The organism is Vibrio aestuarianus (assembly GCF_012395185.1).
In the GTDB taxonomy this organism is placed as follows: domain Bacteria; phylum Pseudomonadota; class Gammaproteobacteria; order Enterobacterales; family Vibrionaceae; genus Vibrio; species Vibrio aestuarianus.
This window is the reverse complement of sequence record NZ_JAAZTU010000021.1, coordinates 1-57,671: the sequence shown is the minus strand read 5'-3', so window position 1 is coordinate 57,671 and position 57,671 is coordinate 1. Positions and strand designations below refer to the sequence as shown.

Sequence of the window (57,671 nt, the reverse complement as noted above, 5' to 3'; positions counted from 1 at the left end):
CTATCATAATTTGACTTGTGCTGTTTTCTTGTCGAAAAGTCATATTTATGGCGTTGTTTATAGCGTAACACTATGAACTTAAGCCTGTTATTCAATAGACTATTTTGTGATCTTGATCTAGAATCGTCGCCTTGTTTTGATTGTTGGGATTGTTCCCAATGATATGGACGCGAATAATTTTTTATCGAGGTTCTAAAATGCACTTTTCACTGAAAAACTTGTCCATTCGTGTTCAAGTTTTGCTACCAGTTTTGCTTACAACGATAGCTCTTTTTATTGCTTTATGGATAACCAAAAGCAATCTTCAGAATGAACAACACCAAGTTTCAAACAATACTGATTTGCTCGTTGAATACAAAGATACTCTTGCCAGTATTGACGACACTATTTATCCGCTTCGTATTAGTGCTGTATATGCAATTTACGATTCGTCTCGTCGTGATAGTTTCTTATCAGAATTAAAAAGTGGCTTGAAAGAGGTCGAATATAGCCTTACCAAAATGCAGCAAAATGAAATGTATCGAAATGATGTTTCTTTTGTTCGTGATCGTATTGAGAATTATATAGAGATGTCTAATCGAGCGGTTGAGCTTTTCAATAACCGTGATAAGGGACAAGTTCAAGAAGGGCAGTATACATCGTTTATTACTCAATACCGTGAAAGCGGTAATCAGATGGTGAGTGCCGTCAATGCATTGTCTCAAAAGGTCAATCAGCTAGCCACTCAATCACTTGCACAAAGTGAGAAAGACAATATTCGCGTCATGAATACCGCAATGATCACCGTGTTATCGGTTTTGGCGATTTCTCTTATGATGGCGTGGATATTATCAAATATGATTGTGGCACCTATTCAAAAATTGCAAATGGTGATCCGAGAATTAGCACAAGGTAACTTAACTATTCGAGCTGATGTGGATGGTGAAAATGAAATATCGCGTCTTGGCAAAGATGTAAACACTACCGTTTCTCAATTACATATAACAGTTGATCAGCTTAACCGAATTAGTGAAGAAGTCGCATCGGCATCAACAGAGTTGGCGGCGGTGATGACTCAAGCGGAATCAAACGCTAACCAAGAATTGTGTGAAATTGAGCAAGTTGCTTCAGCGGTTAATGAGTTGGCTAGTACAGCTAACAACGTAAGTGATAATGCCACATCGGCTGATTCAACTGCACGTGAAGCGGATGAATTGGCAAAATCTGGTTTGGCTATATTCGTAGAAAGTGCTCAAGCGAGCACACAAATGTCTGATGCATTGAATCATGCGGCGAGTGTGGTACTTCGTTTGAAAGAGCAATCTGAGCAGATCAATGATGTTGTTGAAGTTATCCGTGGTGTCTCTGAGCAAACCAATTTGCTAGCACTTAACGCAGCGATTGAAGCGGCTCGCGCTGGCGAGACTGGCCGTGGTTTTGCTGTAGTGGCAGACGAAGTACGCATGCTTGCTGCACGGACGGAAAGTTCAACCAAAGAGATCAGGGTCATTATTGAAGATCTGCAAAGTCAGTCGATCCTAGCAAATGACAGCATGCAAACCAGCATAGATATGTTGGCACGTAATAGTGAATTAACGCAACGTGCTAATGATGCGCTTGTGGGGATTACTGAGTCGGTTTCTGATATCAATGATTCTAACGCGCAAGTTGCTACCGCTGCGGAAGAACAGTCTCAAGTAACGCAGGATATTAACCGCAGTGTGGTGAATATGTCTGAGCTTGTTAACCAAAATGTCACAGGTATTAGCCAAAGTGCCAGTGCTAGCTCAGAGCTATCACAATTAGCAGAGAAGCAAAAAGCTCAGTTGGCTTTCTTTAAGCTATAAATCTTCTGATAATTTAAGCTTTAAGCTGCATAACTTGCAAGGTTGTGCGGCTTTTTTTCTAATTTAAGCATAATTAACTATCAGAAATAATTGAATTTTTAAATATCATTACCTTCATGGCGATCTTCGTTGTGTTGCATAATAAATTGCTATCTTTTTTAACATTATCTCCATATATTGAAGCCATAAAAACAAAAATGTGATGATGATCGCGCCTGTAGTGCGTGAGTTGGCTTATGAGAAGGAGTAATTATGGGTAAAGAGGACAGCTTATTTCAGTGGGAAAGAGTACAGCGGTTTAATTTCTCGGTTTGGACGGTGCTAACGGGTACGTTGATTGCTCGCACCAGTTTTTTCATGGCATGGCCATTTTTGATAGTGTTTCTCTACCAAGACTATGGTGCTTCAGCGATTGAAGTGGGGGGAATGCTGGCCGCTTCAGCCGTTGTTGGGGCTGTGACTGGTTTATATTCTGGATACCTATCCGATAAATTCGGCCGCAAGTGGGTGATGGTTGCTGGTAGTTGGATTGCGGCATTGGCCTACAGCGGAATTGGTATCGCAGACCAAATCTGGCAATTTTATGTGCTTATTGTTATCACCGGGTTAATGCGCCCGATGATTGAGGCTCCAGCTAAAGCGGTTATTGGTGACAACTTATCGAATGTAAAAGATAGAGAATTGGCACTTAATATTCGCTATTTTTTATTAAATCTCGGTGGCGCTGTTGGGCCGTTATTAGGTATTACATTAGGTTTAACGCATCCTCAAAGTTTGTTCTTTTTTGCTGGTGGAACCTACCTCATTTATGGTTTTTGGCTGTTATTTGGCATTGAACGCAAAGGTCGATATATCCAACCGGATCGCACAGCACTCCCCAATTTTACTTCTACTTTACGTGTGATCAGTAAAGACAATATCTTTGTTAAATTGATGGTGGCGAACTTTATTATGATGTTTGTATACGGGCAGGTGGAATCGTCAATTCCGCAGGTTATCGTACGAACCAGCGTTTCGGACGCCGCGCAGATTGTCGCAGGGCTAGTATTAGTCAATACCATGACCATTATCGTCTTTCAATTTCCAATGCTTAAGTGGCTAGAAAGCATTCCTCTTTTCGTACGTACTCGGATTGGTATGGGGTTAATGGCGGTGGCGCAGATAGGTTTTCTTCTTACTCCCGCAGATTGGCCTATTGGCTGGGCGATTGCCTGTTTTATTTTAAGTATGGGAGAGGTTATCGCTTTTCCTACTCTAAATGTACAAATTGATCGTATGGCTCCAGCGCATCTCCGTGGGTCGTATTTCGGCGCGGCGGCATTGTATTCATTGGGCTTTGCGATTGCACCTTTGATTGGCGGTGTGGTGATTGAGTCACTCAGTTCCAACTGGCTATTCGGTGTTTGCTTTGTGCTATGTTTAGTGATGATTTGGTTGTATTGGGTGGCTGAGCATCAAGAAGATAATGTACAAAGAGAACCGATCGTTCAGGCTTAATGCTCAAAAGCCCTCATCGAGGGCTTTATGCTTTAATGTTACTTGGCTTGCGCTGTTAGTCCTGCGCTTGCTGGCTCCACTTTCAATGTTTGAGTTGGGAAGGCAACGTCGGCATCATTGTTGTGAATGATCGCCATTGCTTTTAACAGCACATCTTGTTTTACTTCTTGGTAGCGCATCCAATTAACGGTTTTGGTGAAGGTGTAGATAAAGAAATCTAACGATGAAGGACCAAAAGCGTTGAAATTGACCATCAGTGTTTGTTCACTATCAATGTCAGGGTGATTTTCCAACATTTCACGTATTTCTTTGACAATTTTTGCCATTTTTGCAGCATCATCGTAACGCAACCCAATGGTTTCATTGATGCGGCGATTAAGCATGCGCGAAGGGTTTTCGAGCACAATGTTGTTGAATACTGAATTGGGGACATAAAGTGGTCGTTTATCAAAAGTACGGATGATAGTCATACGCCATCCAATACGTTCGACGGTCCCCTCAATTTGACGATCTGGTGAACGAATCCAATCGCCGACCTTAAAAGGGCGGTCAAAGTAGATCATTAACCCACCAAAGAAGTTGGACAATAAATCTTTTGCTGCAAAACCGATAATTAGACCACCCACACCGCCAAAGGTTAAAAGCCCAGAAAGGCTCAGACCAAATGCCTGCATGATAGAAAGCATACCGATGAGAATGAAGAATAAACGTGCAACCTTTGCAATGGCTTGAATTGTAGTCTCATCATATTTTTTTTGTGATAACACGTAGTGCTCAACATTGTTGATGAGGCGCATGATGATCCAGATAAAAATAGCGATCAACATCAATAGCTTTACTGTTTGTAGCCAGTTGAGCTTATCTTTCATCGTATCTTCAAGCAGTAGCCCAAGTGATATTGTGCCAGGCCAACACCAAATTAAAGTGCTTACCGGAGTTTTTAATGCGTGTAACAGCAAATCATCCCAATGGAATTGAGTTTTTTCAGCGACAAACAGTAATCTGCTGTACACGACTCGCCAAATCCCCCATGCAACAAGGCTGGCAATAGAGATAAAAATAATGCTGGTATCCCAATGTTGGGCAAGGGAGGAAGATTCAATGCGAGTCAGTAATTCATTCATAATGTTTTAGTCTTAGTGTGAATGTTGACGCTCAAACTAACAGAAAACATCGGCTATCTCTATATCATGTAGGCGAAGAGATGCGGTGAGATATGAACAATATCAAATTTTACTAGACTCTGATCATCTTATAAAAGTATGGCGTCAGCTATTGCTGTGAAAAATGATCGGAGAGCGCAGAGCGGCGATTTTTACTGGGATCACCGCTTTCATCGATTTGAATAGTCTCTTCGTAGCCTTGTTTTATAAATCGTTGAGTGGGTGTGCTGGGTTCAATACGCTTTAATTGAGGTGAGTTGAGTGTTCCTGACTGCTGGTAAATAGTTATGCCATCACCAGTTCGAATTTCAATTTGCTTTCCATTGTAGTCAAAGTTTGTGCTTATCAACCGGTTGTTGCGAAATACTCCTTTTTCATTAAAAGTCAGAATCTCCGTGCTATAACTAGGTGCACCAATTTCAATCCATGAACCATAGACTTGTTTCGGATGAGTGTACTCTTGATAGCTGAAAAACAGCAGTGCCGCAAAGCCGACAGCCACTGTGACTAATACTATCCAAAAAACACTTTTGAAAAGCGATTCTCTCTTCATCGAGGGGCCTGAAAATGGTTTTTTTTCATTCGCTAAGTCCTTATTCTGTTTAGGTTATCTAGGGGGGGGCAGTTTGAACCAATAGCCTATTTATCCATCCCTTTTCTACCTTTAATCTGCAACTTCAAGTTGTTTGGGTATAGAACGAAATCAGAGACTGAAAGATGTCGTACAGTTTGGCAAATCTCGCGCCATTAAATGTGACTCTAATTCCAAATGAAGAGCTAATGGATGACAAGATAGATAGTGTGTTAATTGTTCTACTATTGATTATAGACTGAGTGCGATGGTTTGTTTTGGCCTAATTTGCTTCTTGTGTAATTTGAAATTATCAGATAAAACAAGCGAATGATTTATCACAGTAGGTCGATGATGGCCTTTACAAGGAAGAAAAATGATCAAAGAAAACTCGTATTTTGAAGGTAACGTAAAATCTTTGGGTTTCACGCAGCAAGATGGTGATAGCTCTGTTGGAGTTATGGCTCCTGGTGAGTACACTTTTGGTACAGCAGCCCCAGAACGAATGACCGTGGTTAAGGGTACATTAGTCATTAAGCGTATTGGTGATGAAGAGTGGTCGACGTTTAACAGTGGCGAGTCATTTGAGGTGGCCGGAAATTCATCGTTTGATTTACAGGTAGCGCAATCTACAGCCTATTTATGTGAATATCTGTAGTTATTGCTTTCAGTGTTATGTCCACTGATATAAAAAAGCCACACCCAATAGTGTGGCTAAAACAAAAAATGAATGGCAGTGGATATTCAGTTTTTGTGCTGTGGGATCTAAACCAGAACCCAATAATGTTTTACTGATACAGACTTATTACTAGGTCAATACGCCTTAATACGTGTCAAGTGAACGTTATACCGATGAGGATGATATTTAGATCATTAATAGGTTTCAAAAAGACCAGAGTTGTAGTCTTTGATGGCTTGTTCAATCTCTGCAAAAGAGTTCATAACAAAAGGGCCATAGTGAACAACCGGTTCATTGATTGGTTCGCCCATCAATAGCAATACACCACCGATTTCATTGGTTTCAAGCTCTAAGAACTCACCTTTTGACATCAATGCTATCTCACCCTCTCTTAATACTTTTGTACCCAAGGTTATGTGTCCTTGGTAGACATAAACCATCACATTATGGTTTTCTGGAGTGTTGATACGGATAGCGCTTTTTGGTATAGCTTGCCAGTCTGCTACACTCAATGTCGACCCTGTCTGAGTCAAAGGGCCAATCAATGTCTCGCCATTACAATCGATGTGACCAGCTAAAATTCGCAGTAAGCCAGTACTAGGTGTGCGATATTCAGTAATGCTCTCTGGTTGAAAGTCATGGTATTGAGCAGGAAGCATTTTATGGCTAGCGGGTTGATTTATCCAAATCTGAAAACCATGCAAGTGGCCGTCTTGCATAATTGGCATTTCACTGTGAATGACTCCACGTCCTGCTGCCATCCATTGGGCACCGCCAGAACGTAACTCGCCAATATTACCCATATGATCTTTGTGCTGAAAATGCCCATTTAACATATAGGTGAGCGTTTCTATACCGCGGTGAGGATGAGGCGGAAAGCCACCTATATAGTCAGATTTTTGGTCTGACTTTAATTCATCAACCATCAAAAATGGTGAAAAGTGGGTATTATTAAACCCTGCGACTCGGCGAATTTTAACTCCATCACCATCAGATGTTGGTTGCGCGCGAAGCATTTGTTGCACTGTACGTTGGTTTGGCATAACGGCTCTCCTCTACGGAATACGCAAAGTGTAAATCAACAATCTTGCAAAGATGAGCCCACGGATTTGAGTATCTTCTTCAATAATTTCGAACATCTCTATGCTCTCCCTACTTGATGCAGCTGTGGCGTTGGCTATGCTCGCCTAATCCGGCTCCGTCGTAAACGTGGATGAAAGCGTAGTAAAAGATGCAATGACCCTGCGAGTACATAGAATCGCTCAAAGTCATTGTTGTCTTCTATTTTTATATGCTCTTGCAGCCAATGAATAGAAATGCTGCCATTATTCACGCTTTAAAATCTAAACAAATAATTAGCCACAAGTGATTTTTTTCTTCTAGACTTGAGTTGGTATCTAACTCTTTAGGGGGAGCTTAAGAATGGCAGAGTTAGTAGGAAGGCATTTAGAAGAAATGGCCAATATGCAATTATCCCGCAAACGTAGAGTTGTGGGGTTGTGTTCTGTTGTGTCGGCTACTCTATTTTCCTACTACGGTTTCGTGCAGTTCATCGATCACAGCTACTATCTTAGCTTATTTAATTTTATCTGTTTGTTGGCGATCATTTTCAATGCTATCTATTTATATCAGCGTCCCGACATGCCCTACGCCGACTTAGTTCTTAGCGGAATTTTACTGACTAAAGGTATCATGCTGCTGCTTTACAGCGCGCAAGCCACAAGCGGTATTTTATGGCTCTATCCTATTCTAGCTGCGGTCATTTTCATTAATGACTTTAAAATTGGGATAGTATTTAGCTTTAGTTTTAGCATGTTGGTTGGCGTTTCATTATTGGTGACTAATACGCAATTATCATCAGACTACTTATCGGCGGATCGTTTCGTTATCAGCCTAACTATTTTAGGTGTCATCTGTCATATTTCAGCTTACTATTACAACAAAGCCATCAATTATATCCAATCCCTCTATCAAGAAGGGATTGAGGACCTTGCCTATACAGATCAGCTCACTGGTCTTGCTAACCGTTGGAGTTTTGAAAATTGGGCGAATGAAAAGCTTTCTCAGCAAATGAAAAGTAATTCCATCACTGCCTTAGTGTTTCTCGATATTGATAATTTTAAATCGATTAATGACAACTATGGCCACGATGTTGGCGATAAAGTGCTGCAATATTTTGCTAACAGATTAAAGAACAACGTTAGGAATAGAGACAGGAAGACAGCTAAACATGACTGTTCAATCGCAAGGTTTGCAGGAGATGAGTTCGTATTGTTGCTGTACGATGTAAGAACCAAAAAAGATCTTGATGCTATTCTTAACCGTATTTGTTACATGTTTGAGGATAAATATCAAAGTTCCGAGATGATTAACAACCTCACTGTCAGCGTTGGTGCTGCGCTATTTCCAAATGATGCTGATAACCTACCAGAACTCACCCGCTGTGCGGATAAAGCTATGTATTGGGCAAAACACAAAGGTAAAAATCAGTACCAGTATTATCAACATATATCTTCTGCTGAAATTCAAGAATCAAAATGCTCAGCAACCGTCACACCAATTAAAAAGGCTAGCGAGTCATATACATAAGCCATAGCCCTAATACACATAACAGTGACATCCATACGGCGTACCTTACTGTATTGGGTTTATCCTTTCTGGGTTTAACCACTGGCCTTAGTGCCACTCGCTTTGCTGCATCAATAATGGAAAGGTCTTTCTCATCACGATTTTCTAGTATTTCACGTTTTTTCTGCGCTTGGTTGGCAACTTTGGTAAAACGGTGCATCTGATCCTGAGTGAAATCTTCATTAGGATCATAGTGCGAATTTTTATCCGTATGTTTAGGCAATACAGACATCTCACTTCTCCCCCTCCTAATTTAAGCTAATCCAATTATAGCTTACCTCTTTGAGTTGTTTTGACCGCTAATTGTTACGAAGTTCTACAAGAGCGGGGGCAATATTGTATACCGTCAGTATTACATTACTAAAAACAGAGGGTCCATTCCATCTACTAACCCTCAAGGATCTCTGCGTTGGCTTTGTACCGTAATTTGAATTTATTGATAATTTTGCTCTTGGTGGATTTTGGTTGTTGGCCTTACTTAAGAGATGACATTTTTTCTAAACCATAAGGTAAGTTGGAAAAAACGCCCGGATTACGTTCGATAGTCGGTGCTTGGTTAACGCTTTGCCAATCAAGCAACATGATTGCTAACACATTACGGTGTTCGCCATAAGCGAGCTCGAAATCTCCTGTCGTCGATGGGATCATGCCTTGTTGTTTATCAATTGAGGCTTGAACTGCCAATCGAGTTTTCTCTACAACAGGGTCGGTTTCTAAACCTGCAAGCAGAAAAGAAATGCCTACTTCGGCGATGACATCTTCTTTTGCTCGCGCCAAAATGGTATCAATATTGTTGCGGAAATAATCGTAGATCCACTGATGTTGTTTTTCACTAACTGGATGTTGGTAATATTCAGAATCAGCGAAAATAATGTGTGTCATACCATACAGCTTATTGCCATATTGTTGACTAGATAGCTTTCTGTCGGCTGAATCTGGGTAGGTTTTTCTAAAGCTGTCAATAAACGGCTGCACTACATCTTGCTCACCTAGTTGGCGTAACCAATAGACTTGGTTAGCCAATTGTGCCGCCCACGCCTTGATCATTGCTTCATTGGTTGCGTATTTAGTGAAATCGTATCGACGAATCACTTGGTCATCTTTATGCTTAAGGCCATATTCATTAGCTCTAGCCATTGAACCAAGCAAATCAACACCTAGATAAAGGTACTCAGGTGTATTTTTAGTTGCCATATAGCGTAATTTGCTACGCTCATCGGTCTCATCAACATAGCCACTTAAACGCTTTTCTGAATAGAGAAAAATTTGTTCTGGAGTGTGAACCTCTTCTGCAAATCTGTTGAGTCGACTCGCTACGCGAGCAAGGTCACTCCACACTGCTGCAGAGTATTTGGCATCCAACGTCTGTCGGTACATTCTTAAGCCATAATGACCTTCCTTAAATGCAGGCAAAGTGTAAAGCTGGCTTTCATAGGTTTGGCGGATGCGCTCTGCTGATTGTTCAAAGCCTTCATGGGTCAGTGCCTGTTGTGCAAAGCTAAAGGTGGGTAAGCAAAGAGCAGTGACTAAACAATATAATGAAGTTAATTTCTTAAGTGACATAATCAAAACTTGGCAAATTATCAATTGAATATAGCTTACTATTATGGGTCACTATCATTGTGAGGAATGGGTCAGGTGAGGGTAAATTAACCGATTTTGACTGTTTTATTTCACTGATATCGGCGGTTTTGTTGCGTTAGCTTTCTGATTTTTGATGTGATTAATAAATTAAATTATTTAATTATCATTGTCTTATAAAGTTAGAATTGAAATTAGTCGATGTATTTACCATCCAAATACGTTATTCTTCATTAAAAGCACTATCCTAAAGAGACTAGTGAAATCATAAACAGATGTAGTCATTACTACAGACTATCAGGGGGAGTGCATGAGGTCTGTCTCAGGCAAGCAATGGTCTGTCAATTTGCTTCTTATCGCTTTCATCCTTTTTTGCGGTGGGTTGATTGAAGCTGTCAATTTTAATCAGCGCAATTATATTCGTGACAATTTGCAAGTCAGAGCGAAAGAAGAGTTATCGATTATTCGATCACAATTGGAAGCCTCGATTCTTTCTGATATTTATGTAGCCAGCGGTGTTTCCAGTTTGATAGCCGTAAATAGTCAATACCAATTCAATGACTGGGAAAAAATAGCCACTAGTATTCTTCATAGAGGTAAACATATTCGTATTGTTGGCTTGGCTCCCAATGACATCATTCAGTTTATCTATCCATTTAAAGGTAATCAAAAAGCGATAGGTTTGGATTATCGAACGATCCCAAGTCAGTGGTCTTCAATCGTTAAGGCTAAAGAAATAAAAGATATTTTTATTGCTGGCCCATTTGACCTTGTGCAGGGGGGAAGGGGCTTAATCGCTCGAATTCCAATTTTTACAGACCCTCCTCTTAATGAAAAGTATTGGGGGGTCTGTAGCCTAGTGATTAATTTAGATTCTTTATTAGTTTCATCGGGTGTAGAGAGTTTTACCCATCGATTCAATCTAGCGATACGCGGCGTCGACAGTAGTGGTGCACAAGGTCAGCTTTTTTTAGGTAAGCAAGAGGTTTTCGATAATGCCTTCGCAAAGCAAAATGTGCATTTCCCTTACGGTGGTTGGGAAATGGCCGTTTCAGAAAAAAGCGATATTTTGCATCAGGTTCCTTGGTACCAAGTCAACGTTGTGCGGTTAGTTGGCTATTCTATTCTCGTTGTGTTAGTTGCCGGATTTATTGCGATCTATCGTTTGTATACGATTGCGAATGAACGAGCATTTCATGATGAGTTAACCAAACTTCCAAACCGTCGCTATTTTATGTACACCTTAGAAAGCTATTTTGATCAGGCTGTGAAACTAGGGGCATCAGCGAATTTTGTGATACTCAACATTGATATCGATATGTTTAAGTCTATTAATGACACCTATGGACATGCTGCGGGAGATAAAGTGCTTGTAGCTTGTGCAGAGCGAACTAAAGGTGTATTACGTGCTTCTGACGTGGTTGCTCGCATCGGGGGAGATGAGTTTCTAGTTTTATTGCCTCGATTATCGAGTATCACTGATATAGAGGCGATCAACGCTAAAATTAAAAAAGCCTTGTGTAATATGCCAGTGATTTATGAGCAGCATCTAATTAATGTTCAGGTGAGCATCGGTTACTCTGCTTTTGATTCAAAATTTAAAGATATTGACGCTATGCTTAAAGTGGCCGATGACAAAATGTATGAAGAGAAGCGCCGCTAGTTAATTTAGTCATCAGATCGATGAGTGTGGTATTTGATAAATAGTCTGAAATTGTTTTTGCAAAATGGAATTGATTTGCAAAATGCGAATTAATTATGCGACGGGTTGTAATGAAACTGGCTGTAAAATGAGCAAATATAGGCGATTTAGGCTGTGAAAAAGTTGGCACGTATCCTGCTTTATTAGATATGACCCTTCTAAGCCGAGGGTCACCTAGCCAACTGACGTTGTTAGTGAACCTTATTTTGTTCACATTTATTAATAGCCAATCACGCTTATTGTGATTGGCTTTTTTTATGCCATTTGCTCAGCATTTTTATTCGCCACACTTATCGTAACAACTTGGCTTTCTTGGACAAACAGCGCCACGAGAGCAGATCAAACGCGCTTGATTTTCTATCCCACGTTCAATCCAATTAATGTTTAGGATTTTCGCGATGGTGGTGAGATCTTTTTTGATATGCCTTGGTATTGCGGTACTCCCTCCTCCACGTACACAAGATGCTTTAAGTTCTTCTGCAATGGAAAGTGCGTCTCCACCTTGCGCATTAATCGCAGGGTTTAAATCAATCCCTGCGCATAACACTCGATTATTTCCAGCAGGGTCAACCATATTGACCGACTCGCAGCAGTAGATTCTAGGCTCATCCCCCACATTTAAAATCGAGATTTGTGCTGAGCTACCCTTTTGAGGTTCTGAGAGGCGTCGAAATACTGCCCAGTGCTGACAAGGATCATTAACCTTTCGCATATTTCCCCATGGTAGTGGAATACCATTCCCACGGTATACCGCTTTTAGTTTTCCTTCTCCATAGGCATCAAAATAGTGCCAATGCGGGTAAGGGGATACAACGGTCATACGGCGCATGGCAACGGATGGAGATACTCCCGCCTTCAGGTGTACACCAATTTCATAGCCACAGCGGTCAAGCAATTGTCGATAAGGTACTTTAGGGCACAATAATGCCCCTGCGAAAAAGCTTGATTCGAAATCTCGCCATGCTTGAAGAATATCTTGTGAATTGAGCTCACAGGTTGCTTTAGCATCGGGAGCTTCTTCCCAGCTATTTGTGTGACCAACCGTTAAAACGCTTTTTAGCCCTTCTTTGCTGTGTAGAATATTGTGACCAATATAGACAGCTAAGTCGTATTTTAGGCGCGTAGGGTATTCTCTGAGTATCTCATTTAGGTAAATCGTACTTGGTGGTTCAAAAAAAGAGGTGATGAGTTGTTTAGCGCTCACGCCTAACTCATCGACCACATCTTGAGGTGTTCTGGTGACCCAACGGATCGATAAACCAAGGCTTTTAGCAATATCAATCAGGTCTTCAACCGCTAAATTTAATCGTTTCAGTCCTACCTCTTCAGCGGCTCGCTCTAGATCTGGAAAATGATTTTGAAGGCTTTCTTGGTGAGCACGGATCAGCAAGTGGGCAAACTGTCGTCCTGTAATCCCAGTTTGCGATAGCATCTCTGGAATAGCGATTTGCAAAATATCATTCGAAAATAAAAAACTAGGCTCAAGCGCCATACCGCTGATACCACCTCGGTTACCTTTGTCGGGGGTAATATCCGTTTGTTCTGGTTCATCATCGAGAAACCAAGCCGGATCTTTTTGGAAAACCTGAGCAATAACTTCCAGCATATCAATACTCGGAACACGTTTCCCCCGTTCAATCATAGATAGATAAGAAACCGACGGTGCATATTCAGGGTTGATACGAATACAGCGTGCAGAAAGGTCTTCCATTGTTAAGTGATTACGTTTTCTCAGGTTTCGTACTTTGGTACCTAAGAAGTGAGATTGACGAACTAAACTTTTTGACAAGGCCATTTTGTAAAATTCACACTGTAAAATTTTTGTTGTGAAATTGTAGTAAAAAATTGGTTAATCTACCAAGTAAGCAAGGTCACAAATTTGCCGTAAAGTTAAACGCAAGTTTGGAATAATTGCTCTAGGACACAAAATAATGAGTTATCCAAGAGGGAAAGACGATGAATATGCTGACATTCGATAAAACAGAAATCCAAAAACAAAACAAACCCTTTATCGCTGAAGCTGTCTTCGCCGTCGAGACGATCAGTGCTAATCAACAAAACGAAAAACAGATACAAGCAAAACAGCTACTGGATAGGCTTTTCCCGCTTGAAATGGGTTCTCATCAAGATGTGACTAGCTACGTGATAGACTACCGTCATGTACTGGCTTACTTCAAAGATGGGCGACATAGTGGATTAAAGCACCCCAAGCATTTCGTGGCATTCAACGGTGAAAAAGAGTCACCTTGCTCGATACTATTTCGTGATGGCAGCGGAAGTCATGTTGAGGTGATGTTTGGTTGCACTAAAGGTACGGGATGTGTCGAGTTGATCGTCATTGATGATATTCAGTTAGAAACATGCACAACATTCACTCAGTTTGCTGAGGATGTGCCAAGTGCAGCAATGCGTCATTGGATAAGTTTAGTGAAAGGTGATGAACAGGGTAAACCCAAAGCGTGCAGTGAGGATAAAGAGTACAGGGCTAAAAATGGCGAGGATTACTGCTTAAATTACAGTTTTAATATCGCCTAATGAGTTGAACCGTGAAATGAAATATGGGGCTAAAGGCCCCATGTCTTTTATAAGATGTAATATATTAAAGAGGCATCACACGATTACGCCCTAGTTGTTTGGCTTCATAAAGCAAGCTATCGGCTCTTTCTATTAAAGTCTCTGATGTGTCACCAAGTTGCCACTCTGCAACACCAAATGATGCGGTAATATTTCCGACCAGTTTTCCTGAACGTCGATCTTTGACACTCAATTTTTCGAGAGAGCGACGCAGTGACTCTGCAAATTGTCTTGCGATACGCAATGTTTTATTTGGCACAATCAATACAAATTCTTCACCACCAAAGCGGTAGGCTGTTATGCCATCTCGGCTGGTGGATTGTAGTCTTTTAGCAATCCCTTTAATGACAGTATCGCCAAATAAATGCCCGTAGTTGTCATTGAATGACTTAAAGTGGTCAATATCGAGTAAAATCAAACTGATCGGTTGCTGCGCGCTGATGAGAACATTTAGATCATCGTTGAATGAGCGGCGATTATATAAGCCAGACAACCCATCAAATAAAGCCCCTTTTTGTACTTCAGCTAGTTGTTCTTTCAGGCGTTGAATTTCCTGGCTAGCATTGTTTAATTGACCATTTAAAAATCGTGTTGAGTGACGGATATCACGAGATTCTGTCACCAACTGACGCACTAATGTCATCACTTCTTCTATCGATAACTTATCATCTTCAACTCGCTCTAACTCACTAAAGCTTTTGTCTATCACTTTTGCAAATTCACTAGTATCAGTCAGTGTATCAGTCATGGAACTTGCAACTTCATTGACCAATACCTCAATGTTATTGCGCAATTGATTTAAGTTAGTTTCAGAACGGCTAGCCACGTAATTGTTATAGAGCTGCGAGCTTGTCGCTGGAGGGCACAGACCAAAGTTCTCAAGCACAGTATCCAGCTCTTGGTTGAGCTGAGGAATGACATTATCTACATAGGTATACCAAAGGGCATAATTAGAAGGCGTTGCCGCAACATGATTTTTCATCATTAACGGAACTGCTTTTTTTAAATTAGCCGTAGATCTTTTAAAGTCGTCGTTGGTCATTATCGTAAATTTAGTTGCTAGTCACAGAATTCATATTGCTAAGATTAGCGGATATCACAATGATATGCGCTAAAAAAATGCATCTTATGGATCTGTTTGAATTTTTTTAACAATAATTATTGAAAGCTAGTTGATTTTGATCAAATTGATAGCCAGCCAGATGATCTGGATTCAACTATATTATTAATAATTAAAACCATAAGGAGTTGGCTTAATGTCGATGGTAGAAGTAAGTAAAGAAACACCACCTTCAGGCTGGTGGAAGATATTTTCTTCAGTCAGTGTGCGTTTGAAAACAATTGCTGTGATCACCACCTGCTTTTTTGTCCTTCTCACCTATGAAGGTATCAAGGGTATGCAGATGGCCGCTGATTCCATAGAGGATTTATATAGCGAGGGTATGCAGCATACGATTCGTGCTGGAAAGGTATTGGATGAATTAGGATCGGCACGAAGTCAACTATTACTAGCCTTTCAGCATGAACCCGGCTCTCAGTTTGTCGATATGCATGACCATGTTATCGATCAGCATATCGAAAATATTGAACGTTCTGTCCAAGCACTACATCATATCATTGATAATGAAATTTTATCCTCTCCCCTTAGTGATATGGAAAAAGCGCAGGTCAATCGTCTCGCTGATAAGCTAGATGAAATTACTCAAAATGGATTTAATACGGCGTTGCAGTATCTGAAAGAGAATAAGTATACGCAAGCCAATCTCACATTACTTAAAACAATCAATCCACTATTTAAACAAGTCACCCAAGAAGCGGAAGGGTTTTTATCGATACAAATCGAAGAGGGAGCAAGCAACTTTCAGCAGGCAAACCACAACATTAAGCAATACATGTGGATGGCGACCATCCTTGTGTCGATTGCGGTGTTGACAACCATTGGCTTATCAGTGCTGATCGTGAGACGTATTTCTTTGGCATCGCAGCAGTTGGGAAAATCCTCGGATCTAATCTCGAAAGGAGATTTAACACAGCGAATTCAGTTAACAGGTCAAGATGAGTTTGCTCATATCGCGCAGTACGTCAACCGTATTGTAGCCAGTTTTCAACATGTCGTTCAGACGAATAAAGACTCAACAACACAATTGGCTTTAGCAGCTGAAGAAAGCTCGGCCGTTGCAGTTCAAACTAAGCAAAATGTGATTGATCAACAAACTCAAACTCAGCTTGTCGCGACCGCAATTCATGAATTTACTGCCACAGTCAACGAGGTTGCGCAAAGTGCAAGTAATGCCGCCAATGCTTCTGAGCAAGCTGATAGAGCTGCAGAGCAAGGGCAAAGCATTGTGCAAGAGACGATCGTGATGATCTCTAACCTATCTCAAGAAATGCAAGAGTCTGTTGTTGGTATGCAAAGGCTAGCGCGTGAAACTGAGGAAATCGGCAGTGTGGTTGATGTAATTCAAGGGATTTCTGAACAGACAAATTTACTCGCACTGAATGCTGCCATTGAAGCAGCTCGTGCAGGAGAGCAAGGGCGGGGGTTTGCTGTTGTGGCAGATGAGGTGAGGACTTTAGCTAGCCGAACTCAGAAATCAACAGAAGAGATTCAACAAACCATTCAAAGGCTACAACAGGGTAGCCGAGAATCAACCTCTCGCTTAGAAAGTGGGGCGGATAGTGCGCGCTTGGCCGTTGATAAAGCTCAGTTGGCGGGAGAATCCTTAACTCAAATTACAGCCGCGGTAGATCAAATTAATGCCATGAATGCACAAATTGCAACGGCTGCTGAGCAACAAAGCTTAGTTACGGAAGACATTAACCAGAATATTACTATTATCAGTGATATCGCAAACCAAACGGCATCAGGTGCTGAACAAAGTAGCCAAGCGACGTTAGAATTAGCGCGGTTGGCGGAAACACTGAAAGCGGAAACGGAAGCGTATAAAGTGTGATGAAACAAAACAGAGGTAAGTTATGTTGTTTTCTTACCTCTGTGAATCATTTAATTGATGGCTGTGACAGTGTGTCGAGCTTTAATCAGGTTCACGATTTGTGGCATCAGTGACATTACTATCATACCCGCCATATAGATGTATTGGATTGGTGTGTAGACTTCTCCAAGCAATATTCCACCGCAAATAATGCCCGCAATCGGGTTGGCAATACCGCCAAAGGTGAAATCAACAATACTCATTCTCTGTAACAACCATACGTAAAGGCTATAACCCAAGGCCGTGTTGAGCACGCATACCCAAACTAGCCCCATTAGATGAGTGGTATCGAAATGGATAAATGCATCTTGGTAAGATTGTGGTGAGTGCCATGCCTGGATTGATGCGACCACGGCTAAAGCTAGGCCACCAATGATCAGTTGCCAAGTCAATACGCTCCACCAATCCATTTTACTGCCTAATGTTTGCGTAAAGTGGCTACCAATAATGATACAAAAAATAGCGGCCAACATTGCCCCTAAACCTATAGGGCTTAAAGAGAGAGTTCCTGGGTCAAATAGCAACCAGGCGAGCATGAGCAATACTATGCCACTGAACGCTTGAATCAAACTGGGTTTTTTCTTTTTGACAATCCAATGGAAAACCATGGCAAATACAGGAACAGAGATCATCCCAACACCAGAAATCGCAGAGGGAAGTGACAGAGCCATCACAAAGATCAAACTAAAGAAAGCAGCGATATTAATGAGCCCAATCAAGAGCAATGGCCGCCATTCATTTTTCTTCGGCAAGCTAGGCTTTATTAGAAGCAATAACAGGCCTGCAGGTAAAGCACGAAATACACCAAGCAATAATGGTGGCCAGTCCGGTAACGTGAATTTTGTTACTGCGTAAGTCGTTCCCCAGAAAAAGGCTGGGATCATCGCCAGTAATATATTCATATTTATTATCTTTACGTGAAGTTATTTTGTGTAAAGATAATGGCTATTTGTATTCTTGTAAAGAATCTTTATGTTAAGATAAATGCCTAACGCTGAGTGATGGAGTAGGCTGTACGTGGATGCGATTGATCGAGTAGTAGCTCAATGGGATGAACAAAGACCAGATTTAAACACCCTACCAATGGCGATGATTGGTAGATTATCAAGGCTTTATAAACATTTAGAAATGGCTATTGCAGACGTTCACAAGCGTTACGGATTAAAACTTGGGGAGTTTGATGTGCTTGCAACGCTGCGCCGTGCAGGCAAGCCATTTGAGCTAACACCGTCGGAACTGATTGCTTCGATGATGCTGACTTCCGGTGCAATGACTAATCGATTGGATAAGTTAGAAAATAAAGAGCTCATTACACGTTGTCATAGTATAGCAGACCGTCGTAGTGTGAGTGTCGCGCTGACAGCATCAGGTCTGCAACTCATTGACGAGATAATAGAAGAACACGTTAAAGCTCAACAAAAGTTGGTCAAAAACTTATCATTAGATGAACAGCAAATGATAAACCAAAGCCTTAAAGTATGGCTGGGCCATTTCGAGTAAACGCAAAGGAGAGCTTATGGAACTTACTGATATTGAATCGTTTTTAGAGGCATTACCGCAAGCACAAAGCGGTTATCCGTTTGGTCCTGATGCTTTGGTGTATAAAATTCGCGGTAAAATGTTTGCTTATACTTCGCAATCTTCTAACCAGCCATTTGTGACTTTAAAATGTACTCCTCAAGATGCAGAGGTACTGACCAGTGAATTTTTTTCGATACGTCCTGGTTATCATATGAATAAAAGGCATTGGATCTCCATTACGTTGAATGGAGATGTCGATGGCAACATGTTAGAAGAATTGTGTGAACGTTCTTACCGGTTAGTTGTCAGCCAACTGAAAAAAACCGAGAGAATGGCACTACAGTCCCTTTTTCAACAAGCTAAACCAAGCTAAGCGCCTTGGCTGGTTTGCTCTAATTTTTTTGCGCCACGCAGCATGGCTTCAATTAATTCTGTTGCGTTAAATTTCTCTAATGCTTCGTGCGCGCCCACTTGGTGAGCCCTATCTAGGCATATTTCACTAGAAAGCGAAGTATGTAAAATGCAGTAAGCATGGCTTAGCATGGAATCATTCTGAACTTCAAATGCCAGCTCGTAACCGTCCAAACCAGGCATTTCTATATCACTAACCAAAAGATCGATAGGCTGATGGTTGTGCGCGTCTTTTCTCATTAACTCAATAGCATCTAATCCATTCTTACAAATTTGGTAAGGGATATTGATACTGTCTAATGCATCTGCAAGCTGTTTGCGAGCGATAGATGAATCATCAACCAATAAAATTCGCAGTGCTTTTAAACGCTCACGTTCAATGTCCGTTAGCATTGGAATTTTAGCGGATTCATACTGTGGATAAATTTTCGACAGCAGTAGCTCTACATCAAGGAGTTGGACGATTTGTTCTTTATAACGCGTAATACCAGTAACAAAGACATTCTTACCGGCAGTCGGTGGTGAGGACTCAATAGAACGCCAATCACATTCGATAATTTTTTCAATACTACGCACCATAAAGGCAACAATAGTTCGCAGGCAGTCAGTCACGATGAGGTAGCAACTTTTGTACTCGCTTGGATCTATCGCTCTAAAGCCAATCGCCGCAGCCATATCGATCACAGGGACGGTTAATTCACGAATGGTCACTGTACCGATCACATGGTGATGAGAGTATGGGATTTGTGTCATTGGCATGTAAGGGACGATTTCTCTTACTTTTAGGGTCCCAATCGCAAACAGTTGTTTTTGAGTGTTCAATGTGAACATCAACATACCTTGGGATTGGTTCGCCTTACTAGGTGTTTTAGCCATAACGCTTTACTCTAAATCTTGATCTTATGCTTAATACTAAACGATCTCTTACCGACAGCAATCTGTTAAATACAAATTAACCCGTTAACCGCAGGTTTATTGATCTCTTTCATCCAAAGCTGTGGGTGAACTCTTGAAAAGCATCAGTTACACTATTCAGCAGTTTACATTTACTGAGAAAACATGATGGCAAGAACAGCAGCAGCGCTTCATATTTTGGTGAAGCACAAAGAACAAGCTGAAGATATCATTACGCAACTTAAAAAAGGCGCGAAGTTTCAAACTTTGGCGCGTAAGTATTCCACCTGTCCATCGGGTAAGAAAGGGGGCGATTTAGGCGAGTTTCGCCAAGGACAAATGGTTCCTCAGTTTGATAAAATATGTTTTAGTGGCGAAGTACTTACACCACACCTTGTAAAAACGAAGTTTGGCTGGCACGTTGTTAAAGTGTTATACAGGACATAGGCCGTACCTAGAGATTGTAAGGGACCTTTCGAGTATCATACACATTTCCCCATTAGATGTTGCAGTGGCCTAAGCTGCAACGTATTTCTTCTATCTTCATTTTCCCTTAATCACCCTGTTGGGCAGCTTACTACTAATAAAACTACCACTTCTTCTCACAAATAAGAAATTGAAATAACGCATTGAATTTATTTGAGTTATTGGTCTTTTTTGTCGAGAGAGAAAAGTACGGTTACTTTGATATATTGACTTATATTGGCTTAACGTTAGTTTTACTAAGTCAGCAGTATGGTCTAGGAGTTTAAAATGAGTGATGACAAAAAAATTAACGTTCGATTGCTATCTGATATTTGTATGCAGTCTCGACTGCTTAAAGATTCTCTAGAGTCAAAATTACCGATCAGTATGGATATCTCGCCATTTTGCGATACTTGGATGCAAGAGAGCAATCAAGCATCACAAGACATCCAAATTATCATCATTGATTATTCGCGCGTGGATGCTAATAATTTTGCTGATTATTCTGCTTTTAAACGTTTGTCATGTCCAGATGCTAAAGAGGTGTTGATTAATTGCCCTACCGATATTGAGCCCAAAATATTATTTAAGTGGCAAAACCTAGTCGGGGTTTTTTATTCACACGATGAGCTTGAATCTCTGGTCAAAGGCATGGAAAAAGTTCTTGATGATGAAATGTGGTTTAATCGGAAGTTAGCCCAAGAATATATTCAACACTATCGGGCTGGTAATTCTTCGGTTACTTCCCAAGCCTATGCGAAGTTGACAAAACGCGAGCAGCAAATCGTTAAACTGTTGGGTAGTGGGGCTTCGAATATTCAAATTGCTGATGAACTATTTGTTAGTGAAAATACAGTGAAGACGCACTTGCATAATGTTTTTAAGAAGATCAATGCCAAAAATAGGTTACAAGCGTTGTTGTGGGCTAAAGAAAATATCGGCATCGAAGAGTTTAGTTAATTTTTTAAGACAGACCTGACTAATGTGTTAACAACGTTTTCTGCTACAAAACGCTCTCACTCTAAGTAAACATTTTATCCTATGAAAATAGCCCCATTCAGGGGCTATTTTCGTTTAGCACTTTTATTCGAAAGAGACGCCTTTTTCTTTATGAAGGCGGCGACAAGCTCGACCGTCGCTGTGGAAAAGGTGGCAGCGATGAGCAGGAACGCCGATAGTTAATGTATCTCCTGTTTCAACACTTAACGTATCGGGTTGACGATAAATTACATCAGAATCTGAACCTTTCAAATTCATATACACTTGTGTTTCGTTACCGAGTTTTTCGACAATCATCACTTTGCCTTCGATTTGCGCATCACCATCTTCAGCTTTTAGTAAATGCTCTGGGCGAACCCCTAAAGACATGCGTTCACCACGATTGACAGTTGTGCCATCGACAGGGATCCAGAAAGAAGTACCATTGGATAATTGAACTTTGACACGCTCTGCTTCCGCTTCTTCAATAAATACGCTCATGAAATTCATCTTTGGTGAGCCGATAAAGCCTGCAACAAAACGATTTTCTGGGTAGTGGTAAAGTTCTAGTGGCTTACCAACCTGAGAAACAAACCCAGCATCAAGTACCACAATTTTGTCGGCCATTGTCATAGCTTCTACTTGGTCGTGTGTTACGTAAATCATGGTACAACCCAGTTTACGTTGTAGCTTGGTAATTTCTGAACGCATTTGTACACGAAGTGCGGCGTCTAGGTTAGAAAGCGGTTCATCCAATAGAAATACATTCGGCTGTGATACAAGCGTTCGACCAATCGCTACACGTTGACGCTGACCGCCAGATAGCGCTTTTGGTTGGCGTTCAAGTAAGTGACTAAGTTGTAGAATTTCAGCAGCATGTTCAACACGTTGTTCGATTTCTTTTTTATCAGCTTTGGCAAGCTTAAGACCAAATGACATGTTATCGAAAAGATTAAGGTGCGGATAAAGTGCGTAAGATTGGAATACCATGCCGACGCCTCGTTTCGAAGGCTCCACATCATTCATTCGTTGATCGCCAATGAACAATTCACCAGAGGTAATGTCTTCTAAACCTGCAATACAACGTAATAAGGTTGACTTACCACAGCCCGATGGACCAACAAAGACAACAAATTCACCTTCTTTAATTTCTAAATCAACATTTTTAGAAATCAGTACATCACCGTATGCTTTACATACATTTTTTAACGTGACACCTGCCATGTAGCTTGTCCTCGATCAATATTTTTATAAATCACTGCCTATCATTATATGAATGTTCTCGCAGGCAATAACAGTAGGAATTCGGTAAGGTGGTTAATAATGTAAGAAAAAAGGGTGATGGCCTCAAAATAAGGGAGTTTGAAGCAAACATCACCCATCAATGCCAACTATTGATTTGCTTCCCCCGCACAGTGAGCGCCTCCCCCGTAATGAATCAATACCACGAACGCTCATTTGTGACAGCAAACCAATCCGGCAATGTAAGCCAGTCAAACTAAGTTAACCTAAGCGTTACTGGAAAGGGTTCTTACTATCCACTCTTGGATGACTGTAGTTTCCGTGAAGTTGAACGGGGATACATCCTCCCAATTCAAGTTTTTGTAGGGGGAGTAGAAAAGGATGAGGTGGAGGAGGGGTAAAAAGGCGTAGTTAGATCTAGCTCAAATATTTCGTCGTGCCAAAGTAGAGCCTTGTCACATAAAGGTGCTTTTTTGTGATTTACCTCTCCAACCTTGGGCGATGGTGATCACGAAAATAGTCCATAATACCAAGGGCGTAGGGCGTAGGAGGATGAGTCTAAATAGGTTTTCTCTGATTATATATGACGAAATACGGCGAAACCTCTCGGTGAGCCCTACAACACAAATATAAAAAGGATATGAACATGAAAAACGCCCTAAGCACTGTAGCACTAAGTACGTTAGTTGCTCTTGGTTCGTTTGGTGCCCATGCTGCTATTGAAGAAGGACAGTTGACCATTTGGATTAATGGTGACAAAGGATATAACGGTCTTGCTGAAGTGGGTAAGAAATTTGAAGCCGATACTGGTATTAAAGTGACCGTCGCTCACCCTGATGGACTTCAAGATAAATTCCCACAGACAGCAGCGACTGGTGATGGTCCTGATATTGTGTTCTGGGCTCATGACCGTTTTGGTGGTTATGCAGAATCAGGTCTACTTGCTGAAATCAAACCTTCACAAGAAGTTAAAGATGGCATTGTGGATTTCGCGTGGGATGCGGTGAAATACAACGGTAAAATTATTGGTTACCCAGTGGCGGTTGAATCTCTATCACTTATCTACAACAAAGATTTAGTGCCAAACCCACCGAAGAGCTGGGAAGAAGTTGAAGCGTTGAACGCGAAACTGAAAAAAGACGGCAAGTCTGCGATCATGTGGAACCTAAAAGAACCATACTTCACGTGGCCTCTAATGGCTGCTGATGGTGGTTATGCATTCAAATACACTGTTGATGGCTATGACGTAAAAGACGCTGGTATTGCTAACCAAGGCGTTAAAGACTCAATGAACTTTGTGAAAAGTTTAGTCGAGAAAGGTGTAATTTCTCCAGATATGGATTACTCAGTATCAGAGTCTGCGTTTAACCAAGGCAAAACGGCGATGACTATCAACGGTCCATGGGCGTGGGGTAACATCGAGAAGTCAGGCATCAATTACGGTGTAACTACATTACCTAAATTTAACGGTCAGTCTTCTAAGCCGTTCGTAGGTGTATTGACTGCTGGTATCAGCACTGCTTCTCCAAACAAAGACCTTGCTGTTGAATTCATTGAAAACTACCTACTAACCAATGATGGCCTACGTATGGTTAACAATGATAAGCCACTAGGCGCGGTTGCTCTTAACTCTTTCCAACGTGAACTTGATGCCGATACTCGTATCGCTGCAACAATGGATAACGCAATGAACGGTGAGATCATGCCAAACATTCCACAGATGAACGCTTTCTGGGGAAGTGCTAAAAACGCAATCATTAACATCGTAGATGGTCGTCAAACAGTTGATGCAGCACTTGCTGATGCTGAGAAACAAATGACTAAATAATTTGGTTTTGGTCAAACCCTTTTAAGGAGGGGGTAACCCCTCCTTCATTTTAAGTTTTATATCGTTAGCAGGTTCTTTCTATGCAGTCAGTTCAAGGTACAGATGCTTTGTCAGCACCAGAAACAACATTACCTACCAGTAAAAATGTCTTTATTAAATGGGCACTACTTGGTTCGGTTGGCGTTGTGAATGGTTATGCCACTATTCTTATGTATTCACGCGGTGAGCTCGCTTTTGCTATGCTTACTCTCATTCTTACCGCTCTGGCACTTTATATTTTCGGTAGTAAAAAAACGTACGCACACCGTTATATTTATCCAGGTATTGCGGGGATGATTCTGTTCATTCTTTTCCCTCTGGCGTACACCGTTGGCCTTGCTTTTACTAACTACAGTGCCAAAAACCAACTTTCTTTAGATCGCGCTCAGTCGGTCCTTTTAGATAGAACCTACCAAAGTGGACAAAGCTATCCATTTACGCTGTACAAAACAGACAATGGTTATCGAATCTCAACCGTGGATGGTGAGCAAACGCTGGCTACACAAGAGTTTTCGCTTGAAGGCATGTCACTTACCGATATGGATCTGCAAATCGTGGATTCTGTTGATGGCAAGAAAGAGCCAATCAAAACAATTATTAATAATCGCTCTGCGTTAAGTGGTGTGGATTTGCATTTACCGACAGGTGAAAGCGTGCGCATGAGTGGTCTTCGCAAACTCGCTGCGGTTGCGCCTTTGTACACGATGCAAGCCGATGGTGAGACACTAGTTAACAACCAAACTGGCGATACACTACGACCAAATATGGACGTTGGCTTTTATCAACCCATTGATGAAAAAGGTCAGTTTGTAGACTCTACGGTTTCTCCTGGTTTTGTCGTGCAAATTGGCACACATAACTTTGAACGAGTCTGGAAAGATGATGGTATCAAAGAGCCTTTCATTAATATCTTTATTTGGACCGTTGTATTCTCAACATTGACCGTTATTTTCACTCTGGTTATCGGTTTAGTACTGGCGAGTGTTGTGCAATGGGAAGAGCTTAAAGGTCGAGCCGTCTATCGAGTACTTTTAATTCTGCCTTATGCGGTCCCGGCTTTCATTTCTATCTTGATCTTTAAAGGTCTCTTCAACCAAAGCTTTGGTGAGATCAACATGGTGTTAAATAGCATCTTCGGCATCAGCCCGAGTTGGTTCTCTGACCCATTCCTAGCTAAATGTATGGTGCTTGTGGTTAATACTTGGTTAGGCTTCCCATACATGATGATCTTATGCATGGGGTTGTTGAAAGCCATTCCAGAGGATTTATTCGAAGCATCTGCGATTGATGGTGCGAACTTTATGCACAATTTTACTAAGATTACGCTGCCGTTAATGATTAAGCCGATGACACCACTGCTTATTGCAAGTTTTGCTTTTAACTTCAATAACTTCGTTATGATTCAGCTATTAACACAAGGTGGTCCAAACATGATCGGTACATCGGAACCTGCTGGTTATACTGACTTACTTGTAAGCTATACCTATCGTATTGCGTTTGAAGGCAGCGGTGGCCAAGACTTTGGTTTGGCAAGTGCGATTGCAACCTTGATCTTCTTGTTGGTGGGCGGTTTGGCGCTACTCAACCTACGTTTCACTAAACTTTCTCAAAATTAAGGAGCAATCATTATGGCTATGGTACAAGGTAACTCATTGAAATACCGCGTATGGGCAACCCATATAGCTCTTTGGGCTTTTTTATCATTGATTATCTTTCCACTTTTGATGGTGATTGCGATTTCATTCCGGGAAGGTAACTTTGCGACAGGCAGCTTGATTCCAGATAACCCATCGTTAGAGCACTGGAAATTGGCATTAGGTTTCTCAGTGACTAACGCTGATGGTTCAGTAACACCGCCTCCATTCCCAGTATTAACTTGGTTATGGAACTCAGTGAAAGTGGCGGGGATCACATCGATACTGATTGTGGCACTTTCAACAACATCGGCTTATGCATTTGCTCGTATGCGCTTTAAGGGTAAAGATACCATCTTGAAAGCGATGATGATTTTCCAAATGTTCCCAGCAGTATTGGCCTTGGTCGCAATGTATGCTCTGTTTGATAAGTTAGGTCAGTACATCCCGTTCTTAGGGTTGAATACTCACGGTGGTCTGATTTTCTCTTATCTTGGTGGCATTGCACTGCACGTGTGGACGATTAAAGGTTACTTTGAAACTATTGATAACTCGTTGGAAGAAGCTGCTGCACTAGACGGTGCGACACCTTGGCAAGCCTTTAGATTGGTACTGTTGCCACTTTCAGTGCCAATCCTTGCGGTGGTATTCATACTGTCATTTATTGGTGTGGTTGGTGAAGTACCAGTGGCGTCATTACTACTTTCTGATGTAAACTCGTACACGTTAGCGGTTGGTATGCAGCAGTATCTATACCCACAGAACTATCTATGGGGTGATTTTGCAGCAGCGGCAGTATTGTCTGCCTTACCTATCACTGTCGTATTTTTACTTGCACAGCGCTGGCTTGTCGGAGGACTTACTGCTGGTGGTGTGAAAGGATAATAACGATAGGGCGATCGTGAGGTCGCCCATTTTGTATATGCTTAACGTCTTTGGTTTGGCCGCCGGTCAGTTAAGTAATATGCAAATCTGGCGTTACGCATAGCTGGCTGTTAGCTCTATTCCTTACTATCAAACGGCTAACAGTTTTTGTAACCAAAACCCGAGCATTGCTTGGGTTTTTTTATATGTGTCAATTTGGAAAATACACATGCAGTACTGTTATCCAGAATTCGTAGCGCGAATAAAGTATATGGGGTAATTGTTTTCTCAAAAGTAGTACAGTGCTCAGATGCGACGCATGTCAGATATGTTGCTGCAAAATAAGGTTAGCGGCACAAAAAAATTAGAACTCGCGACTAGAAGGGGCGCAACCTAAGTATTGTAATAAAACATAGAGACTTTCTTGTTGCAGGGCGACCTTACGGAATAGATCGGCAAAGGTGTCATCACCACCAAAACAGGTTCGAATATAGTGATTGATCTCTTGAGCTTGGTAACCCTCGACATAAAGCGTGCGGACCCACTGATATTCTACAGATTTTTGGTCCACGATCGTGGATTCACTCAATGTAATACCTTGCAAGCTCAATGTGTCTTCCATTTTTATTAGCTAATTGCAAAATGGCAATTTAATCAGATAAAGATGAAAGAAAAATGACAATCTAGGAAACTTGATGGGCAAAGTGCAAGATATTATTTGAGATACTTTACATGCGCTTACTTGCTATGCATAAAAGTTACTTTTATTCATGGACTCTTATTTAGGCTATCGCTTCAAGAAACAAAACCACCGCCTTAGACGGTGGTTTTGAGGAACGAATAAAGTATAAAGAACAAAATACCTTATATTAGTTTTTACTCATCGGTACCACGATCATTTACCATCGATAACCTAAACTAAGTGTGTAGGCTTCTCTCGTCTCACCTTTATTATAAAGCGCGGTAATATTGTAGTGCTTACCGAGCTGTTTATTAACACCAACTAAATAAGCCCATTGGTTTAAAGAAACATCAACATCGTAACTAAATTCACCTTGTAACGCATCAACATACCCTAGGTTACCCGACAACTTAGAATCTATGCCTTGGTATTCTGCACCAACAAGAATTTGAGCTCTATAATCGACAAATTGGTATCCGACCATTGGTTGGGCAACAAATAAAGTATCACCCCAACTCGAAGACCCCTCTAATCGTGTTTGGGAGACTGTCATATTTAAAGTAGCGAAAAACTCTTTATACCCGACAGCCAAAGTTGTACCAACACCCAGCAAATCGTAATCAAGACTTAAAGGAAGATTTAACCTACCGGGGCTACACAAAGGAAGCCCTTGCCCTGTTAACGCATCACATAAGGCGTCACCTAGTCCAGGGCCAATGCCATTTAATTTATCTTTAATCTCATTTACACTTTCTGATGTATATCTAGCATCAATATTTGCTCTAACTTTGACTTTTCCAGCCAATCCGTAAACATTCCAGAAAGGCAAAATGTACACATCTCCCCTAACCGTCAAGCTCTCAGCATTGACCTTAGCGAAAGTCTGACTCGGATCAAAATCCTTATCTAGATTTTGCAGTCCTAATGCCCCCAGACCTAAGGTAAAAGATCGAAAGTCTAAATCCATATCTTGATTACGATATGCGACAGAGAAACCATAAGGAAGAGGAATATCAATCCCTTGCCTACGGACTAAGTCTCCCATTAATGGGAAAAAACTGTCAACCTCGACCTTTTCTTCCCGAATGCGCGGGTCAGAAGCTTCTTCAAGCTTTTGACTATCTAGAACTTCGGCACCATCGACATCGTCATAAAAAGCAACGGGAGTCATGACTACTGAAAGAGTAAGCTTTTCTTTCTTTCTAGTTTCTCCGTTTGCAACAATGGTTTTATTCTTAACATAAAGTGAACCATTATCAAGCTCACTTAATACAGTTTCTTGTCTATAATCCTGAATGCTATAAGTACCGTAGGTAAATGGCTGTGAATTAGTGATCACCATTTTTACAGGTTTGCGATCTTCAACATGTATCTCAACCCTCATGAAACGAAAATAGGCAACATCTTGAGGTAATTGATACTTAGAGTAGTTAAAGTGAACAATTGCGTGACGTTCATCTAATTCTTCAACGGTAACCGAGGAGCGATCGTAGCTTTCAGCGTAGGCGCGAAGTCGATATTCTGTTTTGGTCAAATACTCAATAGAGTCAATCGCTCCACCATCCTCTGAAAGTGAAGGTTCACCATCGACTTGAGAAATTTGATCCGGGAAATATTTTATTCTCAAGTCAATGTTTCCCTTTAAATCTGTTGTTTGTACTAGATAAAAAGAGGAAGAGGAAGACTCATCATTAATTGAAGTGACTTTACGAACGTGCTCAACAATATGATCTCCCTGAGATAAAGTACTAATACCATACTTAGGTAAATGTTCCGGTATGCCATACCGTTCAAAAATAGAAACCTCTTCAGCGTGAGCAATATTAACGAGCGTTAAAGCACACGATAAAATACTGATGCACCAACTAAAATGACGAATAAAATAAAACTTTATGAGTCGGCTATTTTTTATCTCAGCCCAGTATGTACCGTTTAACTTATTCAGCATTGTTACTACCTCCACTGTAATCAATAATATTTGCTTTAGTAAAGCGCATCACAAATACCTTCTAGTGTCTCGGTATCAATACCTTTATTCATCGTAGCGTCCCATTCTGTAAGATTGGTGTTTATTTCGCCGCCGTCATCTGCGGAATTATTAGATATCATCAAGACATTATCCAAATTTTCTTGATATCGATATTCAGGATTAAATAAATCATCACTAAACCAGAAACGTGACACTTCCCCCATAAGAAGTAGATCGCCTTTATTAGGCGCGATTTTTTTACCATCTTGGTTGTATAACCGGTTGAAGACAAATGGTATTTCAGCTTGATTACATGCTTTTCCACCAAAGCAAGCTAGGTTGCCTATCGTGTCAAAAATTGAACCATCAAGGAGTTGGTTATTAAAACTCGCTTCGTAATCAAAGTGATATAAGGTCGGTGCAACATCATGGGTAACGGTTTTGGCGTAATCACGAACTGCACATTTATACAGCAATTGGTTATTCAGTTGATTAAATTTACCAAGATCTTCCTTAATACCCTCAAGAGTTGTTGGGGTTGTCGAAGGAGCAAAATCGTCCAGACGTAAAGGAGTATCGGTCAAACGGTCAGCGAATAAAATGGATGAAATTAATGTATATGCTGGAATGTCAGGGATGCTTGGTAAGTCTCGAATATCATTACTATCTCCGATGAGGAATAGCACAACATCAATCAGCTTAACCCCAGGTAGTAACTCAATATTAACTAAAAATAGTAATTTTAGTTCCGCAATATAACCGTCAGTTTCATTGTTATTGAAACCAATAATAGAAGGCACTTTTAACGGTGCTTCATGCGCAAGAGATGTTATATGGTAACCCGGGTAGTCTTTATATTCTGTGCAAAGTCCCAAAAACGTTTTCACGCACTCACGGTGTGATTCAATATAGGGAGAAAACGGGAGTAATTTAGCTCTCGGTTCTATAGATGCAATATCTGACGCGTATTTCACACCAAGTTTCGCAACAATGGACTGAGTGCTATCACCATCGTCAATCCAACTCAAAATGTCACTCACCATATTTTCAATTGTTTGGTCAGGTAAACCAAACAAGCGTCCCGTAATTTCTGCTTTTACTTGTTTCTGAAGCTCTAAAATTTGCTCAGCAGTCAACTGGTTGATGGTCAGATCTGGATACAGTGTTGCCTTTGCAGTTTCCAATGTATCAAACTGGTTTTTGGCCGCCGCGTAGGACTCAAATGAGAGGCCAAGCGGTAAACTTTGCATAATCGCTCTGTTAAAGAAATTGCCTGCAACATTATCGTGCGCTTCGCGATCTCCAATCGTTGTTTGTTGAAGAGCGTTAATTGATGTAGCACCAGCACCTTGCCCAAACACCGTCACGTTGGCGCTATCACCACCAAAATCACTTATGTGTTGATTGACCCATTCGAGTGCACGCTTTTGATCACCAATAGCGAAGTTGCCCCCTTGGTATTGCCCTTATCTTCAACCCAAAGCTTTCCCAATAAACCGAGACGATAATTGAAAGTGACCGCGATAAATGGGTTATTACCCATGCTGCTTTGTGCAACAGCTACATCGGGAATGATATTCGGCAAGTTACCCGATCCTGTTTCAAAAGTACCGCTATGAATATAAACGTACACAGGTAGTTTATCATCTGCAGAGGTGTTATTAGGTCGCCATATATTGAGGTAAAGGCAAGTTTCTGAATATTCTGATGAATCAGGCTGTGGGCATATGTTGCCAAAATCTGTAAACGAGTTGTCTTCTACCACTGCCTCTGCAAGCGGCAACATCACGCTGTGCTTAAAACGGTTTGGTTTACCGAAGAAAAAAGCCCCTTTACTACTATCGCCCGAATAGGCATAAGGTATCCCTTTGAACGATTCTATGGTGACTAAGTTAGTGTTTTGTTCTGTCCCAGAAAATGAAGATACAAAGGATGAAGCTGCGACAGATGAAGGGACAACAGGGCTTATTGGTTCTTTGAGACCTTGTAAAGTAACCCCGCCAATTTGAGTTTCAAAAACAGTGGGGGTGGGCGATTCTTCTTCGGGATCTGGGGTGAAGCTGAACTCCGTCGTATCATCACGACAGCCGAAAAGGGCAACCCCCAACATAACTGCAAAAATTTTTTTCATCACTCACCTCTTAAACATAGGAGTTATAGAGCATGACCATCACAAACGCTTTAACGCCCAGATAACAGACTTTAAACAGTATGAGATTTGCAAGATGACCACGGCTTCACTTCAATCTTGCCATAAATGAGAAAATAGCCATTGAGCATGGTTAGGCTAATTAAAATATAGCTGATTGAGTATTCATACATCACATGGTCACTTTGAATCACGCTCGAACACAGATTTTAACTGTAACTTATTATTGTATATTAAACCTAATCGGTTATGCATTACACGGGCTTTGTTGCTCAAATCGATGAAACTAAATCTATAACCTACGATCTGAGAAGCTACATCCACTACTTTTCGTAGTCTTATGTCTAAGCCTCGCTACAAAACAACCAACGGGAAGCAATACAACCAATCACTCATTAACCGTGGTTCTCTGACGGTCGAAGGCGAGTTTGAGTTGTTCAAGTAAGGATTGACGCTCTTGCTTCCATTGCGACTCACTTTGTCTTTTCGATGACTTCGGTTCTAACGAAACCTTGAGATATTACGGTTTCGTTGAATTGTTAGCGTTTGGCATAAAATGTGTGTGATCACCCAGCGATTCTGTCGTGCCTTAATTACCAAGAGCCTTTGTCATATGTTTACTATCGATTGAATTTGTCGGTGGAGTGAGGGGAGTTTAGGATCATTTTTCGTAAGAAATTTCCCGCGTGAATTTACGATCAAGTGTACGGTATCACAAAAATATTAACTTATGGTTGGATCAATACTCATTGGTGGCTACTGGTTTGGTTAAACGTTGCCATTAACCAACAGATAACAAAGCACCAACCAAACTGTAATGATATTTTTAGCAATTAAATTGATGAGATATAAAAAATCCCCCTAGTTGCCTAGGAGGATTTTTAAAGCCGAGCGGTACGAATTATTTAATTTATGTTGTACCTTTATTAAGCCAACTGAGCGTTAGTTGTTCAGTTGCGTTAATAATAGTTTAAACATTATCTTGGTGTAACTGTTCGATCGAACAGGTTTTATATATTTTAATATTGGTTAGCTTAATTTCTCCATCAACCTACGGAGAAATTCCATGACTATTTCAATATATTCACACAATTTTCAAACGGTTCCCCAAGGCGATTACGTCTCCTTACTTAAGCTGCGTTACAAAGTGTTTTCGCAACGTTTGCAGTGGGAGTTAAAAACGAATCAAGGTTTAGAAAGTGATGAATATGATATTCCTGATGCTCATTATCTGTACGCAAAAGAAGATAATGGTCACCTAGTTGGATGCTGGCGTATTTTACCGACCACAACCAACTATATGCTCAAAAATACTTTTCCAGAGCTGATGGGAAGCCAAGTCGCTCCCGTTGATCGCTCTATTTACGAGTTGAGTCGTTTTGCCGTCGATAAGGATTATTCAGCGCAGTTAGGTGGGGTTAGTAATGTTACTTTACAGATGTTTCAATCGCTATACCATCACGCGCAGAAGCATCATATCGAGTCGTATGTAACGGTTACGTCTGCCAGCGTTGAAAAGCTGATCAAACGAATGGGGATTCCTTGCGAACGTTTAGGTGATAGAAAGGTTCATATGCTCGGAAGCACCCGATCAGTCGCGCTGCATATCCCAATGAATGAGGTATACCGAGCAAGTGTAAATGCTTAGTGCGTTTTATAAATGAGGATTAATGTAACCGCCTAAAATGGCTTTAGTAATTGCTTGGTAGCGATTCGTCGCTCCAAGCTTTCTACACGCATTGCTGATATGGAATTTGGCTGTTCGTTCTGAAGTATCAATGATGATTGCAATTTCCCATGCACTTTTTCCTTCAGCTGCCCAAGTTAAGCATTGAATTTCACGGGCTGTTAATTTTGCTCGTGGTTCGGCGTCTTTATGGCAACGGGCAATGTTATAAATATTGTGTGCCAATAGTGGAACGATCAACTGAGAGGTTTGAATGCTTTGTTGGTTAAGTTGATAAGATTTAATGTCAGAGGTTGCAAAGCTGATCATACCAAATTCCCCACGTAGTCCGTGGATGGGGATACTGAACCCTGCTTTTAGACCATTACAGCGTGCTTCTTCAAAAATTGTTCGGCCATCTTTATTAGCATACTTTGCATCATCCCAACTAATGGGTAAGAAGTTGGTCATGCTGTATTTCACTATGGGATCTACGTGCATAAAACCAGATTCATCATATTGCTGACGCCAACAATTTGGGTAATTGTCGGTTAAGAGTGTTTCACGGCTTCTCAATGTGGGATGCAAAGATAGACCAAATAAAAAGAATTCATGGTCAATCAGGTTATTAAGAGTAAGCAGCACATTTTCCAGTTCCATGTGGCTGGTAATGTGCTGGTTTTCTTGAATAAGCCGAAGGATCTTATGCATTGACAGTTATTCTTATAGAACGGGGCAGAATAGTGATATTTATACCAAAAAAATTGGTAGTAGTACGGTTAAATGATAAAACTATTTTTATTAAAATCTAAAAACAGTAATCCCACAGAGTAAAAGAAAAAAGCAAGGTGAAATATTGAGCTATATCACCTGAATAATGACTTCATTCTCACGAGCAAAAGTATCAATTTCTTCAGGGGGCTTGGCATCGGTAATGATCAAGTCCACATCAGCAATGGTACCTAGTTTGACCATCGCGTTACGCCCAAACTTACTGTGGTCCACACCTAAATAGACGCATCGGCTATTTTCGATGATTGCTCGTTTTACTCGAACTTCATGATAATCGAAATCAAGTAGTGAACCATCGTAGTCAATACCGCTGATCCCTAAGATGCCGAAATCAAGACGAAATTGTGAGATGAAATCTAGCGTTGCTTCACCCGTAACACCACCATCCTTATTGCGTACCTCTCCACCAGCTAAAATCACGTTGAAATCGGGTTTTGCCATTAGGATGGTTGCTACATTAATGTTATTGGTCACGATGCGTAAGTTTTCGTGATTGAGCATCAAGGCGCGAGCTATTTCTTCTGGTGTGGTTCCGATATCTATAAACAGCGTTGCACCATCAGGTATGTGTTTGACAAGTTCGATGGCAATTTTCTGTTTTTCTTGTTGATATGTTATTTGTCGAGTGTGATAAGAAGAGTTTTCTGAACTGGAAGCAATGGTTGCTCCACCATGATTACGACGTAATTTGTTGGCATCAGCCAACTCATTAAGATCTCGCCGGATGGTTTGCGGGCTAACATTAAAACGTTCGACTAAGTCATCAGTGCTGACAAAACCGTGAGTTTGAACTAATTCGATGATTTCTTGATGGCGTTTAACTGCTTTCACCCTAAATATCCTTATATGCTCGTCTGACTTGATTGTATGCTCCAATCTTGAACAGTGTACGTTTTACTGGAGCAAATTCAATCAGTAGAGTGACGTTATTTGCGCGTTTTAAGCGACAATTCACATTAAACGAACATTCTTAGCCAAAGTTTACCTCATAACTTACCGTTGCTTTTAGGGTTGAGTCACGCGTTCGATAGTTGTCGAACGTTTGTTCTTGAGCTTTACTTGCGAAAGGATAACACCAGAGACAACCATCAATCCGCCGATAAAATGGTAGCTTTGCACGGTTTCTCCCAATAGCGTTGCCGCTAGAGAAACAGCAACAACTGGCAGTAAATTCATAAACATGGCACTGGAATCTGCACCGATAATATCTATCGCTTTCACCCACATCCATGGTGCGAGTAGCGAGGCACCGACAGCGGCATAGGCGATTAATGGAAGAGAGCCATTGGTGGGGAGTAATTGATCACTGCTGAGCCATAATGGGATCAGCATGAAAACAGCAAATAAGCCTTGCATATAAATGAGTGTCCAGTTGCTAAGTGGCATTTTCCAACGTTTAAGAAGAACACAATACAAGGCATAAACGATGGCTGCTGCGACCATTAAAGCGTCACCTTGGGTGATATCTTGGTGTATAAAAAAGCTCATGTCACCCTGGCCAAGCATAAACGTGAGTCCAGAAAGAGAAAGCACTCCACCAACAATGCTTAATCCAGAAATACGCTTATTGAGCAAGGGAACACTGATAAAGACGCTCAGTAGAGGAACCAGTGATGTAATGAGTGACATGTTGGAAGCGGTTGTGGTCAGTCCTGCGTAATAACCTAGCGACTGGTTGAGCACCATACCTAGCATCGCAAGAAAAGCTAGTTTGCTTAGGTATGGCTTGATGATGTTCCACTGACGTATCACCGTCGGCAGGCAAAACGGTGTTAGTATTAACATAGCAACAAACCAACGATAGAAGCTCATTGCGCTTGGCTCAATGGTTTCGGCCGCAAGCTTATTGATGATGGAATTCCCACCCCAAATAAGGACCGTGAAGAGCGGAAGAAGATATACCATGTGAGTCTCGTCGCAAAATGTGGCTAGGAATATAGTGTGGCAGGTCTATATAATTATATATATCTCTAAAACGACATTGCGAGCGATAGGAAGACAAGTTTGAAAAAAGCGGCGCGGAATCTTCACCCTTCTTTATCCATTGATAGAGCACCATCGGACGTGTTTATGAATTTTGAGGCGTTCTTATCGAACACTGAAACCCGTACTCACAGCCACCCTTGGGGTCAGGTACAACTGATTTCAGGTGGAATACTTGAGATGGAAGCGGAAGATACTCGCTTTCTTGCACCACCGCATTTAGCGATTTGGGTCCCAGCTGGAGTGAAACACTGTAGTTATAATCGCAAGCCGATTGAATATTGCTCGTTGAATATCGAACATGCTATGACTCGTCATTTCCCCAAGCAGACTAGCCTTATTAAAGTCACGCCTATCGTTTCTGCCATAATTGAAGATTTTCGTGCACGTGATATCAACGTTGCTCAAACACCAGCAGATAAGAGGTTAGTACAGGTATTGTTGGATCAACTCGCAACTCAAGAAACGCAGCATCACTTTTTGCCATCGACAGACAATAAATATTTGGCACCAATTTTAGCTGCGGTTGAAGAAAACCCCACCGATGATACCACTCTCTCTCAATGGGCAGAAAAAGTACACACCACAGAAAGAACCTTAGCAAGGCATTGCCAGACGGAGTTAGGCATGAGTTTTACTGAATGGCGTTTAAGAGTGCGCTATTTATATTCAATGGATTTATTGCGTACCGGCCATTCAGTGAAAGAAGTGGCGCTAACCTTAGGCTACAACCAAGCCAGCCCTTTTATTGCAATGTTTAAAAAATACTCCGGCCAGACACCGGAGCAGTATAAAAATCGACTACTGTAGTGGTTGAGTAAGCACATAATCTAGCGCACCGATAATGGCAGCTACTTGTGCATTGTTACACTCTTCATCAGTGACTGTTGGGCTATCTGGGTATACTTCAGTTGTAGTCCCATATTGGCAATTGGTCATACCGCCACATAGACCTAATGCTTTCATTGGATAATTGATAACACCTTCTTGTACCACTGGTGACCCAATAATGTCGCCATGCTCATCGGCTGGCGCAATATGAGTGACTTTTTTTACTGATTCAATCACTGCTGCTTGAAACTCTGCTACTGGGTTTTCACTATCACCAACGGTGTAGAAGCCATCTGGAATAGAGTCTTCAACATATTCAATACCATCACGTGCTGCGAGTGCTGGGCGAAATTCACTTTCATCAGTATTGGTGGTTTCGTGTAAATCGATATGAACCAAGACCTCTCCGATGTTTTCAACCAATGCCATTAGGTTGGCGGATTCTTCTGCGGGGCTATTAGCATAAAATGAGCGATTTGGATCCAGTGCATTGGGGTTCCAACGGTTGATGGTTTCGTATCCCCAAGGGCTTACGCAAGGCGCGCAAACAATATTAAAATGAGTTAAGTAGCGCTTGGCTTGAGTGGCTAAAAATTTCAATGCACCATGAACACCGCTAGTCTCATAACCGTGAACACCACCCGTAATCAAGACAGTGGGTTTATCATTGCTCCAGTCTCGGCTCTTGACACAAAACAGTGGGTAACGAGCGGTATCGGAAGAAAGAGCGCCGTATTGCTCAACATCAAAGTCGTTTTGAAGGGCGAGAATTTTAGGGACGACTTCGTGCTGATATTCACGTTTAATTGTGGTTTGTGCTCGCCACGCTTGACGCTCTGCATCGCCCCATTTTTGTCCTGGGGTGCCAATCGGGTAGTGGGTGTTAATTTGCATGACATTCCTTACGGTCACTGTAATGTAGCCTTGAGCTTAATAGCCGAACTCAGCGGATGCAAACTTATTGATACTTGCATTATCAACGACTACTGGACTGGTGCTGCATGTGCAATTTTTTGCATTGTTATTGTTTATCACGCCTGTCTATTGGTGTTACATTTCGTTACTTCATAGCATTAAGTGAGAACAAAACATGGCAGGCGCAAGTTTATTAACCTTGTTGGATGATATTGCCACCGTACTGGACGACGTGGCGCTGATGTCAAAAATGGCCGCGAAGAAAACGGCGGGCGTATTAGGTGACGATTTAGCATTGAATGCTCAACAAGTGTCTGGCGTAGCGGCTGAACGTGAAATACCCGTTGTATGGGCGGTTGCCAAAGGTTCATTTCGCAACAAGCTGATATTAGTTCCCGTAGCACTGTTGATGAGTTCGTTGATCCCCTGGCTAATTATGCCCCTGCTGTTATTGGGTGGGCTGTTTCTCTGTTTTGAAGGCGCTGAAAAGATTTTGGAGAAGTTTTTTCATTCCCATACCAGTCATCAGCCAAGTTCTGATGAAGCGGAATTGGGGAGTACCTCCATGGAAGAGTATGAGAAACGTAAAATTACTGGTGCAATTCGTACGGACTTCATCTTGTCGGCTGAGATCATCGTGATAGCGCTGGGTACAGTACAAGGACACGATATGATCACTCAGATCTTAGTGGTGAGCTTAATTGCCGTCATCATGACAATCGGCGTGTATGGGCTGGTTGCTGCCATCGTTAAGCTTGATGACTTGGGTTTTTATTTAGAACGTATTTCAAACGGTAGCGGGTTAAAATTTCGTCTTGGCAAAGGGTTAATTAGTTTTGCCCCCAAATTAATGAAAGGACTGACCATTGTTGGAACTGCCGCGATGTTTTTAGTCGGTGGTGGCATTGTGGTGCACAATGTGCCGTGGGTGCACCATGCGCTGGAACCGATAGTTTCTGCACTACCCAATCTTTCTTTATTAACCGCCCTTGTCCCTGTGGTGTTGAATGGCGTTGTCGGTTTGTTGGCTGGTTTAGCGGTGGTTGTAGTGTGGAGTATTGCCAACCAATTAAGACCTTCACGCTAAAATATTTTTGTGGTGAAGATAATGAACCTAAATGGTGATTTGCTATTAGATGAATAAACTAGCGTTTTTCTTTTTTTGGCAATCACTACCATGCAGTGTGAATTCTATAATCAGCACCAGTGCCGCTCTTGCACTTATTGTCCGCTGCCTTACGCCACTCAAATTGCTAACAAAGATTTCGCACTGAAATCATTATTTTCTGCAAACATGCCAGAGCAATGGCTTGAACCTGTCACGAGCCAAGACACAGCTTTTCGTAATAAAGCGAAAATGGTTGTGCTTGGTGCTGCGCATGCGCCGATTCTCGGTGTAGAAACGTTATCCAATGGTGAGTCAATCCCCGTTTCACTGGTTAATTGCCCGCTTTATCCTCAAGACATGCAAGCGTTGCTAGTGTATTTGCAAGACTGGATTCGTACATCGGGTATTCCTCCTTACAATAAAACAAAGAAAAAAGGAGAGCTGAAATTCGTCTTGTTAACCCGTAGCGCACACAGCGGTGAATTTATGCTGCGTTTTGTGCTTCGAAGCCGAACTGCGATGGCACGAATTGAGAATAACCTAGCTCGCCTTATCGCTGATTTTCCATCAGTGAAAGTGGTTTCGGTCAATCTTCAACCGATCCATATGGCTCGACTTGAAGGTGAAGAAGAGATCTTTTTGACAGCCAGTGAGCACCTTGTTGAACAATTTAACCAGGTTCCAATGGTGATTCGGCCCAAAAGCTTTTTCCAAACCAACCCGCAGGTTGCTGAACAATTGTATGCGACGGCAAGGGAGTGGGTTAGGGACATTAAACCCGCCTACATGTGGGATCTCTTTTGTGGTGTGGGTGGGTTTGCTCTGCACTGCGCAAGTTCCGATACAGCCGTTACTGGAATTGAGATAGAACCAGAAGCAATAGCCAGTGCTAAGCGTTCGGCGCAGGCAATGGGGGTCACCAATTTAGATTTTGCTGCACTGGACTCCGCGCAGTATTCATTAACTCAATCACACGCGCCAGAATTGGTGTTGGTTAACCCTCCACGGCGTGGCTTAGGAATACAATTAGTTGAGCAGTTGGTTGCTTTATCACCAAAGCATATTATCTACTCAAGCTGTAACCCGGAAACGTTATTAGCGGATATGCAGGGCATGCCTGATTATGTGCCAAAAAAATTGCAATGGTTTGATATGTTTCCACATACTGACCACAGTGAAGTGATGGTGTTACTTGAGTATCAACCTAAACTCACAGCCTGATCGTCGAGGCAAAGTGGTAGAGAAAAGGGAAGCTGCTGCTTCCCTTTTTCGTCTTTGTAATGTTATTTAACCGTCCAAGCGACGGTTTCACCACCTCGAATCGGCACTACGGTGTCCGAGCCAAAAGGCATGCTGTCAGCCACAGACCATGGTTCGTTGATGAGCGTTACGGTATCGCTATTGCGTGGTAGGCCGTAAAAATCAGGGCCATTATGGCTGGCAAACGCCTCAAGATGACCAAGCTGATTCACTTGCTCAAAAACTTCCGCATAGAGCTCAAGTGCAGCGTGGGCAGTATAGGAACCTGCGCAACCACAAGCCGCTTCTTTTTTGCCTTTGGCATGTGGCGCTGAATCGGTACCCAGGAAAAATTTCTTACTTCCTGAGGTTGCTGCTTGAATTAATGCCAGCTGGTGGGTATTGCGTTTTAAAATTGGTAAGCAGTAGAAATGAGGACGAATACCACCAGCAAGCATGTGGTTGCGGTTATACATTAGATGGTGCGCAGTGATGGTTGCGGCCACATTGTCGTTTGCATTCTTGACAAACTCTACCGCTTCGGCAGTCGTGATATGTTCCAACACAATTTTGAGACTAGGGAAATCATTCACGATAGGAGCAAGAACCGTATCGAGGAAGGCTTTTTCTCGGTCAAAAATATCCACATCGTGAGCCGTCACCTCTCCATGGATAAGTAATAGCATGCCAACATCTTGCATCGCTTCTAACACTGGATAAATGTTTTTCGCACAAGTGACACCTGAGTCGGAGTTTGTGGTAGCACCAGCAGGGTAGAGCTTAGCCGCCACAATAGCACCAGATGCTTTCGCTTTACGGATTTCATCGGGAGTGGTGTTATCAGTGAGATAAAGCGCCATCAGTGGTTTGAAAGAATCGCGTGGCTTTTGCGCTATAATACGTTCTTGGTAGGATAACGCTAATTCAGTGGTGGTAATTGGTGGGACGGTATTTGGCATTATTAGTGCGCGGCCATTATAACGGCTGATATCTCGAACGGTATCTGCCAGTACATCACCATCACGTAAGTGTACATGCCAGTCGTCAGGACGAGTGATCGTAAGTGTTTTCATTGAATGCTCCCACCGGAAAAATTGGTTGATTGGAGCCTAAACATGTTATGAATTACTTTGCGCGCAATCGCTTACGTTTAGGCGACAGGATGATAGAGGAAAAGGGGAGGGATTTCATCTTTTTATTTCCTGCCAGAGGAATCACATCTCTTTGAAGAGTTAGTCACGTTGACGGTTTTGCATTATCATCACGGCATAAAATAGAAAACGTATAAGGATCAGCCATGTCGTCAGCGCAACTCTCTCAAATCAATATTTACCCTGTTAAATCGGTGGCTGGCATTTCGCAATCAAGCGCTTGGGTTGAAAAGCAAGGCCTTGCTTTTGACCGACGTTTCATGGTGGCATTGGCTGACGGTTCAATGGTCACCGCACGTAAATATCCGAGTATGGTAAAAATCAGTTCAACGCTGGTAGCCGACGGGTTGATTTTTACCGCGATTAACCAATCTCCGTTAAAACTGCGTTACGTAGACTTTAAAATGCAGCCTGCTTCAGCGCAGGTGTGGAGCGATAACTTTACCGCTTATACCACGACCGACGATGCTGACGATTGGTTTAGTGATGTTTTAGGCCAGCGGGTAGAGTTGTTGTTTACTGGTGAACAGTCTAATCGGGTACGAGAGAAAATTGGCCATAACGTCAGTTTTGCGGACGGTTACCCAGTGTTGGTGATTAGCCAAGCGTCATTAGATGAGCTAAACCGTCGTAGCCCCGAACAGCATAGTATGGATCAATTTCGGACTAACCTCGTGGTGACGTTCAATGAGCCGTTTGCGGAAGATGGATGGAAACGAATTCGTATCGGAGATGTTGAATTTGAATCCGTAAAGCCTTGTGAACGATGTATTTTGACGACAGTTGATGTCAATAAGGGCGAATTCCGACCAACCAAAGAGCCGCTCAGAACCTTATCTCAATTTCGTGCCAATGAACGCGGTGGCGTGTTTTTTGGCCAAAATTTAGTGGCGAAAAATGAGGGGATGATTCGCGTTGGCGATAATGTTGAAGTACTTGAATATAAAGAAAAAGAAATTTATCTCGATCACGGTATGACTCATCATCTTATGACATGTGTTGAGCGTGAAGAGATCGCCCGTGACTTCATAACCTTCTGGCTTGAGCCAAAGCAAGGTGAAATTCCTCATTATCAACCCGGTCAGCACCTACCGATTGAGGTAGTGATTGATGGTGAAAATGTGGCACGGCGCTACACGTTATCGTCAAGTCCATCGCGTCCCGGGCGTTTGGCTATTTCGGTGAAGCGTATTGATGGTGGACGAGTGTCTAATTGGTTGATTGACCATTTACAGGTAGGTTGTACGCTAAGCACCCTGTATCCAGATGGGTCATTTCATTTATCCGACCCGCAACAGCAGCCTTTACTACTGCTTTCCGCAGGGAGTGGTGTTACGCCAATGCTTTCCATGCTGCGTTACCTTGCGGATCATCAACAAATTCAAGATGTGGTCTTTTATCATCAATGTCGCAGTGTTGAAGATATTCCCTGTCGTGAAGAGCTCGAGTTATTGAACCAACAACATGATGGACTAAAAGTACTCCTTTCTTTGACCCAAGCCCCGCAAGATTGGTTTGGGTTAAAAGGACGACTCTCTTTATCTCATATCAAACAGATCAAAGACGTAGCTGAGCGTCAGGTGTTTGTATGTGGGCCTGATGGTTTCATGCAAAAAGCGAAAAACTTGTTGTTGAAAAAAGGGTTAGCGGAAGCGTCTTATCACCAAGAAGCATTTGGCGTGACGCAAACGGTGACGGCTGACTTTAAAACGTTGCAGCTAAGTGTTAATGGCAATCTGTTTGAAGGCAACAACCAAACGACTCTGCTTGAGCAAGCTGAAGCGGCCGGTATTCCAATTGCGAATAGCTGTCGAGCTGGTTTTTGTGGAGCGTGTAAGGTAACGGTTGAGTCGGGCAAAGTGCATCAGCCAGAAGTACCAGCATTACAAGATCATGAACGTCATATGGGCATCGCGTTAGCGTGCTGCTGTGTGCCTGAAACTGATTTGGAAGTCGTAAACTAACTCCTTTCAGTTTGAAACTACATTAACTATGTTCGCTGCCTGCAACGCTAGGCCGTTTGGTATGAATGCGCTTAACCAGCTCGGTTTATAAAAATGCCTCTTGGGTCAAATGACCACAAGAGGCGCGACGTTGCTAGTGATTTTTATTTAGAGCATGTTAGGAGACCTAAATAAAGTTAGTCACAAAATCGGATAAGTACGAATTAATTACTGTTCACTTCGCTTATTTTATTTCAATGTGTGATTTTCATTCCAATTTGTTTAGTGTGGTTTTATCCTTAAACCTACCTTAGATTTAGTTTTTTGAGCTTGATCGACGAATAAATAAACGCTTGAACGTTTGCGTAAAAATATGTGATGAAACTCTCATTTTGTTGTTTATACTTTCCGCCCGGTTATGAGCCGGTGCTCAACCCATACAAGCCGTCACATGGATATGTGAATGACCCCAAGGACTGGACCAGCTAAGTTTCTCTGCTTGTATAAGGTTATTTAAAATGAACAATGTTTTTACCAGCCACTCTTTTCCCTACTTCTTTGTAGTGAACGAGAGTCATGATTCATCCTTTGCCAAGTTCTTTGGTCCTGCCCTTATCTCCCAATTTCACACTAGGTAAATACAATGAATATTCTTTTTGGTCTTGTCGGCGTGATTGTGCTGATGGCTTGCGCGTATCTGTTATCTGAGAGCCGATCTTCCATTAATTGGAAAACCGTTTTACGTGCTTTATTGCTGCAAGTGGGCTTTGCTGCTTTGGTTCTTTATTTCCCGTGGGGACAAACTGCATTAGCAAGTATGAGTAATGGTGTTGCTAGCTTGTTGGGATTTGCAGACGCAGGGATCAGTTTTTTGTTTGGTGATTTAGCCAATTCTGGGTTTATTTTTGCGGTTCGTGTTCTGCCCATTATCATTTTCTTCAGCGCTCTTATCTCAGCCCTTTACTATCTTGGTATCATGCAAAAAGTCATCGAGTTCATTGGTGGTGGTATCCAAAAATTTTTAGGTACGAGCAAAGCGGAATCTTTAGTTGCTACAGGCAATATCTTCCTTTCACAAGGCGAATCCCCGTTACTCGTTCGCCCATTTTTATCGCGTATGACCCGTTCGGAATTGTTTGCTGTGATGGCTGGCGGTATGGCATCGGTTGCTGGTAGCGTGTTGGGGGGATATGCGGGGTTAGGGGTTGAACTTAAGTACCTAATCGCCGCAAGTTTCATGGCTGCTCCTGGCAGTTTGATGATGGCGAAAATCATTGTTCCTGAGCGTGATGTTCCACTTGACCAATCGAATATAGAGATGGATAAAGCGCAAGACAGTAATGTTATCGATGCGCTTGCAAGCGGTGCAATGAACGGAATGAAAGTGGCAGTAGCGGTTGGAACCATGTTGGTCGCTTTTGTGAGTGTCATTGCAATGGTCAATACAGGGTTAGAAAGCTTCGGTGAACTCTTTGGCTTTAGCGGCATTACCTTACAAGTGTTATTTGGCTATCTATTTTCGCCGTTAGCATGGGTTATTGGTGTGCCAAGTAACGAAGTATTAATGGCGGGTTCTTATATTGGTCAAAAAGTGGTGATGAACGAATTTGTCGCGTTTATCGATTTTGTTGAGCATAAGGCCTTGTTGTCCGAACATACGCAAGTCATTGTTACTTTCGCATTGTGTGGGTTTGCTAACATAGGATCGATCGCGATTCAATTGGGTTCCATCGGTGTGATTGCACCGGAACGTCGTGCAGAAGTGGCAAACTTAGGGATTAAAGCGGTTGCTGCGGGCACATTGGCAAACTTAATGAGTGCGTGTTTAGCCAGTATGTTCATTTTATTGTAAAAATACATTCTCGTTATGTGAATGCCTGCTTCGGTGGGCATTTTTTATCAACTGTTATTTGGGCTGTGTTGTACAACGCAGTAATCGTAAAAAAACTGATTTATAGCAAATACTGTTTCAAATGAGCGCGTAGTATAGGGTGCAATTAACTGCGTATATCATTATTGAAATACGCGGATGTTTTCACTTCTTGAGTATTTGCTATGGAAAATCTTGTCGACCGCTTTCTGCGTTATGTTGCTTTTGATACACAATCAAATCCTGCCAATTCACAATGTCCAAGCTCGTCAGGTCAAAAGCCTTTCGCTCATAAGTTGTGTGATGAGTTGATAGATTTAGGTCTAACTGAAGTGAGCGTAGACGATCACGGCTATGTGATGGCTAAGTTAGAATCAAACGTGGATTATCCCGTTCCTGCCATTGGTTTTATTGCGCATATGGACACTGCTCCTGATGCTTCTGGAAAAAATGTTAAACCACAACTTGTTGAAAATTATCAAGGTGGTGATATCGCGCTTGGAAAAGGTGATGAAGTGTTGTCGCCTATTCAGTACCCAGACTTGCACCAATTGCATGGTCATAACTTAATTACGACCGATGGCACCACACTGCTTGGCGCAGACAATAAAGCCGGTATTGCCGAAATTATGACCGCGCTAGAGGTGTTGATTGCGGATCCGAGTATTGTTCATGGTGATATTTGTATTGGTTTTACACCAGACGAAGAAATTGGTCGCGGTGCTGATTTATTTAATGTGGAAAAATTTGGGGCGCAATGGGCTTACACCATTGATGGTGGGCCAGTTGGTGAGCTTGAATACGAAAACTTTAATGCAACCAGTGCCGATGTGATTTGTCACGGTATTAATGTGCATCCGGGAACTGCAAAAGACAAAATGGTCAATTCGATGAACATTGCTGCGCAATTTCAGTTGATGATGCCAATGGATGAAACACCAGAAACAACCGAAGGTTACCAAGGTTTTTACCATCTGAAATCAGCGGAGATGAGCGTTGCTCGTTCAGAGTTGGGTTATATTATTCGAGACTTCGACCGTGAAGGTTTGAATGCTCGTAAAACATTCATGCAACAAAAAGTAGCAGAACTGAATGCTCGTCTTGAAAAAGGTCGTGTTGAACTGGTGTTAACGGACAGCTATTTCAACATGAAAGAGATGGTCGAGCCTCATCCACAAGTGATTGAACTTGCAAAACAAGCGATGATTGACTGCGATATTGAACCATTGATTAAACCAATCCGTGGCGGTACTGATGGTGCAAGACTCTCATTTATGGGACTACCATGTCCGAACATCTTTACTGGTGGCTATAATTTCCACGGTATCCATGAATTTATCAGCGTAGAAGGGATGGAAAAGGCGGTTAATGTGATCGTTAAACTGGCGGAAAAAACAGCACTAACCAGTCAACCAAATTAAAACATACCCTCTTTAGCGTTTCCGAACGAGCATTAAAGAGGGGTATTCCATTACAAAGCTTTGACAGGGCGCATATTAATTGTGCCCATATCCTTTTTAGCCTTTCATTCAGTTACAATGTAAATCAATAATAAGCGAAATAACGGCAACAGATGGTCGTCGTTCGATACAGTAATGAAGGGGATTAGTATGGAGAAAGCAGTCGCGGTTTGGGACTTTCTTCTCACGCATAAATTGATATTCACCACGTTAATAATGGTGCTGATCATTTTGATTCGTCGTTTGGTGCTATCACAGATTCGAGGTGATGTCGCTTTCATTACAGAGAAACAACGTAAATGGATGTCACGAACCAAGAATGGAATATTTGGTTTGACGATCGTCATCTTGTTTGTGTTATGGCAGTCCGAGATCAACGAATTTGCATTGTCAGTGACCGCTATTGCGGTTGCGATTGTTGTGGCATCGAAAGAGATTATTCTCTGTTTTACAGGCTCAATTCAGCGTGCGAGTTCTCGCTCATTTCGTATTGGGGATTGGATTGAAGTGGGAAAATTAAGTGGTGAGGTGATCGAGCACAACTTAATGGCAACGGTGATTCAAGAAATTGACCTTAACCATGGTCAATATCACTATACGGGCAAAACAGCGACTCTTCCTAATAGCATGTTTTTTACTTTCCCAGTCAAAAATCTTAATTTTATGAAGCGTTATGTGTTTCATAATTTCTCGATTGTGGTGCCAAACTTCGTTAACTTGTTTCCGCTTCTACCAATCATGCATGAGAAAATTGAAGCGCATTTTGCCCATTTTATTGATGTTGCACGGCGCTACAATAATATGATCGAAAAACACGCGGGTGTGGATTTGCCCAATGCAGAGCCCCATATTCAGATCAGCAGCACTGCTGCAGGTGAACAAGTCGTTCACTTTATGATTTTCTGCCCAACCGAAAGAGCCAACCATCTTGAGCAGTTGATCCGTGAAGACTTCATGCAAGAGTACGAAAAAGCTTTTCCTCGTGAATTGAATGGCGCGGCTAATACACTGGTGAATTAACCACACCATAATTGTATCGATTGAAGCGAGTCATATGACTCGCTTTATTTAACGTTTAATTGAATGTGTTTTGGTCACTGAGATACCAAGTCTTTTTGCGAGTCGAGTTAAATTAGCTCGGTCGATTTGTAGCTGTCTTCCGGCTTCTGCCCAGTTAAAATCGGCTCGGGTTAACGCTTCACTGATTACCTTTCTTTGGAATTCATCTGTGGCTTCACGTAAGCCTACGCGCCAGTTAATGTTGGCCTCTTCTGTCTGCGATATTTGTTCATTTGAAGTGTTGAACGAGATGCCATTATCCAGTTCACCAATATCGTGGCAGGTTACAGTAACTAGGTTAGATGCAGTTTTCTTAGCACGAGCTTTTAGTGCTGCACGATTAATAACATGCTCAAGCTCTCGGACATTACCCGGCCAGAAGTAATGCAGCAGCGACTCCAAAGCCAGCGGGTCAATTTTAAGTTGTACAATGCCAAGTTTTCGTCGAGCCTGCTCTAAGAAATAACCGGCGAGTAATGTGACATCACCATCGCGTTCGCGCAGAGATGGCACATGGATTGGGTAAACACTGAGCCTATGATAAAGGTCAGCACGAAAGCGTCCAGCTTCGACTTCTACTTTTAGATCTCGGTTTGTCGCAGCCAATATTCGTACATCAATGGTTTGTACGTGATCTTTTCCGACTGGTTGAATCTCATTATTTTGTAACGCTCTTAGGATCTTGCTTTGCGCGGTAAGTGGAAGTTCGCCGATCTCATCTAAAAACAGGGTACCACCATCAGCTAAGGCAAATTTGCCTAAACGATGTCGATCTGCACCTGTAAATGCGCCTTTTACATGGCCAAATAGTTCACTTTCTACTAAGTTTTCAGGAATAGCGGCGCAGTTTACGTAGATCAAAGGCTGACGTTTTCGAGATGAAAGATGATGAATGGTACGCGCCACTAATTCTTTACCAACCCCTGTTTCGCCGTGAATCAAAATATTGAAATTGGAAGGAGCAACCACTTCGAGGTCGGCTTTCATTATTTGCATCGCCGTACTAGAACCGATGATTTCACCGCCGTCTCTGTCCCATACTTCTTCATTGAGTTCTTCGAAGCGTTGTTGAGATTGTTTAGCTTGGGCTTCTAATTGTGAAAAAGTCAGTGCCATTTTTAGTGTCGAGGCGGCAATAGCCGATAACACTTCAAGGCTTCTTGTTGGTATGTGGTCAAACACATTTGGTGTCAGGCTATCGAGCGTCAGAATTCCTAGCAATTCGTCGCCAAAGAGTAGTGGTAAGCCCATGCAAGAATGCATCGGTAGATCGCCATCATGCTCCATTAACAGGCCATCAAAAGGATCTGGTAGCGGAGAGTGCGCATCAAACCTTATCGGCGATTTGGCTTGGCAGATTTGTGTGAAACGAGGATGCTCTTCGATTAAAAATCGGCGACCTAATGTATCTCTAGTTAGACCTTGCATAGCAAGAGGAATAAGTAACTCCCCCTGGCGAGAAAGGAGTACCACACAGTCACACTGGATGGTTTTGCGGATCGCATCAAGTAAGCGGCTGAATCGATCGTGATCATTTGAGCCACTGGCTAACCCAATCGTCATTTCGACTAGAGTGGAGATAGAGATATCTTGCATAGAAATAATATTTGTGATGTTTTTCTGATATTGTAGTGTCAATATGACCTATTTAAAAGGGTTTTATTGACCTGTTTGCTTAAGGTTTTTTGGTGCTATTTTTATTAAAATCAATGACATATGATTTGGCACGTGTTGTGCAATTAGATGAAAGTGAAAAACATCATCTTATAAATAACAAAAAATAAAATCTGAGGAGAATTTCAGTCATGCTCAACGACCATCACATCGGCATTATCAAAAGTACCATACCACTGCTTGAATCAGCAGGCCCTTCCTTAACCAAACATTTCTATGAACGAATGTTTTCACATAACCCTGAGCTGAAAGATATTTTTAATATGTCGCATCAACAAACGGGTCGTCAGAGCGTCGCTTTGTTTGAGGCTATTGCCGCTTATGCAAAAAACATTGATAACCTAGCGGTGTTGACCAGTGCTGTGGAGCGAATTGCTCACAAGCACACTAGCTTTAATATTCAACCTGATCATTACCAAATTGTTGGTCTTCACCTGATCGAAACATTACGAGAACTTGCCAGTGAAGCTTTTACGAGTGAAGTTGAAGAAGCTTGGACTGCTGCCTACCTGTTTTTAGCTCAAGTATTTATTTCTCGGGAAGGCGAGTTGTACTTACAACGTAAACAAGCGTTAGGTGGTTGGGAAAATGCACGCGAGTTTATCGTTCAAGAGAAAGTAAAAGAATCGGAATTGGTGACGAGTTTTATCTTTGCCCCCACCGATAAAGAAAGCGTATTAGATTACCAAGCGGGGCAGTACATAGGTATAGAAGTGAAACCGGAGTCATCTCAATATAAGGAAATCCGCCAGTATTCGTTGTCACAAAAATCAAATGGTAAGAACTACCGAATTTCAGTCAAGCGAGAAGGCTTTGATACGCAACATGCTGGTATTGTATCGAATTATTTGCACGATGAATTGTGTGTGGGAGATAGTGTGAAATTGTATGCGCCAGCGGGAGACTTTTTCTACGTAGAACGTGAAGCACCTGTGGTATTGATTTCTGCGGGAATTGGCGCGACGCCAATGCAAGCGATGTTGCAACACTTTGCTCAGGTCAAAAAGCGTGACGTAACCTACTTACATGCTTGCAACAGCCCTGAGCAACACTCGTTTATTAGTGAGACGGCAAAGTTGATCGAGGCCAATGATTGGAAACAAAAGGTTTGGTATCTAAATAGCGATTCATCGGTTGAAGGAAATGGGCACATGCAGTTGGATAAAGTGCCGTTGCCACTACAAAATGGTGATTTCTATGTTTGTGGGCCAATTGGATTTATGCAGTTTATTGTTGAGCAGTTAGAAAGCCTAGGTGTTGATAAATCTCGTATTCACTATGAAGTTTTTGGCCCTCACGCTAACTTGTAAATCACCATAATGTTCAAGGCTCGAAAGAGCCTTGATATCACAGATAATGAGCGTCAATAGACGCCATCAAGCGCTCTTAATTTGTAATTCTTGCCACACAATTTCATGTGAGCCGTTTTCTCCATCGACGAAAATGGAAGATCCGCTGATCATCACAGAGAGTTCCATTCCTCGTGTGAGAGTTGATGCCAGTTTTTCAATTGATTCTGCTTCAAAGCGAATAACATCGACGTTGAGATAACCAAATTTGCCTTTGTTTTGTTCCCACCAAACATTCGATTTAGTGTTGAAGCTATAGATTTTTACTTGCTTGGCTAGGCGAGTTGCTTTTTTGACGCGATCGGCATCAGGTTCACCGACTTCTAGCCATAACTGGATTTGGTCATCTAAAGACTTTAGCCAGATGTCGGGTTCTTCGATGGATGATAAACCTTTAGTAAACATCAACTCTGGCGTGGCATTGAGGCAAAAAGCTAAAATGCGTGCGATCATGCGCTCGTTATTTTCTGAAGGATGCTGAGCAATAGTCAGATTGAGAGAATCATAGTGATCACGGTTGATATCAGTGAGCGAGATACGAAATTTATAGATAGTTGGTTTGAGGGCCATGGTAATGATTTCTGAGAGACAAAAACGAAAATAGCCAGCAAGATGCTGGCTATTAGAATACTTAGTAAGAAATTATACTAGGCGGATGTTGTCAGCTTGAGGGCCTTTTTGACCTTGAGATACTTCAAACTCAACTTTTTGACCTTCAGCAAGAGTACGGAAACCGTCACCTTTGATTGCGCTGAAGTGAGCGAAAACGTCTGGGCCGTTTTCTTGTTGAATGAAGCCGAAGCCTTTAGTTTCGTTGAACCATTTTACTGTACCAGTAACTGTGTTAGACATTTTAATATCCTAATGAAAAATTTTTACAGCCGATTACGGCGCGGATAGCGTGGAAAAGTAGATTGCTATTGCGTACGACACGACGGGGGAGTTACAAGTAATCCAACGAAACGTATTTGTATACAACGAACTGCTTTCTAGCTACGGCAAAGTCTAGTTTAAACTTTTATCTTGTCAATCATAACTAGACAAATCTCGAAAAACTTTCCAAAAAATAGTCATGTTTTATGCTCCATTTGGCATTTTACTGCAACCGTATTTGAAATGGGCTCAATTATTCAAATCGTCAGCAACAAAATTTGTGATTGACAGTGGTGGTTTTTAGAGCAAAATCGCCACCACTATCGTTCACTCTTTGTCTTTAATGGAGGCAATATGAAAAACAAAAAAAACAAACGAATGAGTTGCAAAACCAATCAGTTATGTTTTGAAGATAATCAAATTTCGGACGCAGAGCTCGGCCGTGGACAAATTAAAGATAATGCGCTCAAAGCAGTGGTCACAAGCCAGCTATTTAGAATGCGAGTTGAAAAAGCGAAGAAAGGCAAAGGAAGCTACAGCCGTAAAGAAAAGTACTCGGGTAGAGAGCTTTACTCAAAAGTTGCTTGAAGTTATTTTTGAATAAGGTTCTGCTTACGGCTCCACGCTCCCGCTGAAAAACGCAAATCAGTTGAACACATCAATGATTGATTATGTACTTTGTTATTTATGTGTTTGTCTCACAAAATTCTAATTTTAGCGAAAAAATCTCAACGGTTAATATTTTGTTACCATTTGTTCCATTTTGATGCTTTTATCTATGTAATGCATTGTTACACCTAATTTCGCGTGCATTTGATCGTTAACTATTGATTAACAATTGTATTTTGTCGCCCGTCACAAGCAAAATTGTTCAATATTTGAACTTGATATTATTGGTGAATAGAGGAGAATATACGCAAAATGAGATTTCAAAAATGAACGGATGCTTTTTTATTAAAAAGAGGTTTATAGCATGAAACTGATATTAATTTTGATAGCGTCTGTATCTGCAGGTGTTGCTTCTGCGGAACACTTCCACTCCTTTTTACTCGGCTTGTATGTATCTTCCTTAGCGGTAGGCACCTGTTACTGGTTTGCCTTCAGAAGCACTAGAGTGCCAGAATTCGCGCTATTTCTATTAATTTGCGGCCTATTCGCCAAACTTTCCGTCACTGTTGTGGGTGTAATGTGGGGAGTGTCGGCTGATTTGATAACGTCTCCTATCGTGTTTGCTTTGTCATACATGTTTTTCTCTATCGTTGTAACTTATATTTGGTTCAGCTATCGAGATAAAAAGACGCCAACGCCTAAGCTTTCTACTCAGGTATAATCGTCACTGTTTAAGATTTGAGTATCAATGTAGAACAAGGGCTTTTTCAGTAAAGCCCTTTTTTATCGCCATTATTCGACTTTTGTCCAACAGAGCTTTGGTTGTTTTACGTATAAACTCATTAGCATTGTGAGTTACCAATGAGTGAGGGAAGCTAAATGGAAGTTGGATTGTTCTGGGCGGAAAAAGGGATATTGCTGCTTGGTATTATTTTTGTTTTAACTAGCATCACTCAATATGGCAAGCGTAGCCATGATTGGAAGGGGGTGGTGACGATGTTCTATCGGCGCATACCGATGACTATCGCAGAATATAAATGGTACCGGTTGGGCATTTCATTTATCGTCTTTGCTGTTGTACTGCGCATCATCGTTTTGACTCTGTGGCCGTCACTTTAATGTGGCGGTTTCTATCCTAAAGCTCTAACCGATATACTCCCCATTTTGAATTAATTTTTTGCGCAACTCGCATATACCTAAGGTTTAGGTATACACTCTATTTATTGAATTAATAGACATTAAGGTGATTACATGTCTTTCCCCGTACTCATCTGTGATGACTCTGCATTAGCACGTAAGCAGATGGCGCGTTCACTTCCAGCGTCTCTTAACGCTGATATCACCTTCGCAATACATGGCTTAGATGGAATCAAGAATCTTGAAGAACATGACTTCAAATTAATGTTCCTAGATTTAACAATGCCGGAACTTGATGGCTACGGCACGCTTGAGGAAATGCAGCGCAGAGGCATGACAACGCCTGTCGTAGTTGTTTCTGGTGATATTCAGCCTAAAGCCAAAGAGCGAGTTATGGCATTAGGCGCTCGCGCTTTTATCCAAAAGCCAATCGATAAAAACGCCCTAAATGATGTATTGAGAGAGCTCGTAGAGCCAGCAACACAACCACGTATGGTAACCCCTGTCTCTATCGATCTACCGATACTGAAGCGCCGAGATATCTATATGGAAGTGGCTAACGTTTCGATTGGGCGAGCCGCAGATGCATTAGCTCGACATTTTGATGTTTTTGTCCATTTACCGTTACCAAACGTCAATATTTTTGAAGTCAGCGAACTGCACATGGCATTACGTGACTTAGCAGAGAACGACCAGGTATCAGGAGTTTGTCAGGGGTTTAGTGGCGAAGGTATTGCTGGGGAGGCATTAGTTTTGCTTAGTGATTCTAGTGTGTCTGATCTCAAAAAATTAATGAAAGTGCCTGCTGATAGTGAAGAACTTGAAGAGCTAGAATTGCTAATGGATGTGTCAAATATATTGGTTGGTTCCTTCTTAAATGGACTGGGCGAACAATCAGAGGTGCGATTCTTTCAAAGCTCTCCAGTACTGCTTGGGCAGCATATCTCCATTGATTCAATCATCCAATCTACCGCGGGAACGTTTAAGAAGACCATGACATTTGAAGTCAGTTATAATATTGATCAGACATCAATTCGTTGTGATTTACTATTTATGTTTGTCGATGAGTCGCTTCCACTGCTAGACAACAAACTCGCTTATCTTATGGAGGACTTTTAGCGATGAATCTTCCTGCTGAATTTGAGCAATTCCACTGGATGGTGGACATGGTACAGAATGTCGATATGGGCTTAGTGGTCATAGATAGAGATTATCAAGTACAAGTCTGGAATGGCTTTATGACACACCACAGCGGTGTACAGTCTCATGATGCTATTGGTAAATCGATATTTGAATTATTTCCAGAGATCCCCTGTGAGTGGTTCAAGCTAAAAACAAAACCGGTATATGATCTTGGTTGTCGCAGTTTTATCACGTGGCAGCAACGCCCCTATTTATTTAAATGTCGCAATGTTCGCCCTGTAACCCAACAAGCAGAATTTATGTATCAGAGCATTACACTAAATCCTATGCGTACACCAACAGGAAAAATCAACTCTCTTTTTCTCTCGATACAAGATGCAACAGCAGAAGCACTAGCGTCATTGAAAGTTAATCATTGACTAACTATAACCTTGTTGAATGAGTAATGCGTTTTATGGGGGTTTATTAATGGATGGGTGGGTGTTAGTACGTTTTCTAGACTGGGCTTTAAATTTTTATACTATTTTTTGAAAAAAAATAACGTTAAAAGTGTCTATTAAAATCCCATTTTGGGGTGATATTGGTCACATATTTTTAGTTGAATACTGTTTGGTAATCGATTGCTTAGCTGGTGGGATTCGATGGTGGAGTGAGTTTTTTATTTAACTTTATGAAAAATAAGGGGATATATTTTATGGTTTTTGCTAGGGAGTATTCAAATCTACCGGATATGAAAGTTTCGATATAGTACCATAAAAAAAAATAAAATATCAGACTTGCCGAGAAGAAATCCCGACCTATAATGCTGAAAACCGGAGCGTCTGCCAACGCTCCGGTTTTTTTGTGTCCGAAAGCCAGTAATCTCGTCTGCCAACATGATTACTACGCACTTTGCGAAAGTGACACACAGTTTATGAATCAAGGAAATGCACAATGCGTATCGAACAAGAACTTAAGTTAGGTTTCAAAGATGTACTGTTTCGCCCTAAGCGTTCAACACTAAAAAGCCGTTCTCAAGTAAATTTAACCCGCGATTTTACATTCAAGCATAGTGGGCGTCAATGGTCTGGCGTGCCCGTGATTGCTGCAAACATGGACTCTGTTGGTAGCTTTGCTATGGCAAAAGCGTTAGCTGAACACGATGTAATGACAGCGGTTCATAAACACTATTCTGTTGAGGACTGGGCTGAGTTTGTCAAAGGTGCTGATCAAGCCACGCTTAAGCATGTGATGGTATCAACAGGAACCTCGGATAATGATTTCCAAAAAACTAAAGACATCATGGCATTAAGTGATGACCTTATTTTCATCTGTATCGATATTGCCAACGGTTACTCAGAACACTTGGTAGATTATGTACAACGTGTTCGTGCTCAATTCCCAGATAAAGTGATCTCAGCAGGTAATGTTGTAACTGGGGATATGGTTGAAGAACTGATCCTTGCTGGTGCAGATATTGTTAAAGTAGGAATTGGCCCTGGTTCTGTGTGTACTACTCGCGTGAAGACCGGTGTTGGCTACCCACAGTTGTCTGCGATCATTGAATGTGCTGATGCAGCTCATGGTTTAGGTGGCTGCATTATTGGCGACGGTGGTTGTACTTGCGCCGGTGATGTATCGAAAGCGTTCGGTGGCGGTGCTGATTTCGTTATGCTTGGCGGTATGCTAGCAGGGCATGAGCAATCTGGCGGTGAAGTTATTGAAAAAGATGGCGTAAGCTACATGAAGTTCTACGGCATGTCTTCACAGTCAGCGATGGCGAAGCACTCGGGTGGTGTTGCAAAATACCGTGCGGCTGAAGGAAAAACCGTACTATTGCCATATCGTGGCAGTGTGCACGATACGATTTCAGATGTGTTAGGTGGCGTACGTTCAACATGTACATATGTAGGCGCAGCAAAGCTTAAAGAGCTAACGAAGAGAACAACATTTATTCGCGTGAGAGAGCAAGAGAACAACTTGTTTGGTAAAGAGTAAATTTCTGATACTTTGGAAAATTCGAATGTTTTAGGGTCGCTTTTAGCGGCCCTTTTTTGTATAGAGGAAACACCCAGCTAGTCTGGGGGCGTTCCTACCTTGAAACTTCAAACACTAGCAATATCGCCACGTCGGTTCATGGGCGCATACCTTTATCAAAGGGATTTGATAGGGTTGCTTAATGATACACGACATTAAAACAAACATACCCAAGGTTAGAACGGCACTAATGATCGATTTGATTGATTAGCCGTATAAAAGCTTCGAAACCTAAAAACACCGTAAGAAGGAACATACTATGTTTAAACAAATTGCCGCTTTACTCTCTTTGGTAGTAGCAACCGCAATATTTCCGTTCACAGCATATGCTGATGGTCACGGTATGAAGAAGGATGTTGTTGATGTTGCAGTTGAAAATGGTTCTTTTAATACATTAGTCACAGCGGTGAAGGCTGCTGGGTTAGTGGATACTTTGAAAGGGGAAGGCCCATTCACTATCTTTGCTCCTACGGATGAAGCTTTTGCTAAACTTCCAAATGGCACTGTTGAGACACTATTGCAACCAGAAAACAAAGATAAGCTTGTATCCATCCTTACATACCATGTCGTTTCTGGAAAAGTAATGGCGGCTGACGTTATAACAATGGACAATGCTAGAACAACTCAAGGCCAAATGGTTAAGATAACCTTGGATGGCGATAGTGTGATGATAAATAACGCAAATGTCGTTGCTGCTGATGTCAAAGCGAGTAATGGTGTGATTCACGTAATCGATACCGTACTGTTGCCATAATCACAAATATTCTAATGAGGGCTATTTTGTAGCTCTCATTATAAATAATAATATCAATTAATTCATAATACAGCGTCAATTAGAAACTGTGATTACACTTGCTAAATTTGTCTTTTATCTTTCTTGTATAATTTTCATATAATCACCTATCATTTAATTAATGGATTTTTAATATTAAAATCATTTAAAAATTAAAATATTCCCATGGT

52 protein-coding genes are annotated in these 57,671 nt (G+C 41.7%); 30 read left to right on the top strand and 22 right to left on the bottom strand.

Features of this window, described 5'->3' with window-relative positions; genetic code table 11:
• Positions 1-197 precede the first annotated feature (197 nt).
• Both HGG78_RS11485 and HGG78_RS11480 read left to right on the top strand, forming a co-directional pair.
• The gene (locus HGG78_RS11485) at positions 198-1,826 is read left to right on the top strand and encodes a methyl-accepting chemotaxis protein (protein WP_172532944.1); all 1,629 of its coding nucleotides are present in this window, start codon (positions 198-200) and stop codon (positions 1,824-1,826) included.
• 252 nt (positions 1,827-2,078) lie between these two features.
• Positions 2,079-3,323: an MDR family MFS transporter gene (locus HGG78_RS11480; RefSeq protein WP_172532943.1), complete on the top strand. Its 1,245-nt coding sequence runs from the start codon at positions 2,079-2,081 to the stop codon at positions 3,321-3,323.
• A gap of 38 nt (positions 3,324-3,361) precedes the next feature.
• On the opposite strand, the gene HGG78_RS11475 is transcribed toward HGG78_RS11480, so the two are convergent.
• On the bottom strand, positions 3,362-4,447 hold the full coding sequence (locus tag HGG78_RS11475) for a mechanosensitive ion channel family protein (RefSeq protein WP_172532942.1): 1,086 nt from the start codon (positions 4,445-4,447) through the stop codon (positions 3,362-3,364).
• A gap of 148 nt (positions 4,448-4,595) precedes the next feature.
• Positions 4,596-5,039, bottom strand: coding sequence for a DUF2850 domain-containing protein (locus HGG78_RS11470; RefSeq protein WP_172532941.1), 444 nt, complete (start codon positions 5,037-5,039; stop codon positions 4,596-4,598).
• 394 nt (positions 5,040-5,433) lie between these two features.
• Here HGG78_RS11470 and ppnP point away from each other — a divergent pair, with 394 nt between their 5' ends.
• On the top strand, positions 5,434-5,715 hold the full coding sequence (gene ppnP / locus HGG78_RS11465) for a pyrimidine/purine nucleoside phosphorylase (RefSeq protein ID WP_171981057.1): 282 nt from the start codon (positions 5,434-5,436) through the stop codon (positions 5,713-5,715).
• 215 nt (positions 5,716-5,930) lie between these two features.
• Here ppnP and HGG78_RS11460 read toward each other — a convergent pair whose 3' ends face one another.
• Positions 5,931-6,779 (bottom strand): pirin family protein, encoded by an 849-nt coding sequence (locus HGG78_RS11460; protein ID WP_172532940.1) that lies wholly within the window; start codon positions 6,777-6,779, stop codon positions 5,931-5,933.
• Between the two features lie 379 nt (positions 6,780-7,158).
• Here HGG78_RS11460 and HGG78_RS11455 point away from each other — a divergent pair, with 379 nt between their 5' ends.
• Complete coding sequence (locus tag HGG78_RS11455; RefSeq protein WP_172532939.1) at positions 7,159-8,325, top strand: GGDEF domain-containing protein; 1,167 nt, start codon at positions 7,159-7,161, stop codon at positions 8,323-8,325.
• Here the strand turns inward: HGG78_RS11455 and HGG78_RS11450 are convergent.
• Together HGG78_RS11450 and HGG78_RS11445 are read right to left on the bottom strand one after the other, a co-directional pair.
• Positions 8,306-8,596 (bottom strand): hypothetical protein, encoded by a 291-nt coding sequence (locus HGG78_RS11450; protein ID WP_172532938.1) that lies wholly within the window; start codon positions 8,594-8,596, stop codon positions 8,306-8,308. The two genes, HGG78_RS11455 and HGG78_RS11450, sit on opposite strands and share 20 nt — an antisense overlap.
• Positions 8,597-8,838: 242 nt before the next feature.
• The gene (locus HGG78_RS11445; protein ID WP_172532937.1) at positions 8,839-9,927 is read right to left on the bottom strand and encodes a DUF3541 domain-containing protein; all 1,089 of its coding nucleotides are present in this window, start codon (positions 9,925-9,927) and stop codon (positions 8,839-8,841) included.
• A 328-nt stretch (positions 9,928-10,255) separates the two neighbouring features.
• Between HGG78_RS11445 and HGG78_RS11440 the strand changes: the two genes are divergently transcribed.
• Positions 10,256-11,608, top strand: a complete 1,353-nt coding sequence (locus HGG78_RS11440; protein WP_053311152.1) for a diguanylate cyclase — start codon at positions 10,256-10,258, stop codon at positions 11,606-11,608.
• A gap of 316 nt (positions 11,609-11,924) precedes the next feature.
• Here HGG78_RS11440 and HGG78_RS11435 read toward each other — a convergent pair whose 3' ends face one another.
• Positions 11,925-13,442, bottom strand: a complete 1,518-nt coding sequence (locus HGG78_RS11435; protein WP_053311151.1) for a DUF3612 domain-containing protein — start codon at positions 13,440-13,442, stop codon at positions 11,925-11,927.
• A 161-nt stretch (positions 13,443-13,603) separates the two neighbouring features.
• Between HGG78_RS11435 and HGG78_RS11430 the strand changes: the two genes are divergently transcribed.
• Entirely contained in the window at positions 13,604-14,182 is a 579-nt protein-coding gene (locus tag HGG78_RS11430) for an aldolase/citrate lyase/malate synthase family protein (protein WP_172532936.1), read from the top strand.
• A gap of 64 nt (positions 14,183-14,246) precedes the next feature.
• On the opposite strand, the gene HGG78_RS11425 is transcribed toward HGG78_RS11430, so the two are convergent.
• Entirely contained in the window at positions 14,247-15,263 is a 1,017-nt protein-coding gene (locus HGG78_RS11425) for a GGDEF domain-containing protein (RefSeq protein ID WP_172532935.1), read from the bottom strand.
• Positions 15,264-15,477: 214 nt separating this feature from the next.
• Here HGG78_RS11425 and HGG78_RS11420 point away from each other — a divergent pair, with 214 nt between their 5' ends.
• The gene (locus HGG78_RS11420; RefSeq protein ID WP_338326134.1) at positions 15,478-17,175 is read left to right on the top strand and encodes a methyl-accepting chemotaxis protein; all 1,698 of its coding nucleotides are present in this window, start codon (positions 15,478-15,480) and stop codon (positions 17,173-17,175) included.
• Between the two features lie 50 nt (positions 17,176-17,225).
• Here HGG78_RS11420 and HGG78_RS11415 read toward each other — a convergent pair whose 3' ends face one another.
• Positions 17,226-18,116: a DMT family transporter gene (locus tag HGG78_RS11415; RefSeq protein ID WP_172532934.1), complete on the bottom strand. Its 891-nt coding sequence runs from the start codon at positions 18,114-18,116 to the stop codon at positions 17,226-17,228.
• Positions 18,117-18,231: 115 nt separating this feature from the next.
• Here HGG78_RS11415 and HGG78_RS11410 point away from each other — a divergent pair, with 115 nt between their 5' ends.
• Positions 18,232-18,714 carry a MarR family transcriptional regulator gene (locus HGG78_RS11410; protein ID WP_172532933.1) on the top strand — a complete coding sequence of 161 codons (483 nt, stop codon included), beginning with the start codon at positions 18,232-18,234 and terminating at the stop codon, positions 18,712-18,714.
• A gap of 16 nt (positions 18,715-18,730) precedes the next feature.
• On the top strand, positions 18,731-19,108 hold the full coding sequence (locus HGG78_RS11405; protein ID WP_172532932.1) for an MmcQ/YjbR family DNA-binding protein: 378 nt from the start codon (positions 18,731-18,733) through the stop codon (positions 19,106-19,108).
• Here the strand turns inward: HGG78_RS11405 and HGG78_RS11400 are convergent.
• On the bottom strand, positions 19,105-20,022 hold the full coding sequence (locus tag HGG78_RS11400; protein ID WP_053311145.1) for a chemotaxis protein: 918 nt from the start codon (positions 20,020-20,022) through the stop codon (positions 19,105-19,107). The two genes, HGG78_RS11405 and HGG78_RS11400, sit on opposite strands and share 4 nt — an antisense overlap.
• 186 nt (positions 20,023-20,208) lie before the next feature.
• Here HGG78_RS11400 and ppiC point away from each other — a divergent pair, with 186 nt between their 5' ends.
• Positions 20,209-20,487, top strand: coding sequence for a peptidylprolyl isomerase PpiC (gene ppiC / locus HGG78_RS11395; RefSeq protein ID WP_053311184.1), 279 nt, complete (start codon positions 20,209-20,211; stop codon positions 20,485-20,487).
• A gap of 306 nt (positions 20,488-20,793) precedes the next feature.
• The gene (locus tag HGG78_RS11390; protein ID WP_172532931.1) at positions 20,794-21,465 is read left to right on the top strand and encodes a LuxR C-terminal-related transcriptional regulator; all 672 of its coding nucleotides are present in this window, start codon (positions 20,794-20,796) and stop codon (positions 21,463-21,465) included.
• A gap of 123 nt (positions 21,466-21,588) precedes the next feature.
• Here the strand turns inward: HGG78_RS11390 and malK are convergent, their stop codons facing one another.
• Positions 21,589-22,707, bottom strand: coding sequence for a maltose/maltodextrin ABC transporter ATP-binding protein MalK (malK, locus tag HGG78_RS11385; RefSeq protein WP_053311143.1), 1,119 nt, complete (start codon positions 22,705-22,707; stop codon positions 21,589-21,591).
• A 664-nt stretch (positions 22,708-23,371) separates the two neighbouring features.
• On the opposite strand from malK, the gene malE reads away from it, so the two are divergent.
• The 3 genes from malE to malG all read left to right on the top strand — a co-directional run bounded on the left by malE (position 23,372) and on the right by malG (position 27,111).
• Positions 23,372-24,553: a maltose/maltodextrin ABC transporter substrate-binding protein MalE gene (gene malE / locus HGG78_RS11380; RefSeq protein WP_053311142.1), complete on the top strand. Its 1,182-nt coding sequence runs from the start codon at positions 23,372-23,374 to the stop codon at positions 24,551-24,553.
• 80 nt (positions 24,554-24,633) lie between these two features.
• A complete protein-coding gene (malF, locus tag HGG78_RS11375; RefSeq protein WP_172532930.1) occupies positions 24,634-26,208 on the top strand; it encodes a maltose ABC transporter permease MalF in 1,575 nt (524 codons plus the stop codon).
• Between the two features lie 12 nt (positions 26,209-26,220).
• A complete protein-coding gene (gene malG, locus HGG78_RS11370) occupies positions 26,221-27,111 on the top strand; it encodes a maltose ABC transporter permease MalG (RefSeq protein ID WP_168524427.1) in 891 nt (296 codons plus the stop codon).
• A gap of 343 nt (positions 27,112-27,454) precedes the next feature.
• Here the strand turns inward: malG and HGG78_RS11365 are convergent, their stop codons facing one another.
• The 4 genes from HGG78_RS11365 to HGG78_RS18955 form a co-directional block, all read right to left on the bottom strand.
• Positions 27,455-27,712: a hypothetical protein gene (locus tag HGG78_RS11365; protein WP_420883288.1), complete on the bottom strand. Its 258-nt coding sequence runs from the start codon at positions 27,710-27,712 to the stop codon at positions 27,455-27,457.
• 277 nt (positions 27,713-27,989) lie between these two features.
• Complete coding sequence (locus tag HGG78_RS11360; protein ID WP_254068203.1) at positions 27,990-29,720, bottom strand: hypothetical protein; 1,731 nt, start codon at positions 29,718-29,720, stop codon at positions 27,990-27,992.
• Between the two features lie 35 nt (positions 29,721-29,755).
• Positions 29,756-31,138 carry a carboxylesterase family protein gene (locus tag HGG78_RS11355; RefSeq protein WP_338326135.1) on the bottom strand — a complete coding sequence of 461 codons (1,383 nt, stop codon included), beginning with the start codon at positions 31,136-31,138 and terminating at the stop codon, positions 29,756-29,758.
• Positions 31,135-31,872, bottom strand: a complete 738-nt coding sequence (locus HGG78_RS18955; RefSeq protein WP_254068202.1) for a carboxylesterase family protein — start codon at positions 31,870-31,872, stop codon at positions 31,135-31,137. The genes HGG78_RS11355 and HGG78_RS18955 overlap by 4 nt, the downstream gene beginning before the upstream one ends.
• 1,084 nt (positions 31,873-32,956) lie before the next feature.
• Between HGG78_RS18955 and HGG78_RS11350 the strand changes: the two genes are divergently transcribed.
• A complete protein-coding gene (locus HGG78_RS11350; protein WP_053311138.1) occupies positions 32,957-33,538 on the top strand; it encodes an acyl-homoserine-lactone synthase in 582 nt (193 codons plus the stop codon).
• A gap of 6 nt (positions 33,539-33,544) precedes the next feature.
• Here HGG78_RS11350 and HGG78_RS11345 read toward each other — a convergent pair whose 3' ends face one another.
• The 3 genes from HGG78_RS11345 to HGG78_RS11335 all read right to left on the bottom strand — a co-directional run bounded on the left by HGG78_RS11345 (position 33,545) and on the right by HGG78_RS11335 (position 36,253).
• Positions 33,545-34,267, bottom strand: a complete 723-nt coding sequence (locus HGG78_RS11345) for a LuxR family transcriptional regulator (RefSeq protein ID WP_168780664.1) — start codon at positions 34,265-34,267, stop codon at positions 33,545-33,547.
• A 150-nt stretch (positions 34,268-34,417) separates the two neighbouring features.
• A complete protein-coding gene (locus tag HGG78_RS11340) occupies positions 34,418-35,179 on the bottom strand; it encodes a DeoR/GlpR family transcriptional regulator (protein ID WP_053311136.1) in 762 nt (253 codons plus the stop codon).
• A 174-nt stretch (positions 35,180-35,353) separates the two neighbouring features.
• Positions 35,354-36,253 carry a DMT family transporter gene (locus tag HGG78_RS11335; protein WP_053311135.1) on the bottom strand — a complete coding sequence of 300 codons (900 nt, stop codon included), beginning with the start codon at positions 36,251-36,253 and terminating at the stop codon, positions 35,354-35,356.
• A gap of 99 nt (positions 36,254-36,352) precedes the next feature.
• Between HGG78_RS11335 and HGG78_RS11330 the strand changes: the two genes are divergently transcribed.
• On the top strand, positions 36,353-37,141 hold the full coding sequence (locus HGG78_RS11330; RefSeq protein ID WP_053311134.1) for an AraC family transcriptional regulator: 789 nt from the start codon (positions 36,353-36,355) through the stop codon (positions 37,139-37,141).
• Here HGG78_RS11330 and HGG78_RS11325 read toward each other — a convergent pair.
• Positions 37,133-38,056: a M14 family metallopeptidase gene (locus HGG78_RS11325; protein ID WP_172532929.1), complete on the bottom strand. Its 924-nt coding sequence runs from the start codon at positions 38,054-38,056 to the stop codon at positions 37,133-37,135. The two genes, HGG78_RS11330 and HGG78_RS11325, sit on opposite strands and share 9 nt — an antisense overlap.
• Before the next feature lie 196 nt (positions 38,057-38,252).
• Here HGG78_RS11325 and HGG78_RS11320 point away from each other — a divergent pair, with 196 nt between their 5' ends.
• Together HGG78_RS11320 and rlmC are read left to right on the top strand one after the other, a co-directional pair.
• Positions 38,253-39,164 (top strand): DUF808 domain-containing protein, encoded by a 912-nt coding sequence (locus HGG78_RS11320; protein WP_172532928.1) that lies wholly within the window; start codon positions 38,253-38,255, stop codon positions 39,162-39,164.
• 90 nt (positions 39,165-39,254) lie between these two features.
• The gene (gene rlmC, locus HGG78_RS11315; protein ID WP_172532927.1) at positions 39,255-40,406 is read left to right on the top strand and encodes a 23S rRNA (uracil(747)-C(5))-methyltransferase RlmC; all 1,152 of its coding nucleotides are present in this window, start codon (positions 39,255-39,257) and stop codon (positions 40,404-40,406) included.
• A gap of 62 nt (positions 40,407-40,468) precedes the next feature.
• On the opposite strand, the gene pyrC is transcribed toward rlmC, so the two are convergent.
• Complete coding sequence (gene pyrC, locus HGG78_RS11310; RefSeq protein ID WP_172532926.1) at positions 40,469-41,497, bottom strand: dihydroorotase; 1,029 nt, start codon at positions 41,495-41,497, stop codon at positions 40,469-40,471.
• A 224-nt stretch (positions 41,498-41,721) separates the two neighbouring features.
• Here pyrC and HGG78_RS11305 point away from each other — a divergent pair, with 224 nt between their 5' ends.
• The 4 genes from HGG78_RS11305 to HGG78_RS11290 all read left to right on the top strand — a co-directional run bounded on the left by HGG78_RS11305 (position 41,722) and on the right by HGG78_RS11290 (position 47,868).
• A complete protein-coding gene (locus HGG78_RS11305; protein ID WP_172532925.1) occupies positions 41,722-43,539 on the top strand; it encodes a hybrid-cluster NAD(P)-dependent oxidoreductase in 1,818 nt (605 codons plus the stop codon).
• 622 nt (positions 43,540-44,161) lie between these two features.
• Positions 44,162-45,370: a NupC/NupG family nucleoside CNT transporter gene (locus tag HGG78_RS11300; protein ID WP_172532924.1), complete on the top strand. Its 1,209-nt coding sequence runs from the start codon at positions 44,162-44,164 to the stop codon at positions 45,368-45,370.
• Between the two features lie 203 nt (positions 45,371-45,573).
• Positions 45,574-46,809 (top strand): peptidase T, encoded by a 1,236-nt coding sequence (gene pepT / locus HGG78_RS11295; RefSeq protein WP_172532923.1) that lies wholly within the window; start codon positions 45,574-45,576, stop codon positions 46,807-46,809.
• Positions 46,810-46,998: 189 nt separating this feature from the next.
• Entirely contained in the window at positions 46,999-47,868 is an 870-nt protein-coding gene (locus HGG78_RS11290) for a mechanosensitive ion channel family protein (protein WP_168524322.1), read from the top strand.
• A 48-nt stretch (positions 47,869-47,916) separates the two neighbouring features.
• On the opposite strand, the gene norR is transcribed toward HGG78_RS11290, so the two are convergent.
• Positions 47,917-49,503, bottom strand: a complete 1,587-nt coding sequence (norR, locus tag HGG78_RS11285) for a nitric oxide reductase transcriptional regulator NorR (protein WP_168524321.1) — start codon at positions 49,501-49,503, stop codon at positions 47,917-47,919.
• Between the two features lie 209 nt (positions 49,504-49,712).
• Here norR and hmpA point away from each other — a divergent pair, with 209 nt between their 5' ends.
• Entirely contained in the window at positions 49,713-50,891 is a 1,179-nt protein-coding gene (gene hmpA / locus HGG78_RS11280; RefSeq protein WP_172532922.1) for an NO-inducible flavohemoprotein, read from the top strand.
• Positions 50,892-50,957: 66 nt separating this feature from the next.
• On the opposite strand, the gene HGG78_RS11275 is transcribed toward hmpA, so the two are convergent.
• Positions 50,958-51,500 (bottom strand): YaeQ family protein, encoded by a 543-nt coding sequence (locus tag HGG78_RS11275; RefSeq protein ID WP_053311124.1) that lies wholly within the window; start codon positions 51,498-51,500, stop codon positions 50,958-50,960.
• Positions 51,501-51,572: 72 nt separating this feature from the next.
• Positions 51,573-51,782 (bottom strand): cold-shock protein, encoded by a 210-nt coding sequence (locus tag HGG78_RS11270; protein WP_053311123.1) that lies wholly within the window; start codon positions 51,780-51,782, stop codon positions 51,573-51,575.
• 399 nt (positions 51,783-52,181) lie between these two features.
• Between HGG78_RS11270 and HGG78_RS11265 the strand changes: the two genes are divergently transcribed.
• From HGG78_RS11265 to HGG78_RS11235, 7 genes are all read left to right on the top strand, one after another.
• On the top strand, positions 52,182-52,391 hold the full coding sequence (locus HGG78_RS11265) for an alternative ribosome-rescue factor A (RefSeq protein WP_053311181.1): 210 nt from the start codon (positions 52,182-52,184) through the stop codon (positions 52,389-52,391).
• Between the two features lie 385 nt (positions 52,392-52,776).
• On the top strand, positions 52,777-53,133 hold the full coding sequence (locus HGG78_RS11260; RefSeq protein WP_080996377.1) for an NADH:ubiquinone oxidoreductase: 357 nt from the start codon (positions 52,777-52,779) through the stop codon (positions 53,131-53,133).
• Positions 53,134-53,291: 158 nt separating this feature from the next.
• Positions 53,292-53,531, top strand: a complete 240-nt coding sequence (locus tag HGG78_RS11255) for a hypothetical protein (protein WP_053311122.1) — start codon at positions 53,292-53,294, stop codon at positions 53,529-53,531.
• A 132-nt stretch (positions 53,532-53,663) separates the two neighbouring features.
• Positions 53,664-54,668 carry a response regulator gene (locus HGG78_RS11250; RefSeq protein WP_053311121.1) on the top strand — a complete coding sequence of 335 codons (1,005 nt, stop codon included), beginning with the start codon at positions 53,664-53,666 and terminating at the stop codon, positions 54,666-54,668.
• A 2-nt stretch (positions 54,669-54,670) separates the two neighbouring features.
• Entirely contained in the window at positions 54,671-55,111 is a 441-nt protein-coding gene (locus HGG78_RS11245; RefSeq protein WP_053311120.1) for a PAS domain-containing protein, read from the top strand.
• Positions 55,112-55,625: 514 nt separating this feature from the next.
• Positions 55,626-56,669, top strand: a complete 1,044-nt coding sequence (locus HGG78_RS11240) for a GMP reductase (RefSeq protein ID WP_168524317.1) — start codon at positions 55,626-55,628, stop codon at positions 56,667-56,669.
• Positions 56,670-56,967: 298 nt separating this feature from the next.
• Positions 56,968-57,462: a fasciclin domain-containing protein gene (locus tag HGG78_RS11235; protein WP_172532921.1), complete on the top strand. Its 495-nt coding sequence runs from the start codon at positions 56,968-56,970 to the stop codon at positions 57,460-57,462.
• The last annotated feature ends 209 nt before the right edge of the window (positions 57,463-57,671 follow it).

Coding starts and splice junctions, on each gene's coding strand:
- HGG78_RS11485 (WP_172532944.1), top strand. CDS start 198: ATGCACTTTTCACTGAAAAACTTGTCCATTCGTGTTCAAGTTTTGCTA.
- HGG78_RS11480 (WP_172532943.1), top strand. CDS start 2,079: ATGGGTAAAGAGGACAGCTTATTTCAGTGGGAAAGAGTACAGCGGTTT.
- HGG78_RS11475 (WP_172532942.1), bottom strand. CDS start 4,447: ATGAATGAATTACTGACTCGCATTGAATCTTCCTCCCTTGCCCAACAT.
- HGG78_RS11470 (WP_172532941.1), bottom strand. CDS start 5,039: ATGAAGAGAGAATCGCTTTTCAAAAGTGTTTTTTGGATAGTATTAGTC.
- ppnP (WP_171981057.1), top strand. CDS start 5,434: ATGATCAAAGAAAACTCGTATTTTGAAGGTAACGTAAAATCTTTGGGT.
- HGG78_RS11460 (WP_172532940.1), bottom strand. CDS start 6,779: ATGCCAAACCAACGTACAGTGCAACAAATGCTTCGCGCGCAACCAACA.
- HGG78_RS11455 (WP_172532939.1), top strand. CDS start 7,159: ATGGCAGAGTTAGTAGGAAGGCATTTAGAAGAAATGGCCAATATGCAA.
- HGG78_RS11450 (WP_172532938.1), bottom strand. CDS start 8,596: ATGTCTGTATTGCCTAAACATACGGATAAAAATTCGCACTATGATCCT.
- HGG78_RS11445 (WP_172532937.1), bottom strand. CDS start 9,927: ATGTCACTTAAGAAATTAACTTCATTATATTGTTTAGTCACTGCTCTT.
- HGG78_RS11440 (WP_053311152.1), top strand. CDS start 10,256: ATGAGGTCTGTCTCAGGCAAGCAATGGTCTGTCAATTTGCTTCTTATC.
- HGG78_RS11435 (WP_053311151.1), bottom strand. CDS start 13,442: ATGGCCTTGTCAAAAAGTTTAGTTCGTCAATCTCACTTCTTAGGTACC.
- HGG78_RS11430 (WP_172532936.1), top strand. CDS start 13,604: ATGAATATGCTGACATTCGATAAAACAGAAATCCAAAAACAAAACAAA.
- HGG78_RS11425 (WP_172532935.1), bottom strand. CDS start 15,263: ATGACCAACGACGACTTTAAAAGATCTACGGCTAATTTAAAAAAAGCA.
- HGG78_RS11420 (WP_338326134.1), top strand. CDS start 15,478: ATGTCGATGGTAGAAGTAAGTAAAGAAACACCACCTTCAGGCTGGTGG.
- HGG78_RS11415 (WP_172532934.1), bottom strand. CDS start 18,116: ATGAATATATTACTGGCGATGATCCCAGCCTTTTTCTGGGGAACGACT.
- HGG78_RS11405 (WP_172532932.1), top strand. CDS start 18,731: ATGGAACTTACTGATATTGAATCGTTTTTAGAGGCATTACCGCAAGCA.
- HGG78_RS11400 (WP_053311145.1), bottom strand. CDS start 20,022: ATGGCTAAAACACCTAGTAAGGCGAACCAATCCCAAGGTATGTTGATG.
- ppiC (WP_053311184.1), top strand. CDS start 20,209: ATGGCAAGAACAGCAGCAGCGCTTCATATTTTGGTGAAGCACAAAGAA.
- HGG78_RS11390 (WP_172532931.1), top strand. CDS start 20,794: ATGAGTGATGACAAAAAAATTAACGTTCGATTGCTATCTGATATTTGT.
- malK (WP_053311143.1), bottom strand. CDS start 22,707: ATGGCAGGTGTCACGTTAAAAAATGTATGTAAAGCATACGGTGATGTA.
- malE (WP_053311142.1), top strand. CDS start 23,372: ATGAAAAACGCCCTAAGCACTGTAGCACTAAGTACGTTAGTTGCTCTT.
- malF (WP_172532930.1), top strand. CDS start 24,634: ATGCAGTCAGTTCAAGGTACAGATGCTTTGTCAGCACCAGAAACAACA.
- malG (WP_168524427.1), top strand. CDS start 26,221: ATGGCTATGGTACAAGGTAACTCATTGAAATACCGCGTATGGGCAACC.
- HGG78_RS11365 (WP_420883288.1), bottom strand. CDS start 27,712: ATGGAAGACACATTGAGCTTGCAAGGTATTACATTGAGTGAATCCACG.
- HGG78_RS11360 (WP_254068203.1), bottom strand. CDS start 29,720: ATGCTGAATAAGTTAAACGGTACATACTGGGCTGAGATAAAAAATAGC.
- HGG78_RS18955 (WP_254068202.1), bottom strand. CDS start 31,872: ATGAAAAAAATTTTTGCAGTTATGTTGGGGGTTGCCCTTTTCGGCTGT.
- HGG78_RS11350 (WP_053311138.1), top strand. CDS start 32,957: ATGACTATTTCAATATATTCACACAATTTTCAAACGGTTCCCCAAGGC.
- HGG78_RS11345 (WP_168780664.1), bottom strand. CDS start 34,267: ATGCATAAGATCCTTCGGCTTATTCAAGAAAACCAGCACATTACCAGC.
- HGG78_RS11335 (WP_053311135.1), bottom strand. CDS start 36,253: ATGGTATATCTTCTTCCGCTCTTCACGGTCCTTATTTGGGGTGGGAAT.
- HGG78_RS11325 (WP_172532929.1), bottom strand. CDS start 38,056: ATGCAAATTAACACCCACTACCCGATTGGCACCCCAGGACAAAAATGG.
- HGG78_RS11320 (WP_172532928.1), top strand. CDS start 38,253: ATGGCAGGCGCAAGTTTATTAACCTTGTTGGATGATATTGCCACCGTA.
- rlmC (WP_172532927.1), top strand. CDS start 39,255: ATGCAGTGTGAATTCTATAATCAGCACCAGTGCCGCTCTTGCACTTAT.
- pyrC (WP_172532926.1), bottom strand. CDS start 41,497: ATGAAAACACTTACGATCACTCGTCCTGACGACTGGCATGTACACTTA.
- HGG78_RS11305 (WP_172532925.1), top strand. CDS start 41,722: ATGTCGTCAGCGCAACTCTCTCAAATCAATATTTACCCTGTTAAATCG.
- HGG78_RS11300 (WP_172532924.1), top strand. CDS start 44,162: ATGAATATTCTTTTTGGTCTTGTCGGCGTGATTGTGCTGATGGCTTGC.
- pepT (WP_172532923.1), top strand. CDS start 45,574: ATGGAAAATCTTGTCGACCGCTTTCTGCGTTATGTTGCTTTTGATACA.
- HGG78_RS11290 (WP_168524322.1), top strand. CDS start 46,999: ATGGAGAAAGCAGTCGCGGTTTGGGACTTTCTTCTCACGCATAAATTG.
- norR (WP_168524321.1), bottom strand. CDS start 49,503: ATGCAAGATATCTCTATCTCCACTCTAGTCGAAATGACGATTGGGTTA.
- hmpA (WP_172532922.1), top strand. CDS start 49,713: ATGCTCAACGACCATCACATCGGCATTATCAAAAGTACCATACCACTG.
- HGG78_RS11275 (WP_053311124.1), bottom strand. CDS start 51,500: ATGGCCCTCAAACCAACTATCTATAAATTTCGTATCTCGCTCACTGAT.
- HGG78_RS11270 (WP_053311123.1), bottom strand. CDS start 51,782: ATGTCTAACACAGTTACTGGTACAGTAAAATGGTTCAACGAAACTAAA.
- HGG78_RS11265 (WP_053311181.1), top strand. CDS start 52,182: ATGAGTTGCAAAACCAATCAGTTATGTTTTGAAGATAATCAAATTTCG.
- HGG78_RS11260 (WP_080996377.1), top strand. CDS start 52,777: ATGAAACTGATATTAATTTTGATAGCGTCTGTATCTGCAGGTGTTGCT.
- HGG78_RS11255 (WP_053311122.1), top strand. CDS start 53,292: ATGGAAGTTGGATTGTTCTGGGCGGAAAAAGGGATATTGCTGCTTGGT.
- HGG78_RS11250 (WP_053311121.1), top strand. CDS start 53,664: ATGTCTTTCCCCGTACTCATCTGTGATGACTCTGCATTAGCACGTAAG.
- HGG78_RS11245 (WP_053311120.1), top strand. CDS start 54,671: ATGAATCTTCCTGCTGAATTTGAGCAATTCCACTGGATGGTGGACATG.
- HGG78_RS11240 (WP_168524317.1), top strand. CDS start 55,626: ATGCGTATCGAACAAGAACTTAAGTTAGGTTTCAAAGATGTACTGTTT.
- HGG78_RS11235 (WP_172532921.1), top strand. CDS start 56,968: ATGTTTAAACAAATTGCCGCTTTACTCTCTTTGGTAGTAGCAACCGCA.